General features: G+C 41.4%; 30 protein-coding genes and 4 pseudogenes (1 of these 34 cut by a window edge). 20 read left to right on the forward strand and 14 right to left on the reverse strand.

What is annotated here, in order from left to right:
• Positions 1–1843, reverse strand: partial view of a heavy metal translocating P-type ATPase gene (locus J663_RS14325; protein ID WP_033850544.1) — the 5' portion only. 629 nt of this gene lie to the left of the window's left edge; the window shows 1843 of its 2472 coding nt (coding positions 1–1843); its start codon is at positions 1841–1843; the stop codon falls past the left edge of the window.
• Between the two features lie 166 nt (positions 1844–2009).
• Here J663_RS14325 and J663_RS14330 point away from each other — a divergent pair, with 166 nt between their 5' ends.
• A complete protein-coding gene (locus J663_RS14330; RefSeq protein WP_078210158.1) occupies positions 2010–2210 on the forward strand; it encodes a heavy-metal-associated domain-containing protein in 201 nt (66 codons plus the stop codon).
• Between the two features lie 57 nt (positions 2211–2267).
• On the opposite strand, the gene mobR is transcribed toward J663_RS14330, so the two are convergent.
• Positions 2268–3938, reverse strand: a complete 1671-nt coding sequence (mobR, locus tag J663_RS14335) for a phenol degradation transcriptional regulator MobR (RefSeq protein ID WP_033850545.1) — start codon at positions 3936–3938, stop codon at positions 2268–2270.
• A 369-nt stretch (positions 3939–4307) separates the two neighbouring features.
• Between mobR and J663_RS14340 the strand changes: the two genes are divergently transcribed.
• The 7 genes and pseudogenes from J663_RS14340 to J663_RS14370 all read left to right on the forward strand — a co-directional run bounded on the left by J663_RS14340 (position 4308) and on the right by J663_RS14370 (position 10030).
• Complete coding sequence (locus J663_RS14340; protein ID WP_000193471.1) at positions 4308–4595, forward strand: phenol hydroxylase subunit; 288 nt, start codon at positions 4308–4310, stop codon at positions 4593–4595.
• A gap of 21 nt (positions 4596–4616) precedes the next feature.
• Complete coding sequence (locus J663_RS14345; RefSeq protein WP_033850548.1) at positions 4617–5618, forward strand: aromatic/alkene monooxygenase hydroxylase subunit beta; 1002 nt, start codon at positions 4617–4619, stop codon at positions 5616–5618.
• A gap of 11 nt (positions 5619–5629) precedes the next feature.
• Complete coding sequence (locus J663_RS14350) at positions 5630–5896, forward strand: MmoB/DmpM family protein (RefSeq protein WP_031969823.1); 267 nt, start codon at positions 5630–5632, stop codon at positions 5894–5896.
• Positions 5897–5941: 45 nt separating this feature from the next.
• Positions 5942–7465 (forward strand): aromatic/alkene/methane monooxygenase hydroxylase/oxygenase subunit alpha, encoded by a 1524-nt coding sequence (locus J663_RS14355; protein ID WP_033850551.1) that lies wholly within the window; start codon positions 5942–5944, stop codon positions 7463–7465.
• A 59-nt stretch (positions 7466–7524) separates the two neighbouring features.
• Entirely contained in the window at positions 7525–7887 is a 363-nt protein-coding gene (locus J663_RS14360; protein WP_033850552.1) for a phenol hydroxylase subunit P4, read from the forward strand.
• Between the two features lie 14 nt (positions 7888–7901).
• A complete protein-coding gene (locus J663_RS14365) occupies positions 7902–8963 on the forward strand; it encodes an NADH:ubiquinone reductase (Na(+)-transporting) subunit F (RefSeq protein WP_033850554.1) in 1062 nt (353 codons plus the stop codon).
• A 185-nt stretch (positions 8964–9148) separates the two neighbouring features.
• A pseudogene (locus tag J663_RS14370) lies at positions 9149–10030 on the forward strand (transporter).
• 49 nt (positions 10031–10079) lie between these two features.
• Here the strand turns inward: J663_RS14370 and J663_RS14375 are convergent.
• Together J663_RS14375 and J663_RS19095 are read right to left on the reverse strand one after the other, a co-directional pair.
• A complete protein-coding gene (locus tag J663_RS14375) occupies positions 10080–11039 on the reverse strand; it encodes a LysR family transcriptional regulator (RefSeq protein ID WP_033850555.1) in 960 nt (319 codons plus the stop codon).
• Positions 11040–11083: 44 nt separating this feature from the next.
• Positions 11084–11195: pseudogene (locus J663_RS19095) on the reverse strand (hypothetical protein).
• A 122-nt stretch (positions 11196–11317) separates the two neighbouring features.
• On the opposite strand from J663_RS19095, the gene benA reads away from it, so the two are divergent.
• The 7 genes and pseudogenes from benA to J663_RS14410 all read left to right on the forward strand — a co-directional run bounded on the left by benA (position 11318) and on the right by J663_RS14410 (position 19477).
• Positions 11318–12700: a benzoate 1,2-dioxygenase large subunit gene (benA, locus tag J663_RS14380; RefSeq protein WP_032056610.1), complete on the forward strand. Its 1383-nt coding sequence runs from the start codon at positions 11318–11320 to the stop codon at positions 12698–12700.
• Positions 12697–13216, forward strand: a pseudogene (gene benB, locus J663_RS14385) (benzoate 1,2-dioxygenase small subunit). Before benA ends, benB begins: the two are co-directional and overlap by 4 nt.
• Positions 13217–13268: 52 nt before the next feature.
• Positions 13269–14285 (forward strand): benzoate 1,2-dioxygenase electron transfer component BenC, encoded by a 1017-nt coding sequence (gene benC, locus J663_RS14390; protein ID WP_033850558.1) that lies wholly within the window; start codon positions 13269–13271, stop codon positions 14283–14285.
• An 18-nt stretch (positions 14286–14303) separates the two neighbouring features.
• Positions 14304–15089, forward strand: coding sequence for a 1,6-dihydroxycyclohexa-2,4-diene-1-carboxylate dehydrogenase (locus J663_RS14395; RefSeq protein WP_033850559.1), 786 nt, complete (start codon positions 14304–14306; stop codon positions 15087–15089).
• Positions 15090–15146: 57 nt separating this feature from the next.
• A complete protein-coding gene (gene benE, locus J663_RS14400; protein ID WP_033850562.1) occupies positions 15147–16340 on the forward strand; it encodes a benzoate/H(+) symporter BenE in 1194 nt (397 codons plus the stop codon).
• Between the two features lie 477 nt (positions 16341–16817).
• Positions 16818–18176 (forward strand): aromatic acid/H+ symport family MFS transporter, encoded by a 1359-nt coding sequence (locus tag J663_RS14405; protein ID WP_033850563.1) that lies wholly within the window; start codon positions 16818–16820, stop codon positions 18174–18176.
• A gap of 44 nt (positions 18177–18220) precedes the next feature.
• Positions 18221–19477, forward strand: a complete 1257-nt coding sequence (locus J663_RS14410) for an OprD family outer membrane porin (protein WP_033850565.1) — start codon at positions 18221–18223, stop codon at positions 19475–19477.
• A 101-nt stretch (positions 19478–19578) separates the two neighbouring features.
• Here J663_RS14410 and J663_RS14415 read toward each other — a convergent pair whose 3' ends face one another.
• A complete protein-coding gene (locus J663_RS14415; RefSeq protein ID WP_017386352.1) occupies positions 19579–20685 on the reverse strand; it encodes a beta-ketoacyl-ACP synthase III in 1107 nt (368 codons plus the stop codon).
• Positions 20686–20780: 95 nt separating this feature from the next.
• Positions 20781–24638, reverse strand: coding sequence for an ATP-dependent RNA helicase HrpA (gene hrpA, locus J663_RS14420; protein WP_033850567.1), 3858 nt, complete (start codon positions 24636–24638; stop codon positions 20781–20783).
• Positions 24639–24990: 352 nt separating this feature from the next.
• On the opposite strand from hrpA, the gene ahpC reads away from it, so the two are divergent.
• Both ahpC and J663_RS14430 read left to right on the forward strand, forming a co-directional pair.
• Positions 24991–25554, forward strand: a complete 564-nt coding sequence (gene ahpC / locus J663_RS14425) for an alkyl hydroperoxide reductase subunit C (protein ID WP_003652649.1) — start codon at positions 24991–24993, stop codon at positions 25552–25554.
• Positions 25555–25748: 194 nt separating this feature from the next.
• Complete coding sequence (locus J663_RS14430; protein WP_002119898.1) at positions 25749–25964, forward strand: KTSC domain-containing protein; 216 nt, start codon at positions 25749–25751, stop codon at positions 25962–25964.
• A 65-nt stretch (positions 25965–26029) separates the two neighbouring features.
• Here the strand turns inward: J663_RS14430 and J663_RS14435 are convergent, their stop codons facing one another.
• Together J663_RS14435 and J663_RS14440 are read right to left on the reverse strand one after the other, a co-directional pair.
• The gene (locus J663_RS14435; RefSeq protein WP_032037833.1) at positions 26030–26617 is read right to left on the reverse strand and encodes an O-methyltransferase; all 588 of its coding nucleotides are present in this window, start codon (positions 26615–26617) and stop codon (positions 26030–26032) included.
• A gap of 45 nt (positions 26618–26662) precedes the next feature.
• The gene (locus J663_RS14440) at positions 26663–26881 is read right to left on the reverse strand and encodes a DUF1653 domain-containing protein (RefSeq protein ID WP_004702746.1); all 219 of its coding nucleotides are present in this window, start codon (positions 26879–26881) and stop codon (positions 26663–26665) included.
• Between the two features lie 257 nt (positions 26882–27138).
• On the opposite strand from J663_RS14440, the gene ahpF reads away from it, so the two are divergent.
• Both ahpF and J663_RS14450 read left to right on the forward strand, forming a co-directional pair.
• Positions 27139–28704 (forward strand): alkyl hydroperoxide reductase subunit F, encoded by a 1566-nt coding sequence (gene ahpF / locus J663_RS14445; RefSeq protein ID WP_033850603.1) that lies wholly within the window; start codon positions 27139–27141, stop codon positions 28702–28704.
• Positions 28705–28876: 172 nt separating this feature from the next.
• Positions 28877–29221 carry a hypothetical protein gene (locus J663_RS14450; RefSeq protein WP_002121546.1) on the forward strand — a complete coding sequence of 115 codons (345 nt, stop codon included), beginning with the start codon at positions 28877–28879 and terminating at the stop codon, positions 29219–29221.
• 59 nt (positions 29222–29280) lie between these two features.
• Here the strand turns inward: J663_RS14450 and J663_RS14455 are convergent, their stop codons facing one another.
• Together J663_RS14455 and J663_RS14460 are read right to left on the reverse strand one after the other, a co-directional pair.
• Positions 29281–29892, reverse strand: coding sequence for a glutathione binding-like protein (locus J663_RS14455; RefSeq protein ID WP_002121577.1), 612 nt, complete (start codon positions 29890–29892; stop codon positions 29281–29283).
• Positions 29893–30099: 207 nt separating this feature from the next.
• Complete coding sequence (locus J663_RS14460; RefSeq protein WP_033850571.1) at positions 30100–32538, reverse strand: ExeM/NucH family extracellular endonuclease; 2439 nt, start codon at positions 32536–32538, stop codon at positions 30100–30102.
• Between the two features lie 145 nt (positions 32539–32683).
• On the opposite strand from J663_RS14460, the gene trmB reads away from it, so the two are divergent.
• Entirely contained in the window at positions 32684–33400 is a 717-nt protein-coding gene (gene trmB / locus J663_RS14465) for a tRNA (guanosine(46)-N7)-methyltransferase TrmB (RefSeq protein WP_004642023.1), read from the forward strand.
• A gap of 72 nt (positions 33401–33472) precedes the next feature.
• Here trmB and J663_RS14470 read toward each other — a convergent pair whose 3' ends face one another.
• From J663_RS14470 to J663_RS19645, 4 genes and pseudogenes are all read right to left on the reverse strand, one after another.
• Complete coding sequence (locus J663_RS14470) at positions 33473–33769, reverse strand: hypothetical protein (RefSeq protein ID WP_031946968.1); 297 nt, start codon at positions 33767–33769, stop codon at positions 33473–33475.
• Between the two features lie 48 nt (positions 33770–33817).
• Entirely contained in the window at positions 33818–34132 is a 315-nt protein-coding gene (locus J663_RS19100; RefSeq protein ID WP_050598825.1) for a hypothetical protein, read from the reverse strand.
• A 15-nt stretch (positions 34133–34147) separates the two neighbouring features.
• Complete coding sequence (locus tag J663_RS19105; protein ID WP_228132956.1) at positions 34148–44719, reverse strand: LysM peptidoglycan-binding domain-containing protein; 10572 nt, start codon at positions 44717–44719, stop codon at positions 34148–34150.
• 107 nt (positions 44720–44826) lie between these two features.
• A pseudogene (locus J663_RS19645) lies at positions 44827–47112 on the reverse strand (hypothetical protein); the annotation flags it as partial.

The raw sequence follows: 47112 nt of genomic DNA on the forward strand, positions 1-47112 counted from the left end.
CACCTAACTGAGCAGCAATCGCTTGGAAAGAGTTGGTGTCTAAACCAAGTTGGTGCATATAACGATCTGCACCAATTTGTACTTTCTGGCCTGAAACTTCCGCTTCAATACCTGAACCTGTAATCGAGTTAAATGCTGTTACTGGTAATAAGTTTAGGCCTTCACTTTCTGCTGCTTGAACAATCGCGAGTGCAATCGGGTGTTCAGACTTGGCTTCGACTGAGGCAACTAAAGTCAGCACTTGTTTGCGTTCAAAGCCCTGTTGCACATTAAAGTCAGTCAGTGTCGGTTTGCCTTCGGTGAGTGTACCCGTTTTATCAACTGCAACGACCTGCGCTTCTTGTAAAAGCTGCAAAGCTTCACCTTTACGGAACAAGACACCTAACTCAGCACCACGTCCAGTACCGACCATAATAGAAGTTGGTGTTGCAAGTCCCATCGCACAAGGACACGCAATAATCAGTACCGCAACAGCATTCACTAAACCAAAAGTCAGCGCAGGCTCTGGCCCCCAAATAAACCAAACCAAGAAAGTAATTGCAGCAATTAACATGACTACAGGCACAAACCACATAGTGACTTTATCGACTAAGCCCTGAATCGGAAGTTTAGAACCTTGGGCCTGCTCAACCATGCGAATAATTTGTGACAGTACAGATGAAGAACCAACAGCAGTTGCCCGAATGTTTAGAGTACCGTTTTGATTGACCGTACCCCCAACTACTTGTTGTCCAACTATTTTTTCAACAGGGACTGGCTCACCCGTAATCATAGATTCATCAATGTAGCTGTGCCCTTCAACCACTTCACCATCGACAGGCACACGCTCACCCGGACGGATTTCTACAATAGTTCCACTGACTACTTCAGCAACTGCAACTTCCACTATTTGTCCATCACGCTGAATGCGAGCGGTTTTAGGCTGCATGCCCACTAAATGTTGAATAGCTTGCGAAGTACGTCCTTTAGCTTTGGCTTCGAAATATCGTCCGAGTAAAATTAAACTGACAATTACAGCAGCCGCTTCAAAGTAAACATTGACCGTACCTTGTGGTAAAACCTGCGGCATAAAGGTTGCCACTACTGAAAAACTGTAGGCAGCCAAGGTTCCAACTGCCACTAGCGAGTTCATATCTGGTGCTAAACGCCACAGCGCTGGAATCCCTTTTTGATAAAAACGGCGACCTGGAAAAACGAGCACTAATGTGGTCAAAGCAAACTGTAAAAGCCAGCTATTGTATTGGCCAATGGTGTCCATGATCCACATGTGAAAAGCTGGAATGAGATGTGAACCCATTTCCAAAATAAACACAGGTGAGGCCAACACAATCGAAATGATCAAATCTTTTTTTAGCTGATCTAACTCTGACGCTTTTTTATCGAGTTGCTCATCTTGATTTTTTTCAGATGCTTTAGCGTCGTAACCTGCTTTTTTAACAGCGCGAATTAAGTCTTCAACATTAACTGATGCATCTGCTTGTACCCAAGCCTGCTCTGTTGCTAAGTTGACCGTAGCTTGTTGAACACCGTCTACTTTTTTAAGGGCTTTTTCTACACGTGCAACACAAGACGCACAGGTCATGCCCTCAATAGACAACTCCACTGGCGCAGCTTTGGGAACATCATAACCTGCTCGTTCAACTGCTTTAACCAGTGCTTCGCGCTGGATTGGTTGATTTGAATAAACAACCGCTTTTTCTGTTGCCAAATTAACATTGGCAATCTCTATATTTTCAACTTTTTTAAGTGCTTTTTCGACACGACCTACACACGAGGCACACGTCATGCCTTCGATTGGAAGTGTTTCACTATATGCTGGCAATTTTGTGGTTTTTGAGTCCATCAAACACCTCTGCAAATCTGCAAAATTTAATATTCTGTATTGAGCATACAGATTCCCATCATGGGAAGGTCAAGCATATTTTTTTAAAAATTTGGTCTTGACCTTACAATCATGACAAGGTTTAGACTCAGTGTTATCCAAACAAATATCTCATTCTTGATGGAGTATGAATATGAAACTACTTATTGAAAATATGACTTGTGGTGGCTGCGCTCGTGGAGTGACTGCGACGATTCAGGACGTCGATCCAAATGCAAAAGTAGATGTAGACTTAGCGACCAAAATCGTGACTGTTGAAAGCAGTGAAAGCATCGACAAAATTACCGAAGCACTTGAAGAAGATGGTTTCCCAGCGAAAGTGCAATAATGAATAAGGCCTAACGTTTAAAGTTAGGCCTTTATTTTTGAGCTTGTTGATATTGACTCAAAGCTGAAATTTTTTAATTCGATAATCTAATGCTGCCCGAGATATTCCCAATAAACGTGCCGCTTCAGACACATTATGATTGGCTTTTTTTAAAGCCGTTAAAATTAACTGCTTCTCGTGTTCTTCTAAATTAAACTCTGCCTGCAACAATTGCTCAAAGTTAGTTTTAACAACTACAGCCTGCTCTGGGTCATGCTTGATCTGCGGGAAAATGGCATTTAACTTAATCAGTTGCTGATCATCCGTTAATAAAACAGCCCTTTCTAATAAGTTTTCCAACTCACGAATATTGCCCGGCCATTCATATTGCTGCATAAAAACTTTGGTCTTTTCACTTACACCCTGAATGGTTTTGCCGTACATTTTTTCAAAGCGATGAAGAAAGTGTTCAACCAGTAAAGGAATATCTTCACGGCGCTCCCGCAAAGGCGGAATCTGAACTGGAAAAATATTTAAGCGATAATACAAATCTGCCCGAAATCGTCCTGTTTTCACAGCTTGTTCAAGGTCTTCATTAGTCGCTGTAATTACACGAACATCTAAAATACGAGTTTGTGAGTCTCCTACTCGCTCAAATTCACCTTCTTGCAAAATGCGTAATAGCGCAGCTTGTGCACGGGGTGAAAGCTCAATCACTTCGTCTAAAAAAATCGTACCACCATTGGCTCGTTCAAACTTACCCAAGCGAGATTGATGCGCTCCTGTATAAGCACCTTTTTCTACGCCAAATAACTCAGACTCAATTAACTCTGGCGGAATCGCTGCACAATTTACCGCAATAAAAGGCTGGTCTTTTCTTTGGCTATTTTCATGGACACCTCGTGCAAAAGCTTCTTTACCAACGCCGGTTTCGCCTTGTAGTAAAATAGAAACTTTCGAACCTGCCGCCTTTGTTAATAATGCACAGACCTGTTTATAAGATGCTGACTTACCCACAGAACTAAATAATTGGTAATCGGCTTCACTATCACTGTAAATTGATTTTTTAAGTTCAAAAAGTTCAGCCTGCAACGCAATGAGTTCTTTTTCCATGGGTTCGGGAGACATGAACTGAATTAGCTCATCTGCATTTTCCCACTCTTCTAAAGGCTTACCAATAATACGACAATGCTCGTGGCCGCAAGCTTTACACTCTATTTCTTGATAGATAATGGTCATGCCCGTCGCAAAACTACTGTAGCCGCACGCATAACCTAGAAGCATCCAGCACGCAGGTTCATCACTTGGACCAAAATGCTCTAAATGCACATCAGCTTCAAAAGAGTTAAGCCAATTTAAATCGGCATAAAACTGTTTTTTATCGTGGCTTAAATTGAGCTGGTTGGCCTGTACTTGCACCATTCCACGAATGGCGTGCATTTGTGGACCCGCCATAAAAGCATCGTGTTCATTTAAATCGGGACGCATGTTTGTTGTAACTTCTGCATCTTTTAACCCAGCTTGATACCCTAATCGAATAAAGAAACGCTTAGTCCGCTCAAGGCCTATCATGTGTGCTAAGTCTTTACGCAAATATCCCATAATGCTGGTGTGTAAAAGCAGCATCCGATATTCATCAAACCAGATTTGGCCGTGGGCAGTATCAAAGTGCAATTTAGACAGCAAATCGTGAATTTCTTGCGGATGATCTGCGTATCGTCCCGTTGTATCGTATTTTACTCGAGCCATGAGTGATCTGTTTTAATCCATTAAACACATTTGGGTTTTATCTCATCTTATCGAAGAACCAGATAAATGTCCTAGTATCTTAAAGACATAACTTCATACTAAAAAAGTATTTCTAAATCTCTCCATTTAAAGCCTCAAACAATCTAAAAAGAAATTTTTACGACCCTATTCATCAAATCATGAATATCTCTATTTCACCATTCAAAAAAATTCATGAAATGGTGAATTTAAAAAATTCCTCATTTTCCATAAAAATCTTAATTAATTGTTTTTAATAATAAAAATAAAGTTGGCATAGCTTTTGTAAAGCTTATAGCGAGAGCAAGGAGCATTCATCAATTTCAAGACCATGTCTTGATGGAGTACAGCATGACGCAACCTCAAGTCGAAGCATTAACCAAATATATTCGGGTCACTGGCGACTTAAACGCAGAGTTTATCGAATTCGATTTTGCCATTCACGATCCAAGTCTATTTGTGGAACTGGTTTTGCCTAAACATGCATTTAATGATTTTTGTAAGACCAATCAAGTGGTTGAAATGACCCAAGAGCAGCAAGCTTTTAACGATGCTCAGGAAGAAAAATGGCGCTATGGCACTGAAGCAACCTTAGTCGGCACGCAACGTAATAGCAACGATCACGATGATCAAATGTAAAAAATATAAGGAGATAAAGCCATGACTTTAGAAATCAAAACGTCAAATGTCGAACCTATCCGCCAGAACTACGCCTATATCGAAAGACGATTTGGTAGTAAGCCAGCTACTCGATATCAAGAAGTAAGTTTCGATGTACAGGCAGAAACTAACTTTCACTATCGTCCTTTGTGGAAACCTGAAAAGACTTTAAATGACAAAACCCATACTACCCTGCAAATGCAAGATTGGTATGCATTCAAAGATCCACGTCAATTCTATTATGGAACTTACGTTCAACATCGTGCACGTTTGCAGGACACAGCCGAAAGTAATTTTGCTTTTTTCGAAAAACGTCAGCTTGCAGAACATTTGTCTGATGAAGTCAAAGCTAAGGTCATTGAGTGCCTATTGCCATTTCGCCACGTTGAACAAACTGCAAACTTACACATGATGTCTGGCAGTGCCTATGGTTATGGCACCGTGCTAACCCAAGCTTGTATTTATGCCGCAATGGATCATTTAGGGATAGCGCAGTACATCTCACGGATTGGCTTAGCTTTAGATGGTAATAGCGGAGATTCATTACAACAGGCAAAACAGGCTTGGATGCAACATCCTGCATGGCAAGACCTACGCCGTCTGTGTGAAGAAAGCCTCACCGAGCAAGACTACTTCAAACTTTTCTTATTACAGAACCTTGTGATTGACGGCTTTGTGACAGAGCTTGTCTATCAACAGTTTGATCAGTGGTTAGTCACTCAAAATGCTCGTGACTTAGCCATGCTGACTGAATTTATGAAAGATACTTTAGGTGATTTACGTAAGTGGTCAGACACCGTCATTAAAACTGCCGCAGCAGAGTCCGATCACAACAAACAGCTATTAAATGAATGGTTCACTGAGTCTCTAGCTCAAGTAAAAGCAGCTTTTACACCGTGGGCAATAGCAGCCTTAACAGCAGATGCAGTTGATCAAGCAGAACAAGCCGTTATTGAACGTGCAAAAAAACTCGGCCTACAACCAGAACTTGCAAATGCTTAAGGAGAAGCAACATGTCTAAAGTCTATCTCGCGTTACAAGACAACGATACTTCACGCTACATCATCGAAGCGATTGAAGAAGATACCCCTGAAGCTTCAATTCAGTATTTCCCCGCCATGATTCGCATTGAAAGTGAAACTGATTTGGTGATTAAAGCTGAAACCGTATCTGAAAAACTAGGCCAAGATTGGGACATCCAATCGTTACAACTCAACATGATTACGCTGGGCGGCAATGTCGAAGAAGATGACGATACTTTCCGCCTTCACTGGAATTAATCACAACATAGACGTTGTTTAACAAAGATTTAAGGATGATCAATCATGACAACTCAAACGAAAGAAACCAGCAAAAAATTAAATGCTAAAGATCGTTACCGCGCATTAACCCGTGATCTGGACTGGGACTTTTCCTATGCTGACCGTAAAGATGCCTTCCCTTATGAAGAGTTTGAAGGTATCAAAATTACGGACTGGTCTAAATGGGAAGATCCATTCCGTTTAACTATGGATGCTTACTGGAAATATCAGGCAGAAAAAGAGAAAAAACTGTATGCCATTTTTGATGCCTTTGCTCAAAACAATGGTCAGATGAATGTCAGCAATGAACGTTACTTAAATGCGATCAAACTCTTTTTAACAGCGGTGACCCCACTTGAATATCAGGCCTATCAAGGCTATGCCCATGTAGGTCGCCAGTTTAGTGGTATTGGAGCACGTATTGCTTCTCAGATGCAGTCGATTGATGAACTGCGTCATGTACAGACTCAAATTCATGCCATGAGCCATTACAACAAGTTCTTTGATGGTTTTCAGGACTGGGCACATATGCATGACCGCGTTTGGTATTTGTCTGTGCCTAAATCATTTTTTGAAGATGCCCGTTCTGCCGGACCTTTCGAATTTTTATTAGCGATTAGTTTTGCTTTTGAATATGTACTTACCAACTTACTGTTTGTGCCGTTTATGTCAGGTGCAGCTTATAACGGCGATATGGCAACCGTGACCTTTGGTTTTAGTGCGCAGTCTGATGAAGCGCGTCACATGACGCTTGGTCTTGAAATCGTAAAATTCTTGCTCGAACAGCATGAAGACAACGTGCCAATTGTGCAGGAATGGATTGATAAATGGTTCTGGCGCGGAACTCGTTTGCTTTCAATTGTAGGCATGATGATGGATTACATGCTGCCAAACAAAGTGATGTCTTGGAAAGAAGCTTGGGAAGTTTACTTTGAACAGGCAGGCGGCGCACTATTTAAAGATTTGAGCCGTTATGGCATTCGTATGCCGAAATATAGCGATGTCATTGTGAAAGAAAAAGAGCATGTCTCACATCAGGCATGGTGGATTTTCTACAACTTTGGTCATGCTGCTGGTTTCCATACTTGGATTCCAACCGACGAAGAAATGGATTGGTTATCGGCTAAATATCCAGACACTTTCGATAAATACTACCGTCCAAAATGGGAGTTGGCTCGCGAAATGGAAGCCGAAGGTAAACGCTTCTACAGCGCAGGTTTACCACAGCTTTGTCAGGTTTGTCAGATTCCAATGACCTTTACCGAAATGGGCGATGACCCAACTCAGTTTAGTTATCGCCATAGCATTTACCAAGGCGAACGCTACCACACCTGTTCAGATGGCTGTCATGACGTTTTCGAACGCGAGCCTGAGAAATATATACAAGCATGGCTACCTGTAAATCAAATTTTGCAAGGTAACTGTGGTGGTGACCTCGAAACCATGCTCCGCGATTATTACCGCATGAATGTCGGTGCCGACAATCTGGATATTGAAGGTTCTCCAGACCAACAGCGCTGGAAAAAATGGAAAGGCAACGCAGCTTAAGCACAAGGAATTGTTCAGGCAGTCATCAAGCTGCCTGATCGGAAATAAGGAGATTGAACATGACTGTTCGCGCGATACACAACAACTATCAATTTGAACCGCTTGATCTGCAAAAAAATTATGGCGATCAATTCTTGCTTTATGTGGGTTGGGATCATCACACACTTTTTTGCTCGGCACATGCCATGCTTGCCTCGCCTCAACAAACTTTTGGACAGTTGATTGCGCAACAAATTACAGGTGGTTTTGCTCAACATCCAGATTTTGCCAAAATTGATTGGTCAAAAGTGCAATACACCTTAGATGGCCAAACAATTAGCCCAGAGAGTACACAAAGCTTGGCAGAGCTTGGTTTTGGGCATAAGTCATTACTTCGTTTCGTTACGCCAGAATTAAATGGCTATAACGACAGCTACGTTTAATTCGGAGGTGTGTCATGAGTTATCAAGTCACCATTGGACCGATCGGAACAACGATTGAAGTAGAAGAAGACCAAACCATTTTAGATGCCGCTTTACGTCAAGGCGTTTGGTTACCATTTGCCTGTGGTCATGGCACTTGTGGGACATGCAAGGTTCAAGTCACCGACGGTTTTTACGATGTTGGTGAAGCTTCTCCCTTTGCGCTCATGGATATTGAACGTGATGAAAATAAGGTGCTTGCCTGCTGCTGTAAACCACAATCCGACATGGTTATTGAGGCCGATGTCGATGAAGACCCAGATTTCTTAGGCCATTTGGTTCAAGACTATCAAGCGACCGTCATTGAAATAAAAGACCTGTCGCCGACCATTAAGGGAATCCGACTACAACTAGATCGTCCAATTGAGTTCCAAGCAGGTCAATATATTAATGTCCAGTTCCCAGATATTGAAGGAACTCGTGCATTTTCAATTGCTAATTCGCCAAGTGAAGTGGGCATTGTTGAGCTGCATATTCGTAAAGTTGAAGGCGGTGCAGCGACGACTTATGTACATGAACAACTTGCTACAGGTGATCAGCTCGATATTTCAGGCCCTTATGGTCAATTTTTTGTACGCAAGTCAGATGATCAAAACGCCATTTTCATTGCAGGTGGTTCAGGTCTTTCAAGTCCACAATCGATGATTTTAGATTTACTTGAGTCTGGAGATAGTCGCACGATTTACCTTTTCCAAGGAGCACGAGACTTAGCAGAGCTATACAACAGAGAATTGTTTGAACAGCTCGTAAAAGACTATCCGAACTTCCGCTATATCCCTGCTCTCAATGCACCAAAACCAGAAGACCAATGGACTGGATTTACCGGATTCGTGCATGAGGCCGTTGCCGATTACTTTGAAAATCGATGTGGTGGACACAAAGCGTATTTGTGCGGTCCTCCAATCATGATCGACTCAGCAATTTCAACACTCATGCAAAGTCGCTTATTCGAACGGGACATTCATACTGAACGGTTCTTAAGTGCAGCCGATGGCGCTGCTGGACAATCGCGTTCGGCTTTATTCAAACATATTTAAAGATAAACCTTTAAATCACTCCGCTTTTTCAAATGAGCCTTGTATTTGTAATTTAGAAAGCAAATACAAGGCTCACAGGAGTTCTGCATTCCAAATTTACAGGTTAAACAGACTTAAGTTTTTAAAAATCGTTAAGGAATAACGTTTTTTAGTGACAAACCAAACAACACAGAATAGGACATTCTATGAATAACAAAATTGCTGCAATCATATGTGGTGTAATCAGCGCCATTTACCTTCCTTCTGCATTTGCGACAGAAAACGGCTCAGACTCTTTTGCCTTAGGTGCCGAAGGTATGATGGCGGGTGCCTTACCACCTGCTGGGGTTTATCTACTCAGTTATTATCAAAATTATCACGCATCAGTGTTTCAAAATGGTCCCGACCAGTTTCATGTTGATGTCAACGCCGTGGTTCCGCGGTTGGTCTGGATGACCGATCAAAAAATTCTGGATGGACAACTCGGGTTTTATGCAGCCTAGCCATTGGTTGATCTACGGCTTAAAGTAAAGGGAATGGCTGACTCAAACCAAGGTCTCGGAGACTTGATTTTGGGTGGTATGCTCGGCTGGCATCAAGGAAATCATCACTGGATTGCAGCCCTAGAAACTGTCCTGGCAACAGGTGAATATGACACTCCAAGTGAGACACATCCAGTTGAAGCCAATCTCGGGAAAAACTATCACACCATTCGACCTATTCTTGCCTATAGTTATGCCAACGCGGCAGGTTTAGACCTTTCTACTAAACTGTCTTATAGCTGGAATACGCGTAACGACGCGACTGACTACCAGTCTGGACAATACATTGCGGGTGACTATAGCTTGGGTTATCGCATTCACCCAAAACTCAAAGTGGCTGTTGAAGGCTATGCTTTTAAACAAACCACAGATGACAAAGTAAACGGAAGTGACATTGGGTTTAAAGGACAGGCTTTTGCAATTGGTCTAGGCATTCAATATGCCGATAAAAACTGGTCTATTGAAGCCAAATTTCTAAAAGAAACCGAAGTCGAATATCGTCCCGAAGGCCATACCAGCTGGCTAAAACTGATTTGGGCTTTCTAAACTACCTCAATGCATAGCTTCAACCTTTGAGGCTATGCACTTCCATTATTTAAAAGTCGATACCATCTGAATCATCGATCGGATTCTGATCGAGCGTGAAAACGGTACGTTTATATGGAATACCTTCAAGATCATACACCTGATAAATACAATCAAACAAAAGCTGTAAGTCTTCACTTCGGTCCATTGCACGAGCAGTAATAAAAATCGGACTGACTGCGCCGTTATCTAAAATCGGAATATAGTTTAAATGAGGAAAGCGAATAGTATCGGCACTAGCAGGAATAATACAAATCCCTTCTCCCGCTGCGACTAAGCCCAAAGCCAATTGAATTTCCCGTATTTCATGCAAATTTTTCGGAACCAAACTATGCTCAGCAAAGATGTTTAAAAGCTGGGTGGAAAAATTAGGTTTTGGTGAAGTGGGATACATAAACATCTTTTCATCAATCAAGTCAGCTAGATATACCCCTTCCGTACGCTGTGCAATGGGATGGCTGGTATGTGCAGCAACCACCAAACGCTCTTTACGTAAAAGAATTCGTCTCACAGCAGGATCACTAATTCTTAAACGTCCAAAACCGACATCAATACGTCCTTCTTTTAATGCCTGTAGCTGTTCAGTCGTACTTAACTCCATGAGCTGAATATTCAAATGGGGTTGCTGCTGACGAAATAAATAAATGATTCGCGGCAGTAAACCATAGAGTAAAGACCCAACAAAACCAATGGTCATACTTCTTTCGATGAGACCAATACGCTTGGTCATACTTTTTATTTCTTCAGCATTCGACAAAAGTTTAACGGCGTGCTGATAAAAGAAATGCCCTGCTTGTGTGGTTTGTAAAGGACGGCTTCCTCGCTCAAACAGTTGAATGCCAAGCTCGCTTTCCAGATTTTGAATCTGTCGACTCAAAGGTGGTTGAGCAATAAATAGTTTTTCGGCTGCCTTTGTAAAGCTCTGCTCTTCAACAACCGCCACAAAATACCGTAAATGTCTTAGTTCCATAAGGTTTCCATACCTTTAAGATATAAAAAAATGCAAATTCAGTCTTAGACACAGTTTAACCATTCTTTTAAGGTATATACAAGCAACAAACCGATGAAGTGATGAATTGCTTTGTGAACAAGCCTTCTTGCCAATCTTCCAGTTATTCATCTTCATCAATTCACGGTTAAACCCAGCGCACTCATGCGCTTCATTGACAATATTAGGATATCAAGACCTTGTAGATCGTAGCTAAGGCCTTGGTGACTTCCACACTTTTGGAAAGTCGGAGAACGGACATGCCACGTATTCCTGTAATCAATACTAGCCATCTTGACCGTATTGATGAATTACTTGTCGATAACATCGATACAGGTGAGTTTAAACTTCATCGCTCAGTGTTTACTGACGAAGCTCTTTTTGACCTCGAAATGAAATATATCTTCGAAGGCAATTGGGTTTACTTAGCACACGAAAGCCAAATTCCAAACAATAATGACTACTACACCACTCATATTGGTCGTCAACCAGTCATTATTGCCCGTAACCGTAATGGCGAACTTAATGCCATGATCAATGCGTGTTCACACCGCGGAGCACAACTTTGCCGTTACAAACGTGGTAATAAAGCAACGTATACTTGCCCTTTCCACGGCTGGACGTTTAACAACTCAGGTAAATTGCTCAAGGTTAAAGATCCAAGTGAAGCAGGCTATTCTGACTGTTTTAACCAAGATGGTTCACACGACCTTAAAAAAGTGGCTCGTTTTGAGAGTTACAAAGGTTTCTTATTTGGTAGCTTAAATCCAGATGTTCCTTCACTTGAAGAGTTCTTGGGTGAAACCACCAAAATCATCGATATGATTGTTGACCAGTCTGAACATGGTTTAGAAGTTTTACGTGGTTCATCTACTTATACCTACGAAGGCAACTGGAAACTCACTGCTGAAAATGGTGCCGATGGTTATCACGTTTCTGCTGTTCACTGGAACTATGCAGCAACGACCCAGCACCGTAAAGAAACTCAAGCTGCCGATAACATTCGTGCGATGAGTGCAGGTTCTTGGGGGAAACAAGGCGGTGGCTCGTATGGCTTTGAAAATGGTCACATGTTGCTGTGGACACAATGGGCAAACCCAGAAGACCGTCCAAACTTCCCGAAAGCAGACGAATACACCGAAAAATACGGCGAAGCCATGTCGAAATGGATGATTGAGCGATCACGTAATCTTTGTCTCTATCCAAATGTTTATTTGATGGATCAGTTTGGTTCGCAAATTCGTGTACTTCGCCCACTTTCGGTTAATCGAACTGAAGTCACCATTTACTGTATCGCGCCTAAAGGTGAAGCACCCGAAGCTCGTGCACGTCGTATCCGTCAATATGAAGATTTCTTTAATGCATCAGGCATGGCAACACCAGACGATTTAGAAGAATTCCGTGCTTGTCAGGCAGGCTACGCAGGAATTGCACTTGAATGGAATGACATGTGCCGTGGTTCAAAACATTGGATTTATGGACCAGACGATGCAGCAAATGAAATTGGTTTAAAACCCATGTTAAGTGGGATTAAAACTGAAGATGAAGGCCTGTATCTGGCCCAACATCAATATTGGTTACACACTATGAAACACGCGATTGCATCAGAGAAAGAAATTGCTGATCAGGGAGAAACAGCATGAGTGCTCAAGACAAAGCAACTTTAGAAAATATTGCTCAGTTTCTCTATCGTGAAGCTCGTTTTTTAGATGATGAACAATGGGATGACTGGCTTGAATGTTACGCACCGGAAGCTTCTTTCTGGATGCCAGCTTGGGACGACGACGATAGATTAACTGAAGATCCACAATCTGAAATTTCACTTATTTATTATCCAGACCGTCAAGGTTTAGAAGATCGTGTGTTCCGTATTAAAACTGAGCGCTCATCTGCAACCATGCCGGACACACGCACAAGCCACAATATTGCCAACGTTGAAGTCGTAGAGCGCGACGGCGACAAGGTTACTGTTCGCTTTAATTGGAATACTTTGAGTTTCCGTTACAAGACAAATTACAGCTATTTCGGTATGTCACGTTATGTGATCGATTTTTCAGGTGATCAACCAAAGATCTTGAGCAAGTATGTCGTTTTGAAAAATGACTACATCAATCAAGTGATTGATATCTACCACCTTTAAGACATACCCCCTCAGTTAAACGGACTGTTGGCTGAGGGTAAAAGTTTCAAATATTTTGTAGGATACATGCCATGTCAAACCACAATGTTGCACTTCAATTTGAAGATGGTGTTACACGTTTCATTAACGTAGCTCAGGGCGAAACCCTATCTGACGCAGCCTATCGCCAAAAAATTAATATTCCTTTGGATTGCCGTGACGGTGCATGTGGAACTTGCCGCGCATTTTGCGAATCCGGCAGTTATGACATGCCAGAAGAAACCTATATTGAAGATGCATTAACCCCAGAAGAAGCTGAGCAAGGTTATATTCTTGCTTGCCAATGTCGCCCAACTTCCGATGCAGTATTCCAGATTCAAGCATCGTCAGATGTTTGCAAAACTGCAATTCATAGCTTCCAAGGTACATTAGCCCGCGTTGAAAACTTATCAGACTCAACGATCACATTTGATATTCAACTTGATGAAGGTCAACCAGATATTCATTTCCTTGCAGGTCAATACGTCAACGTTGCTATTCCTGAAACTGGTGAAACACGTTCATATTCATTTAGCTCAAAACCGGGCAATCGTTTAACAGGCTTTGTGGTCCGTAACGTACCGAATGGCAAAATGAGTGAATTCTTAAGCAAGAATGCTAAAGCTGGTGACAAAATGACATTTACCGGACCATTCGGTAGCTTCTATTTACGTAATGTAGCGCGTCCTGTACTGATGTTGGCAGGCGGTACTGGCATTGCCCCATTTATGTCGATGTTACAAGTGCTTGAAGAAAAAGGTTCAGAACAACCAGTTCGTTTAGTCTTTGGTGTCACCAATGACTTTGATTTGGTTGCTCTAGAAAAACTCAATGAGTTGCAGGCGAAATTCCCATGGTTTGAATATCGAACTGTGGTCGCAAGCTCTGAGAGTAACCATGAACGCAAAGGCTATGTCACTGGTCATATTGAAAGTGAATGGTTAAACGGTGGCGATGTCGATGTTTATCTATGTGGCCCAGTGCCAATGGTAGAAGCGGTACGTGGTTGGTTAGAAACTGAAAATATCAAACCTGCTAATTTCTTGTTTGAAAAGTTCTCTGCGAATTAATAGGTGGAGAAGTTATCTATGTCAAACCGTCAAAGATTTACTAATAAAGTCGTGATTGTTACGGGTAGTGCCCAAGGTATTGGTCGTGGTGTGGCACTGCAAGTTGCAGCTGAAGGTGGACAAGTCGTCATGGCTGACCGCTCTGAATACGTTGAAGACGTTCTCAAAGAAATTCAGAGTACAGGTGGTGATGCTGTTACGATTAATGCTGACCTAGAAACCTATGCAGGCGCGCAAGCGGTTGTTGCAAAAGCCATTGAACATTATGGTCGGGTAGATATCCTGATTAATAACGTAGGTGGCGCGATCTGGATGAAACCTTTTGAAGAGTTTTCCGAAGAAGAGATCATTAAGGAAGTAAATCGTTCATTGTTTCCAACGTTATGGTGCTGCCGTGCTGTGTTACCCGCTATGATTAAGCAACAGTCGGGGGTGATTGTAAATGTGTCTTCAATTGCAACCCGTGGTATTAATCGTATTCCCTACTCGGCATCTAAAGGTGGAGTAAATGCTTTAACGGCATCGCTTGCTTTTGAACATGCGAAAGATGGAATTCGAGTCAATGCTGTTGCGACGGGTGGAACCGAAGCACCACCTCGCAAAGTACCGCGAAACGCCAACCCATTAAGTCAAAATGAAAAAGACTGGATGCAGCAAGTAGTTGATCAAACAATAGATCGAACATTTATGGGGCGTTATGGCACAATTCAAGAACAAGTCAATGCAATTTTATTTCTTGCATCAGACGAAGCATCATATATGACTGGCTCGGGTATTTCGGTCGGAGGGGGAGATCAGGGGTAACCCTGATCTTTTTGCATGATTGGGTAAATAACATGATTTGCATGGAGGCAATCACACATGGCAACCCTGTTAAAGACATTAAAAAATGACTGGTCCATATCAGCAACAGTTGCTGGCTTTCTTGCGGTTTTAATTTCTTACTCAGGCCCACTGATTATTTTTTTCCAAGCTGCTCAGCGTGCTCATGTGTCCACCGATATGATGGTGTCATGGATTTGGGGAATTTCAATTGGTGCCGCCGTTTCAGGTATTTATCTTTCAATTAAATATAAAACGCCGGTCATAACCGCATGGTCTGCACCAGGTACTGCCCTGTTAGTTACCCTATTTCCAAATGTCTCACTGAATGAAGCGGTAGCCGCCTATATTACTTCTGCCATTGTTATATTCTTAATTGGCGTTACAGGTTACTTCGATAAATTACTAAAGTGGATTCCCCAAGATGTCGCTGCAGGCATGATGGCTGGTATTCTTTTTCAATTTGGTATTGGTCTATTTACCGCGTCTGATAGTATGCCTTTTATTGTCTTTAGCATGCTCATCGTCTTTTTAATTGCCAAACGTTTAATGCCGCGCTACACCATGATTTGGGTGTTAGCTGCCGGAGTTTTATTAAGCCTCATTTTGGGCAAAATGAATCCGGTTGATGTAAGTTTTAATTTAGCTATTCCACAGTGGATTAGCCCAGAATGGACATGGAACTCAACACTCAACCTCGCTATTCCTCTCATTTTAGTCAGTCTAACTGGTCAATTTTTACCGGGTATGGCGATTATGAAACTCAGCGGTTACGACACCCCAGCCAAACCTATTATTACTGTCACCAGTATTGCCTCTTTAGCTGTTGCCTGTGTCGGTGGTATTACGATTGTGCTTGCCTCAATTACCGCAGCTTTATGTATGGGCAAAGATGCACATGAACTTAAAGAAAAACGTTACATCGCAGGAATCGCCAACGGAATTTTTTATATTTTAGGAGGCTTATTTGCTGGCAGTATTGTCATGCTATTTAGCTTACTTCCTAAAGAGTTGGTGGCAGCACTGGCAGGTTTAGCTTTGCTAGGTGCTATTGCCACCAATATTTCTGTTGCCATGAAAAATGACAATCAACGTGATGCTGCACTTATTACCTTTTTAGCCACAGCATCAGGCATGCATTTTCTTGGATTAAGCTCAGTTTTTTGGGGAATTTGTATTGGTGTAATCGCACATTTCATTCTCACACCACGCTCAACTCCAGCCACAAATTAATTTTTTATCTAAGCGCCCGCCACTAAAATAAAGCCTCAATCGCCAAATCAGGATGCAAATAATTTGCTAATTCTGATTTGGCGATTTTATTTAATATAAATTAAATTTCATTTTTAAGATAAATCGCTAAAATAATTAAATAATAGACTTTAGTATTTTGTTTTTATATTTTCACTTCAATTCATAATATAAATTTAACGATATTTTTAAGTGTGATTATCATCAATAAAATCCATAAAAAAACATCTATAAAATCCCTAAAATTCTCATTATACAATATTTAACCCCATTTTAAAGACACAACAAAGACAGCTAAAAAAAATAAAAATAAATACATATTTTTCAAATAGTTAAATCAATAAAAACACAATACCTTAAAGACATAAAGATATATCAATTAGGTTTTTGACTCTAATCAAATAACAAAATAGTTTATTAAAAAATAACGCGATGCTTCACAAATTGGAGGTGAAGAAAATGGATACGAGCAAGGTTAATATTAATGAGTTAATTGATAAAGCTAGTTTTACATCTTTTCATTGGAAAGTTTTAATCTGGTGCTTACTTATTATTATTTTTGATGGATATGATTTAGTTATTTATGGAGTTGCTCTTCCTCTGTTAATGCAACAATGGTCATTAACTGCGGTAGAAGCTGGGTTACTCGCCAGTGCTGCGCTATTCGGGATGATGTTTGGTGCCATGATTTTCGGCACGCTTTCAGACAAACTGGGACGAAAAAAAACCATCCTGATTTGTGTCACCTTATTTAGCGGATTTACCTTTATAGGTGCCTTTGCCAAAGGACCAACTGAGTTTGCTATTTTGCGCTTTATTGCAGGTCTTGGGATTGGTGGCGTTATGCCAAACGTTGTTGCGCTTATGACTGAATACGCACCAAAAAAAATCCGCAGTACCTTGGTCGCAATCATGTTTAGTGGCTATGCAATTGGCGGCATGACATCTGCTCTACTCGGTGCATGGCTCGTGAAAGACATGGGCTGGCAAATCATGTTTTTAATTGCGGGTATTCCCCTGTTGCTGCTCCCACTCATCTGGAAATTTTTGCCAGAGTCTCTCGCCTTTTTAGTGAAATCTAACCATGGCGAACAGGCAAAAAGTATTGTGAGTAAAATTGCACCTCAAACTCAGGTAAACACCAATACTCAACTGGTATTAAACGAAAGTACCACAACAGATGCACCTGTCCGTGCGCTTTTCCAGCAAGGCCGTACCTTCAGCACATTTATGTTCTGGATTGCTTTCTTTATGTGCCTACTCATGGTGTATGCCTTAGGAAGTTGGTTACCTAAACTCATGCTCCAAGCGGGCTACTCATTAGGTGCAAGTATGTTGTTCCTGTTTGCACTCAATATTGGCGGCATGGTCGGTGCAATTGGTGGTGGCGCTTTAGCAGATAAATTCCATTTAAAACCTGTTATTACCATTATGTTTATTGTGGGATCAGCAGCTTTAATTCTGCTTGGCATTAATAGTCCACAATTTATTTTATATAGCCTAATTGCGATTGCTGGTGCTGCCACAATTGGCTCACAAATCTTACTCTACACGTTTGTTGCGCAGTTCTATCCAACCGCACTTCGTTCAACTGGCATGGGCTGGGCATCTGGCATTGGTCGTATTGGCGCGATTATTGGACCAGTTTTAACTGGCGCCTTACTCACACTTGAGCTTCCTCACCAAATGAATTTCTTAGCGATTGCAATTCCAGGTGTGATTGCTGCACTTGCAATATTTATGGTCAATCTCAAAGCCTCTGTTGCCGCACAAACGCCATCAACTTTTAACCCTCAAAACACGCTTACCCAGCAGTAAAAATACATGCGCCGAGGACTGGCGCATCTTTTTGGAAATGGATTATGGAATTATTTCACCGTTTTAAACCACACACTTTAGCCGTTGCCACTTTATTACTGATGTGCAGTAACTCATGGGCAGCAAATCCAAATCAGCAAACTGAAGATGAATGGAAATTCACTTTAAAAAATGCCTATATCAACCGTAATTTTGATAATGATGCACTTAAAGATACTGGTAGTTGGTCTCAGGCAGCATCGCTATTTTATAAGTCGAAAATGCATGACACCCCTCTGCAAATTGCAGACAAGCCTATTACCATTGGTGCAGATGCTTCTGTACAATACGCCGTGCGCTTGAGTTCAGACAAACACGTTGCGGACACAGTTTTGCCTTTTAATAAAGAAACTCAATCACAAGCATCTGACTTTTTAAAATACGGCGCAACTTTAAAGCTAGGTTATGACAAACCCCTTTTAAGTGTTGGTGAACTCTGGTTAGCCCTGCCTGTAACGGCTGTGGATGCGAGCCGACAATTACTTGCTTCATATTGGGGAACCAATCTTAAGTCGCAACTTTCAGATCAACTTTATGCTGAAATTGGTCGAGTGGAAAAAGTGTCGCCACGAAATGAAGAAGACTTTAAAAAGTTTTCTTTCACGGCAAATGGAATGACCAAAGAATCTGATGGCTTAAATTACATAGATCTGCGCTATCAATTTACGCCGTCTTTGAAAGGTGAATATTACTTTGGTAATTTAGAAGACCTCTACAACAAACATCATGTAGGGCTTGAGCATAACTGGAAACAATCTAATTTTGCGCTTACTTCTAAGTTTAAATACTTCAATGCAAAAGATGATGGCAATACCTTTGATATTGATGCTCAAAACATCGGGGTGCTAGAAACGCTCAAAGTAAAAAACCATACCTTTGGCTTGGGGTACCAGCAGATTATCGGTGAATCGGCTTATCCATTACCAGATGGTTTCTTACCAGAGACGTATTTCATTAACTGGAACGCTACTGGTTTCTTTAAAGAAGACGAAAAGTCTTATCATGTCATGTATGGCTATGACTTTAAAGATTATGTACCGGGCTTAAACGCAATGGTGAAATATGTTTACGGCCATGATTTTAAAGCAGCCAATGGCGAAAAAAATCATGAAACCGAGTCAAATGTGATTTTAAATTATGCGTTTCAGCAGCCATTCTTAAAAGGCGTCGCCCTGCAATATATTCGAATTGATTACAACGTTAAACATGGTAATGACTTTGGTGAAGATCGCCTGTTTGTAAACTACACCAAAAAGTTTTAATCATTTTTGATTCAATTGAAACGGGCTAATTTTAGTCCGCTTTATTATTTTCGACCCATAAAAAAACGCTCTTACGAGCGTTTTTTAATTAACTTTGCAACTTAAGCAACGTGCTTTTGTACAACAATCGAACCGACTGAATAACCAGCACCGAAAGATGAAATCACACCATATTCGCCATTATCTACTTCATGGCCTGTACGGTGTAAAGCAATAATCACACCTGCTGAAGAGGTATTGGCAAACTCATCTAGAATAATTGGGGCACGGCTTAGATCTGCCTCTTTACCAGCCACATATTTCAAGATTAATTCATTCATGTTGGCATTGGCTTGGTGTAACCAGAAACGCTTAATATCGTTTGCAGTTAACTGCATTTTTTCCAACTGCGCATTAATAATTTTTGCTACAAGCGGACAAACATCTTTAAATACCTTGCGGCCATCTTGACGGAATAGCTTGTCGTCAACAACTGCATCTTCACTACGGTTTAAGAAACCGAAGTTATTGCGAATGTTGTTTGAAAATTGAGTAAATAAATGAATATCTAAAATTTCAAAACCAGTTTTAGTAGTCGTTTCTTCAATAATAGAAGCCGTTGCAACATCACCAAAAATGAAGTGACAATCACGGTTACGATAGTCTAGGTGACCCGATGTAATCTCGACATTTACCAATAAAACACGACGAGCGCCTGAACGAATTGCATCTGCCGCTTGTTTCAAACCAAAAGTGGCAGCTGAACATGCAACGTTCATGTCGTAGGCATAACCTTGAATACCAAGTGCCGACTGGATTTCAATCGCTACAGCCGGATAAGCACGCTGCATGTTTGAACATGCCAAAATTACAACATCGATATCTTCAGCAGTTACGCCTGCATTTTCCATTGCCTGCTTCGCAGCAATCACGCCCCACTCTGCTTGAAGTGAAAGTTCATCATTTGAGCGTTCAGACAAACGAGGACGCAAACGTGTTGGATCGAGGATACCTGATTTCTCAATCACGTAACGGCGCTTAATACCAGACGCTTTTTCAATAAATTCAGCGCTAGAACCACGTAACTCTTCTAGCTCACCTGTTGCAATTTTCTCTGCATTCTCTTGGTTATATTGTTCCACATAAGCATTTAAACTGTCGGCCAGTTCTTCATTAGAAATGATTTCTGTTGGGTGAAATAACCCAGTACCTGTGATACGAATGCCCATGTAAAACTCCTAAAAAAATGAATAGGGTCTGTTAATCTTTCATTTATAAATTGCGTTGTAGGCTAAACAACAGCATAAACAGACCCCGATCTATCTTAACTGATTCCTAAACGATCCCATAACTTTTGCAGTCGAGTTGGCGAAATAGGCATCTTGGTTTTCATCGGCTGAGAAAATAAAGAAATGCGGAATTCTTCCAACATCAAATACAATTCTTTGATTTTTGGATCGTTTTTGAATTTAAATACCTTGTCCATCCATGGATCGACATCGTCAATTGCAGCATAATCTCGCTGTAGATTATTTGGCAATCGATCTAAACGCAATAGCAGTGCTTTTAAATAACGCGGGTATTCCTGCCAAAGATCGACTGGTTGGCGGTAAACAAAATTGCCAAGTGACATTAAATCTAATTGATCTTCAATATCATCAATACTGCGTCCAAACACGTCTGGATCAAGTACTAAAATCTGACGACGAATTTGTTGCCACTGAATATAAATATCACTTAACTGCTCAAGTGCTTGCTGACCATGACTCAAAAATTGCTTTTTGACTTGCTCTAGTAGTTTATTAAATTCATCTGCATTAATTGGCAAAGTTGTAATTGCCATTTGCAACGTAGCATAGACCAACATCTGCTCAAGCTTAGCTTTATCACCCAAAGGTGAATATGCCAAAGCAAGCGGTTTTGAAATCTGCTTTTTCAACTGGCGAACCAAGTCACCCAGTTGCATATGTACCAGACGAATAATACCTTCGCGGTGCTGTTTAATCGCCTCAGCTTGATCGTTAAACGTTTGAATAACAATGCCTGACTCATCTTTAGCTTCGAGGTCAGCAAAAGCTTTAGTCGGCACTAAAGCCTGATATTGTTTAACTACAACGCCCGTGACTTTATGAGAAGCCTCAAAAGTAAAGTTTTCAGGAAAGTCTTTAAACTCGCCTTTTTGCTGTTTAACTGGACGATGTGTTTCCACTCGGCAACGTGCTTTTAACTCAGGTAAATCACGCCCTTTCGCAATGAGCTTACCTTTTTCATCAATCACTTTAATGAAAGGCACCAAATATGGATCAATACGTTCAAACGAGAAATCTTTTTCGGTAATTTGCTCACCACGCAAGGCAAAAGCTAAATAACTGAAAATATGTTCACGTAAATGTACTGCATCTACCCCTTGCATGAGCTTACGAGCTGTATCAGGAATTGGCACCACATTACGACGCTTGTCTTTAGGTAAAGCTTTGAGTAAAGCCTCAATTAAATCTTGGCGCCAACCCGGAATTCCCCATGACCAAATATTTTCATCGACTTGAGGCAATGCCTGTACAGGAATTTGAACAGTAGCACCATCTTCGTCATGGCTCGGGTCAAAATGATATGTAGTTGCTAAACGCAGCTGCCCATTGTGTAAATGATCTGGGAATTGCTGCGTTGTTGGCCGATCATTGAGCCAGAGCGCATCATCGTCAATAAATAAATAACGAGGATTATTTGCTTCTACCGTTGCACGCCAGTCTTCAAAACTACGGCGACTCGCGATTTCCTCAGGAATTTTCGACGCATAAAACTGATAAATTGTTTCTTCATCCACCACCAAATCACGACGACGCAATTTATCTTCAACTCGCTCTACTTCTTCAAGCTTAAGTAAGTTGTGTTTTAAAAATGGTGGAACTGTACCCAAGTTACCAGTAGTTAATGCATCGCGTAAGAAAATCTCATGAGCAGCAGGTTGGTCAACTTTCTCAAAATTAATTAACCGCTTTGGCTCAATAATTAAACCAAATAAAGAAATTTGCGCATACGCATTGACGATCCCAGCTTTCTTAGACCAATGTGGCTCGAAATAGTGATATTTCAACAAATCGCGTGCAGCAAGTAAAATCCATTCAGGATCAATTTTGGCTAAAGTACGTAAGTACACTTGAGAGGTTTCGACCATCTCAAAAGCCATCACCCAAGAGGTATTGGTTTTGTGCAGCGTACTTGCAGGGAAAACTTTAGCCTTTTGCTGACGCACTGCCATAAACGTATTACGTTCATCAGTTTTATTTGCAATGAACGATAATAAACCTGTCAGCAATGCACGATGCAAGTTTTCATAATTCGCAGGTTTTTCATTAAAGCTGAGTTTTAAGCCTTCGGCTAACTCAACCAATTGCTGGTGTGTCTGTTTCCATTCACGTAAACGCAACCAACTCAAGAAATGCTGCTTGGCAAATTGACGGCGTTTATTTTCAGACATCCCTGCTTCGCCTTTAGGATTTAAAGTATCCCAAAGCTTCAAATAAAATAGAAAATCTGAATCCGCTTCTTTAAACAAAGCATGCTTTTGGTCAGCTTGCATCTGTTTGTCGGCCGGACGCTCACGCGGGTCCTGAACAGCTAAAGCACTTACCACAATTAAGATTTCTTTGAGTACGCCAAAATGAGCACCACCCACGATCATACGTGCCAAACGTGGATCAATTGGCATACGTGCCATCATTTGCCCGACTTTAGTCAGCTCATTTTTCTTCTCGTTAAGTGCGCCTAACTCAATCAGCAACTTACGGCCATCATTAACTAGACGGAAATCTGGTGGCTCAATAAAATCAAAGTTTTCTAACTCACCTAACCCTAAACTCTGCATTTGCAAAATAACAGATGCTAAGTTGGTTCTTTTAATTTCAGGTTCGGTAAATTCAGGACGACTTAAAAAGTCTTCTTCGCTATATAAACGGATACACACACCCGGAGCAATACGACCACAACGCCCTTTACGCTGATTGGCTGCGGCTTGAGAAATTGCTTCAATTGGTAAGCGTTGTACACGTGAACGATAGTTATAACGCGATATACGAGCAAAACCGCTATCAATCACATAACGAATATTCGGAACCGTAAGTGCAGTTTCGGCCACGTTGGTCGCAATAATAATACGACGACCCTTTCCGCCAGGGCTGAAGATCTTCTGTTGTTCAGAAACGGCTAAACGCGCATACAACGGTAAAATTTCGGTATGTCTTGGCCCGTACTTTTGCAAGGTTTCCTGCAATTCTCGAATTTCTTGCTCTGTGCTTGAGAAAATTAGAATATCGGCATGTTCTGGATGACCTTTTGCTTCTGCATCAGCAAAGCATTCTTCTACAGCCTGTACAACTGCACGAGGTAGGTTTTCTTCAAAATCATCAAACTCATCGTCATCACTTCCGCCAATATTCATTTCTGAAATTGGGCGATAAAGTACTTCGACCGGATAACTACGCCCTTCCACTTCAAAAATAGGTGCATCATTAAAGTAATTACTAAAGCGATTTACATCTAAAGTAGCCGAAGTCACGATAACTTTTAGATCTGGGCGTTTTGGCAGTAACTGCTTTAAATAACCCATAATAAAATCGATATTGAGTGAGCGTTCATGCGCTTCATCAATAATGATCGTGTCATATTTAGACAAATAACGGTCATTACCTAACTCGGCAAGCAAAATACCGTCGGTCATTAACCGTACAATTGAATCTTGCGAACCTTGTTCATTAAAGCGGATTTTAAAACCAATAGACTCGCCAAGCTTTTCGCCGACTTCTTCTGCAATACGCTGAGAAACACTACGTGCAGCTAAACGACGTGGCTGAGTATGACCAATCATCCCCGTTAAACCACGGCCCGCTAGCATTGCAATTTGAGGAAGCTGAGTGTTTTTACCTGAACCAGTCTCCCCTGCCACAATAATTACCTGATGCTTTTGAATCGCATCAATTAAGCGGTCTGCATATTGAGAAACAGGTAAATCCTGATTCAGTTTAATTTTAGGGAGACGTTCAAATCGCTGCCTTACTTTGGCATTAGATTGTTCAAATAATTTTTCAATCTCTGCTGTATTGGCTTTTTTATCTTTACGCAAACGATTTAAACGGTAACGATCTCTTGCCATCACCCACTGATCAATATTTAAATCATTCTGCACAGACAAATTTTCCTGAAAATACAACAATCCTCTATTTTACGCTCTAATGACCATAAGGTAAAACAGTTGGGTTTTTATATATTTTTAATTTTTTAAAATTTTACCCTTGAATTTTGTCTCACTAGACTTCATGTTGTTAGGCAAGTTTCTTTTACGATAACTGTCATTTGATTTACATGTTTTTGCAGTCAAATCGAATACAGTGTTTGGGGACTTAAAAATCGTAAATTTATCACTTATTCGATTTTCCGATTTTAGTCATATAAAAATACTATTTCCCCAATAAAGAATTTTTATTTATTCTACATCTCGTAAACAAGTTTAAATATAAACCTCAATCATGGAGACAATGATGAGCTTGATTAATACTGAAGTTAAACCATTCCAAGCAACTGCTTACCACAACGGCCAATTTGTTGAAGTTAACGAAACTAACCTTAAAGGTAAATGGTCTGTTGTATTCTTCTATCCAGCTGACTTCACTTTCGTTTGTCCAACTGAACTTGGTGACTTAGCTGACAACTACGCTGAATTCCAAAAACTTGGTGTTGAAATTTATGCTGTATCTACTGATACACACTTCACTCACAAAGCTTGGCACGACACTTCTGAAGAAATCAAAAAAATCCAATATCCATTAGTTGGTGACCCAACTTGGACTCTTTCTAAAAACTTCGACGTTCTTATCGAATCTGAAGGTTTAGCTGACCGTGGTACTTTCGTTATCGATCCAGAAGGTAAAATCCAAATCGTTGAACTCAATGCTGGTGGTATCGGCCGTGACGCATCTGAACTTCTTCGTAAAGTAAAAGCTGCTCAATACGTACACGCTCACCCAGGTGAAGTTTGCCCAGCTAAATGGAAAGAAGGCGAAGCTACTCTTGCTCCATCTATCGACCTAGTTGGTAAAATCTAATCTCTTATTAGATTTTAAAAACTCAAAGAACCATCCCTCATCGGATGGTTCTTTTGTTTTGAATAAGCACATCACATTTTCTACTGATACTTTTACAATTATGCCCTTCCCCATTACATGAAGTTTGAGTAATGTCGAATAAATAACCGATGTTTTTTGAGCTTAAGTCATATGAAATAAAAGGGGAAAAATTTATGACGAATACTGTGGCAGTCACTTCATGGAAATACAATGCGACTTCACGTCATCTAAAAATATTTTATAGCGATGGTTCAGGCGAACTTTATCATCCTGTACCAGAATTTATTTATGACAACTTATTACGATCAACAGACAAAGCTGCTTTTGTACATAAATATTTAGAATTCGACTTACACTTTACTCGCCTATCTTTAGTAAATGCTTCATAACATAATGAAATAAGGCCTGCTTTGAACAGGCCTTTATGAATGAATAAATCAGATTTTTAAATGGCTTACCTTGCCACTACAATGCATAAACCAGCGCCTACAGGCAAAATACTGCTCATAAAATTTTCATCTTTTTTAATTAAAGCTAAGAATGAGCTGACTTCAGCCGCATGTGAAATAACATTATCAATAATGAGTACGCCACCTTTTGGCTTCATCAGCCGTTTTAAATCTGGCCAATAATTCTCATACGCAGGACGCTCAGCATCTAACAAAATAAAATCGAAAGTTTCATGAGTTTCTTTTAAATAGTCGGCTGCATCTCCAACCCAAAAATCTACCAATTCATCTAATGCCAGTTCAGTCGCATGGCGTTTAGCTTCATTACTACGATTGGCATCAATTTCAAGCGTGGTTACTTTTCCATGAGTAGCTTGAGCAGCCTCAGCAAGCCATAAAGTAGAGTAACCTGTTGAAGTCCCAATTTCTAAAATTGATTTAGCTTGCTGCATCCGAATAAATTGCGATAGTAATTTTGCAGACTCCGCCTCAATATTACGATACCGCAGCAAACGATCTGTCTGCTGTGCATCATGTCGTTTAAAGGTGTCATATAAATCGGCAACTCTTTGTAAGAAAAAAGTATTTGGCATATATTCACCCTTTAAAATCGTTATTTTATATAAAAGTCGTTTGAGTTAAGTGCTTTGAATTAACTTGAAACGCGGCACGATGCTTCCATCAGCCATTTGCACCGTTTCAGTAAACATATCTAGAGGACGTACCCAAGTTGAATAGTCACCGTAAAGACACTGATAAACGACTAACTCTTCTTCAGTCTCGCTGTGTTTTGCCACAGAAAAAACTTGATAGAGATTACCTTTATAATGCTGATAAATGCCGCGTTGCAATGACATGAAAGTACCTTTTAATGTTATGACATAAAATCTTTACAGCCATATAACATATATAAATTTTTAAATACTTTCACTTTAAAACACTACAAAACATAAAAAAGAACATTTTAGAGATAAATTATTGATCTTACTTATTAATAGCTTCAATAATTCAAAAAACCGATTAAATCTATAAAAACATACTGTTTTACCTATTTTGTGTTTTCACGTACTATGCATCTATTGAAAGAATTTGGATGCATTGGAGTAAAAAACAGATGTTAGATCAAAACATTAAAACTCAATTAAAAGCTTACTTAGAACGTTTAGAAAGTCCAATCGAATTAGTTGCTGCTTTAGATGAATCAGATAAAGCTGCTCAAATTAAAGAGTTAGTGACAGAAATTGCTGAACTATCTGACCAAGTCACTGCCCGTTTTGACGGTAATAATACACGTCGTCCAAGCTTTGGTGTGGCTAAAGCAGGTGAACAGCCTCGCGTGTTCTTTGCTGGTCTACCGATGGGCCATGAGTTTACGTCTTTGATCTTGGCACTGTTGCAGGTGTCTGGCTATGCACCTAAAGTGTCAAATGAAGTACTCAACCAAATTAAAGGTTTAAATCTCAACGCCAACTTTGATGTGTTTGTATCACTCAGCTGTCATAACTGTCCTGATGTAGTACAGGCACTTAACCTGATCGCGATTTATAACCCGAACACCACGGCAACCATGATTGACGGTTCATTCTTCCAAGACGAAGTGGAACAACGCAAAATCATGGCTGTACCGATGGTATTCCAAGACAACGAGCACATTGGTCAAGGTCGTATGACCCTTGAAGAGATTGTGGCAAAACTCGACACCAACTCTGCTGAAAAAGATGCGGCAGCACTGAATGCCAAAGATGCTTTTGATGTATTGGTGATTGGTGGTGGTCCTGCAGGTGCAACAGCTGCAATCTATGCGGCACGTAAAGGTATCAATACAGGTATCGTAGCTGAACGCTTCGGTGGTCAGGTCATGGACACCATGGATATTGAAAACTTTACCTCGGTGCAAAAGACGCAAGGTCCTAAGTTTGCTGCCGAGATGGAAGCACATGTTCGTGAATATGATGTCGATATCATGAACCTGCAACGTGTCAGCAAAATCACGGGTGCCAACCAGACTGCAAATGGCTTGGTTGAAGTTGAACTTGAAAACGGTGCGAAACTTGAATCGAAAACTGTAATCCTTTCTACAGGTGCACGTTGGAGAGAAATGAATGTACCGGGTGAGCAAGAATACCGTACCCGTGGTGTTGCGTACTGCCCACACTGTGATGGCCCATTATTCAAAGGTAAACGTGTTGCTGTGATTGGTGGCGGTAACTCAGGTGTTGAAGCAGCAATTGACCTTGCAGGGATTGTTGAGCATGTAACTCTGGTTGAGTTCGATACCAAACTTCGTGCTGACCAAGTGTTGCAAAACAAATTGCATAGCTTGCCAAACACAACGGTGATTATGAATGCCTTAAGTACAGAAGTGTTAGGTGATGGTTCACAAGTGACTGGCCTTAAATATAAAGACCGTACGACGGATGAAGAGCATGTGGTAGAGCTTGCAGGGATCTTTGTACAGATTGGTTTATTGCCAAACACTGACTTCTTGAAAGACAGTGAAGTTGAATTAACCAACCGTGGCGAGATCATTGTGAATGACCGCAACGAAACCAATGTACAAGGTGTATTTGCGGCGGGTGACTGTACGACTGTACCTTACAAGCAAATCATTATTGCTACAGGTGAAGGTGCTAAGGCATCACTCTCAGCGTTTGATTACATCATCCGTTCTGGGCAGTAAAATCGGTCAAAATCATTATTATTTATTTCAAGCCTAGCATTACAAAATGCTAGGCTTTTTTAATACTAGAGTTACAACTTTTTAACAATTTTCGATCTTTATTAATCATTTACTTTATGTTTATATTTTAGACATCCATATTTGGATGCCATGAATTAGAAGGAAAAACACAATGAATAAATTACTTGTTGCTTTAGGTCTTGCTGCGACTGTTGCCCTTGTTGGTTGTAATAAAGATAAAGCTCCAGAAACTGGTGCGACTACAGGTGAACACTTAGAAAATGCTGCTCAACAAGCAAGTGCTGATATCAAATCTGCTGGTGATAAAGCTGCTGATGATATTGCAACTGCAACTGATAATGCTGCTGAGAAGATCGATGCTGCAACCGATCACGCTGCTGATGCGACTGCTAAAGCTGCAGCTGAAACAGAAGCTACTGCACGTAAAGCGACTGCTGATACAGCTCAAGCTGTTGAAAACACCGCTGCTGAAGTGAAAAAAGACGCTCAACACTAATCGTCTTTAGTATAAAAAAGCCCCTATTGATTAGGGGCTTTTTTGGCTCTTAAAATCTTTTATGAAATTAAGCCTTCATCACGCATCGCAATTTGTACAGATTGACGCTCAGCAACTTTATTACGTAATGCAATAATGTGCTTATACGGTGTTAAGTCATGCTCAATTGAGTTTGACCAATTTGTTAAAACAAATAGATAAGCATCTGCTGGACCAAAATTATCATTTACCAAATAATCGTAATCAGATTCAGACAAATAGTTATCGATATATTTTAAAAGACGGTCGATTTCAGCATAAGCTTTGGTTTTTTCATCACTTGTTAACGGTGCCCCAAAGAAAACTGCATAAGCATCATGCAATTCAGAGTTCAAATAACCCAACCATTCCAATACTTTCGCACGGCCCATACCCGATGGTGGAATTAAATCCTGCTTAGGATCGTGCTGAGCAAGGAAAGGTAAAATCGCAACGTTCTCAGTTAACATTAAACCAGGGTTAATTTCCAAAGCTGGTACATATCCTTTTGGATTAATCTCGTAATAATCTGCACCTTTTTCTGTTTTATGTGTTTTTAAATTTACTCGTTCTAAGTCAAAATCAACATTAATTTCATTTAAAATAATATGTGCAGCTAAAGAACATGCGCCTGGCGAATAATATAATTTCATATCTGATCCTTGTTATCTCATATTAACGTTTTAAATTGCTTCTAGAAAACCTGCAAGGTTTGCACAATTCTTTAATTGTAAAAAAGCGTAAACTTATAAAATACTTACACCATCTAATATTCTTGAAAAACTTATTCCTTGCAAGTTGTCTTGCGTGACGATTGTTTAAAATATGATAAAACACATTTACGTCACGCAATTTTTCCATTAATTACGTTTAAAAAGCTGGCTAATCCAATTCATTAATTCAGTTAAGAAATCAAAAATACCATTTTTCTTATCATCATCAGGCTGGCTTGAATCTTTACCATTTAAATCCAGATCAACAATTACCGGATCATGGTCTGAAGAACGGTAAGCATCTTCGCCATAGAACAAGGCCTTTTGCTCATCCGTTTTATATTCTTCGTTGTAGTCTAAAACGGTTGGCTCATCTGCATTGATATGCCATGCAAAGGTTCGAACCACTTTTGGATATAAAGCTGCATCAGCAATTGCATGATCTAAGTTACCTGCTCCACCATTGCCGTTGGCATCACTCGCAACACCATACACATAGCTATACGCCTGAGTACCCTGACCGACCTTTGTGTCATTAAGTAAAACTTTATAGTTCGCTTTTTCAAATGACAAAATAGGTTCTTCTTTTGCGTAGCTATTCATATCCCCTACAAGTAAAGCATTTTGCTTTTGCACTTGAGTTGGTTTTTTCGGGAGCCATTGCACAATTTGATCAACGGCTTTCACACGAGTTGGGTTCCAACAGCCTTGACCATCTTTTTGGTCTGCGTCAGTAGAGCTAGCATCGACCCCACTACAGCTTTTTGATTTCAAGTGGTTTGGAATAACAGTAAACGTTTTATTACCACGAACGGCTTGGAAACTTTGCGCCAAAGTTGTTCGGTTCTTGTCGCCTAAATCAAGCACAACAGGTTTATTTAAAGGCTTAACACGCTTGCTGTTATAGATAATAGCAACTGCGATCGCATCACCACCTAAACGATCTAGATTTTCAGGAACCACATATTTCCAATCGCTACCTAAAGCTTTGGTCAAATTGGCAATTGCACTGTTAGGCCCATAACCATTGTTCGCAATTTCCATTAAACCGTATACATCGGCGTCAATCGCTTTTAATGCACTCACAATTTTACGATGCTGTTTATCAAACTCAGCTTGTGTTGTCGCACCACGTTCTGTTGGAAAACCCGTTGCGCCATTGTCATAGTTCAAAACGTTAAATGAAGCTACACGAATGTGATTAGCATTTTTAGAAAGGACGCTTTGACGCGGGTTTGTTTGAGTAATAACTTCAGGCTGATTACGTCCAAGCACAGGTTGTACACGCCAACCATTAAAACGATATTCTAAAATACCTTCAGCATTTTTAAGTTGATAACCCGAACGTAGCGTATCGGCAGCGCTAAAATTTGACGGTAACCATGGAGTACGGTTTTGATTGTTATAGCCATCATCAAAAATAATTTTCGATAATAAATTTTTCTGAGCTAGAGCTTTGGCTTCAGGAGATAACGCTGGATATAAATTGGTTGGAATATATAAACGGCCTAGACTCAGCGATAACTCACCATAACGACCATAATTATAGTTCTCACTCACCGTTAAAGTCTGAGGTAGTTTGACCAACATACCTTGATAACGCTGCGGAGAATTGGTTGAGCCACCCGTTAAACTAGCAAACGGAAGTTCGAGACTAATCGGCTGAACTTGATTTGCCATATTGCTATTACAGGTTTGAATATCTTGTTGTAATTGATCTATCTGTAGCTGATTTTGATAAGACGTTAAACGACCACGCAAAATAACTTCATCGCCAATTTGTCCACCTTTTACCGTACTGCTATTTGGGATATAAACAAAAATCGCATTGCTAACATTTGCACGTGCTTTTGTGTCTGGTGTCTGAACATAAAAACCAGAGAAGCCATTGGCATAACGATAATCAGCTGTAATCACACCACGCACAGTATAAGTCTGGTCTTGAGTTGCTGCCGTCAAGTCTGCAATTGGTGTATCTGAGCTTGAACAACTTACCGTTTCAACAGGAGGCTGGGTTGTAGAACCTGATAAATTTGAAAAGTCATTTCGGTTTGCCCATGCCGACCATGAATGGTCCAAATCAAATGCTGCGGTTGCATCAACACTTAAAGCTGGGTTTTCTGTTTCAATACGCTTAAAACTATTTCCCAAGCTTGAAACTGCCGTCCCCCATCCCGCAGCTGGGCGTTCACCAATACGGCCAAAACGGTCTACGGGCGTTCCTTTATAAACGAGTACAACCGCATCATCTCCATTAAAAGATAAAGCAGCGACCTGATTTACTTTACTTCCAAGCTCAGTTTGCAACTCTGAGCGGCCCACTAAAAACTTCTGCTTACTCGCGAGTGTGCCTTGTAAACGAAAAGCCACAGTCTTTGCTGTACCACCATTATTAAATTGTTGAATCTCATAATCAGCTAAATTAACTGTAGCGCCATCTGGATTATAAATTTCCAAGCCTTTTTTATTGCTGCTGCCATCAACATATTGGCTAAACATGAGCTGTGCTTGAGCAACTGAGCTATATGAAAATGCACCTAATGCACTTAAAAAGACCGAAAGTGTTCTTAATTGAAAAGTTTTCATGAGTAAAAGTGTTCATATGAGTTTTAATTAGTCTCTTAGAGTAAATATTGATCATGACATCTACATGAAGAAAAACACCGAAACATTTGACTTGAACACGTGAAGACTTAAAATACCGCATTTGAATTTCAATATTGCCAAGGTTATGTCGATCGATCAGTTAGAAACGCAAATTGCAGACTTAGACAATTTGCCTGAACACCGTGAAATTGTGACGTTTATGCGTCGTTCAGCACCACTTAATACGTCTCAACGCACGGCATTAGAACAACATCGCGATTTAATTTTGGAATATCCTGTTGGTGACCTACGTCAACACTTCGAACACCCAGAGCGTCCATTAACTGTTGAAATCGGTTTTGGTATGGGTCGTTCGTTAGTACTTATGGCAAAAGCGAACCCTGAACGCAACTATGTGGGTATTGAAGTCCATGTACCAGGTATTGCTCAATGCCTATATGAAGCAGGTATAGCAGAAGTTAAAAACTTACGTGTACTTGATGCAGACGCGATTCAGGTTCTACGTGAAATGCCAGACAACAGCATTAACTGTGTTCAGCTTTACTTCCCAGATCCTTGGCAAAAGAAACGTCATTTTAAACGCCGTTTTGTTGCTCATGAGCGTATGCCATTGGTTGAACAAAAACTTGAGCTTGGTGGTACGTTCCATGCTGCAACAGATTGGGAACCGTATGCTGAATGGATGCTAGATGTATTAGACAATCGTCCAGACCTTGAAAACTTGGCAGGTAAAGGCAACAGCTACCCACGTCCAGACTGGCGTCCAGTGACTAAGTTTGAACGCCGTGGTATTGAGTCAGGTCATAAGATTAATGACTTTATCTTTAAAAAGATTAAGTAAAATTTGACTACCAGATAGCGAAAAAATGAGGGCATTAGATATTAGTATTTAATGCCCTTTTATAAGAATTAATCATTTCAATTCAGTAATAGTATACATATGAGCTATTTCCCAAGCTATTTTTTTTGCTTTTAAAATATCATCTTTATCAAATTCATCAATCATTTCAATAATTTTCCTTTCAATTCTTAGCATCTTTACAGTGTCTTTTTTAATTTCACTATCTATTTCCTTCCACAATCTTTTTATTTCAAAAAAAATATCTTGCCACTCTTTCTTTTCACTCTCAGATAAATGATTATCTTGAGTATTATTTGAGATTAAGGATAATTTATTTTCTATCCATATTAATTTATCTTTTAATAACATTTACAAATATCTCTCATTTAAGTGAATTTACATAGTAGCTCTGAAACATTATTTCAATTTATTAATGTCGTATAAATCTGCAAGCTCCCAAGCTATTTTTTTTCCTTCCACCTTATCTCCCTTATCAAAAGCATCAATCATTTCTTGAAGTTTAAGTCCCACATAATCGGCTTTTACCAGATCTTTTTTTATCTGTGGTCTAATTTCAGACCACAATGCTCTTAACTCTTTTATTTCTTCTTCATGAATTGCTGCTTGAGTAGGAAAATACTCAAGAAGCCACTCATCATAATTATCTGGAGCACAATGCGCTACACTAACAAGAGAATCTGTTAATTCACCTAATTTTTCTCTTAAAGACATTTTAGTTATCTCCTATTAATATTTACTTAATTTATAAGTTGGATTTGTAACCAAAGGAGTTTGGAAATGGATATTTGGTATACCATAAGAGCCTCCTATTTGTGTCGGGCGAATAATAATCGTATTACCTGGGCGAATTTGATTCCACTTCTGAAGTTGAGGAGTAGCATGAGATTTCAAAGCTATGGTTGTATCTAAATATAAGTTCATACCGACACGGTTATCTGGAATTCCAAATTCCTGAGTTATCGGATCTTTCATTCTGCGATTCACAGCCCATATATAAGATTTACTATTTTCAGAAATTCCTTCACTTTTTGCAAAAAATCTTAAATTACGTCTCACACGAGTATCTATTTGTTGCCCAATTTTTGTAGCAAAGTTTGTTCTCTGTGGTTGTTGAGCCATGCGTTCTTTTGTAAACAGTGGAGCAACCTCTTTCATTGCTTCATCATATGCTTTATCAGTTGCTTGTTGTTGAATAGTATAAATTTTTTTCTCAAACTCTTTAACTGTCATTTGAGATTTGCCTATCCGTATTTCTTTATAATCCTCACCCCAAGTTTGGACTAAGCGGTTATGTTCAATAACTGCTTCATATTGCCCTAAAAGTTTATCTATTGAACGACCATAATCTATACTTTGTCGACCATCTGCAGAAATGTTTCTTTCTAGTGGGGCAATGCTTATATTCCCATTACTCTGTTGCTTAATAGCATCTTGTAATAGCTTTACCTGATTTTTTGCAACATCATCATATCTCGCCTTACTTAATTGGCTTGCAACTTCCAGATTCTTTGGAACTTCACCTAATAATGCCAGTGGATCAGCAACAATATTTAGTATGCTATCAAATTTGCTATTTGCCTCAAGAGGTACAGTTCTACTCGGAACTCTAGTATTTCCTCCTGCAACTTCTATTACTTTTGCATCAAAAATACTTATTTCAATTTCAGCATCAAGTCTAATCTGCTTTAGAAGATCGTCTTGCAACCACCTTCTAGAAACGTCCATATCCTCCTCTTGGTTAATACTATTTATAGATATTCCATTATCTTCATCTAAGAAACCTTGTTTTTGCAGACCAAGCATCTCATTTGATAAATTTTGATTATTATCACTTATGCTTTCCCCAAACTGACTCCCTAGTGTGTTTGCGATCGCTGCCATGGATACATTTAAATAATCCGGTTTCGTTCCACCAAACCACTTGTCATCAATAGCCGATGCTATATTTGCTCCAGCTATTCCGGAAGCATAATTACCAGCTACTGCACCTAATTTATTGAATACACCAGTATAACCTAGCCCAGTAGCAGCTACAGAACCAGCAATCGATGAACCTAATGCAGCCCAACTAAAACTTTGATTATTCCCGAATACCTGATTAGTAATATAATTTGCCCCATAGTTAACTGCACCAGTATATGCGGCAACGCCAATTCCCTGAGTAAAACTCGCTTGACCGTTTTGAACAGCATTAATTGCTTTTGCCGCAGTCTGAGCCCAGCTATAGCTTTTTGCTAAATTAGTTACGCCCGCTCCCACCCCGGCAGTAACACCTGCGGTTAACGCTGACATACCTACTTGTGACCAAGAGAAACTATCAACAACCCCCATGGCCTTACCAGCCAGTTGAGATGCTGCACTTCCAACCGCTGCACCTATCATAGCCGCACCAATAGAACCTCCCGCTAAAGCAGCCATACCACCAGTGAATGCTGCTCCAGATGCTAAAGCAGCCCCTGCAGCCCCTGCAGCAGCCCCCATGGTTCCTCCACTAGCCAATACACCTAATGCTGCTGATGCAGCCCCTGCGGTATAAATGGTTACCACAACCGCCACTACGATCATTACAATCTGGGCAATACCACCACACTTCTTCTTCGGCTTCGGTGGCGGTGGCGGGCTCGGTACTGTCGGCTGGGTATTCCCAATCGCCTCTCCCGGGTTATAAGGCCGGAACGTCTCACTGTTGTTGTGGATGTTGGTGACCTTGTTCGGAACCGTTAATACCTGTCCCGCAGTTAACTTGTCCGTCGCACTCAAGCCATTGACATCAGCCAGCATGTACCACATCGAAGCATCACCCCAAACCGATAAGGCAATGCTTTGTAAGGTATCCCCGTTATTCACCACATAACTGGTCGATGCACTCGATGGATACTGCGCATTAATCGGCTCAAAGTTCTGGTCAAAGTCCGCCGATGAAATCGGTTTAAAGTCCTTGGCCTGAGTCGCTGTCGCACGGTTGCTTTGCAGGTTCTGTACGTAGTCTTCACGCGATGGACCATCGTTACTCAAGTCACCTACACGCTGCCCGTTGACATAGTAGAAGTTACGGTAACGGTTCATGCTGCTATTGAGCCATTCGTTTCGCTGTAATACCATCCCTTGTGAGTTGTTAATGTAAGTTGCTAATCGTGTATTCTGTGCATTCTTGTCATCCACAAAACCGCTTAGGTGGCCGTTGATGTTATAGCTCAGGCTGGTTTCACCTTTTAAGCTGTCCACCGTCGTGGTGATTTTGCTTTGCTTGGCACTGTCCCACCACTCATAAGCATATTGAGTGGTCTGGATGGATCCTGAGGTCGGTGTCATCACCGTCTTGTCAAGGGTCACCTTATCTGCAAGGTAGGTATATTGTGTTGTACCCGCACCATTACCACCTTCTTTTTTCTGCTCGGTAATCTGGTTATCTTTGCTATAGGTGGTTGTAGTCGTTTGATAGACTGTATCGCTATTTTCATTGTTATCGGTATATTTGGTTACCCGGCCCAAGGCATCGTTATAACGGGTAGATATCGTATATTGGGTACCTAGAGTACCTGTACTGGTATAATCAGCATTCTTTACCGTCTCAAGGTAGCCATCAGTGGTATAGCTATAGCTTTCCTTATGTGCCTTGGTCGAGTTCAGTGCATCTTTACCATAGTCTGCTGTCAAGCGTTGGCCCAACTTGTCATAGCTGATGGCAATACCAGTATTACCACGTTCTACTTTCTTGGTTGTACTATTCAGTACCCCCATACTGATGGTAAAGCGGTTCATGCTGTCGTAGCTGTACCAGAAATCCTGAATCTTCGGTGCAGCATTTACAGCATCACGGTAGTTCGCCAGCATATGTACGATATTGCCATTACCATCATATTCATAATGAATGTTGAAGGATTGGTCCTGCACACTAATCTTACGGTTTAAGCTATCGTAATTGATCAAGGCATTCTGGAATACCCGTGGCTCACCCACCTTGCCATTGAGTTCCTGATAGCGTTCTTCAATGCGGTTACCGTTGTTGTCGTAGCGATAGGAAGTTAACAGGTTGAGTGCAGTATCTCGTATTTCCTTGATCGAACCGTTACTGTAGTAGCTATAGTCAAGGCTCTGGCCCTGGCTATTGATTTGTTTGGTGAGCCAGCCCCCTGCATTATAAGTATAGGTAAAGACATGTTCACCCTTGTCGGTATGCTTGATGGTCCGGCCAAAGTAGTCCTGTTCATCTACCAGAGTTTTACCGAGTCCATCTGTTTCCGTGCGTCTAATGCCACCCTTACTGCTGTTTAGATTGCTAATTGTCGCATCGTAAACATAATCGACTTTGGTGGTTACCCCTTCAGCGGTTTTACTCTGCACCACACGGCCTAAGGCATCATAGTCTGTGGTGGTAGTATTCTTCAGTGCATTGGTTGCACTCAGGCGATTACCCAATTCATCGTAGGTGAAGGTGTCGATGAGGCTGGTTTGTACTCCACCCGAAGTAATGTGATTAGCGCCTACCGTCCCCGTGGTTCGTGCTGCACGGGTAATCTGGATCAGGTTGCCATTGATATCGTAGCTATAGCCCGTTTTAACGCCCAGTGCATTGGACTGTTCAATCAGGTTTCCATAGACATCATATAAATTACTGACCTCACCCGTATCGGCATGGGTTTCTTTCTCACCCAGCCAGTCTCCGGTTTCAAGGTTACGGCCGTTTAAGTAGCTTTGCTTGTTGATATTGCCATTGGCATCTTTACTGGTCAGTAAGCGGCCACTTAAGTCATAGCCATACTCAAGGGTTGGGGTGCCTTGTACAACCGTACCATCTGACTTACGGATATCGACTGTAGGGAGAACCTTCTTGGTCAGTTTACCCATGGTGTTGTAGCTCAGGCTACTAGTATTACCATTGCCATCAGTTTCACTGATGATTTCACCAAAGGCATTGTAGGTCTGTGATTTAACAATCTGGCTGGCACGGTCACCGGAACCGTTAATCACCCACTTGTTTTGCTGGCTGCTACCGTTGCCTTTACTGTCAATACTGAGCTTACCCGGTACAAAGGCAATGACCTTGCCTGCACTGTCATAGAGCTGGTAGAAGTACTCATAGTTTTCGAAGCCTGACTTTGGCACCAGATCATTTAGGTTCCAGCGATAGATCCCATTTGAAGAAGTAATACTGACTTTCTGGAACTGGTTGCTGCTGGCCCAGTAAGCATCGCTATTGATATCGGCACTGACCAGATCGGAAACAAAGTTGCCGCTCGCATCGACCTGACGTTTACGGTAGAACAGCTCCATCTTGCTGCCGTTGTTCTGGGCAGGCTGGAAGTCAAGCCAGCGATCGGTAAGGCTATTGGTATGAAGACTTTTCCCTCCTCCTAAACCCACCTCTACCGAACCAGTAGCTTTATTTATTATTTGATCTGAACTATTTAGAGTTTCATAGCTATAATATATAGGTACTGTGCCGAGTATATTTAAAAATACTTGATCAGAAACATCTAAAATAGCTTTACCATTTGCATCAATATTAAGAATTGATTCAGAATTTAAATTATTGACACTAGTTCCATATTTTACTCGAATTTTACTACTTCCAGTAGGTTGACCAGAGAATACAACCTTATTACTAGCATAGTCCTGAGAAACATAAGAGTTCAAAGTAAAATCATAACGGCTTTTAGAACTATTATAAGCACTCAAAGAAAGTGCTCCAATTACAGTATTAACCTCTATAGGATTACTTAAAGTATCATCTTTATACAAAGCTTTTAATCTAAAAGTGTAATCTCCCGCCTGACTAAATAAACTATATTGAGTTTGACCATAAAGAAAACCATCCCCTCGAGAAAATCTAGTACGAACTTTATCATATGGATGATAACCGGATTCCAAGAGATCACTTCGAAGAGCTTCAATCTCAATTTCATTTGCCATATATTTATCATTCTTTTGATTAAATGCATATAAGTATGGCTTTTGGTTAATAGCATAAGGATCATAATTTTTAAGTGGGGCAACGACATTCTGAACAGCATAAATGTCATTATAACTTGCAATAATAAAACCATTACCATCAATATTAACTGGATTAATATTTTTTATATAATTAAAATCAATTATAGCTTTCTGTCTACTTACAACATTACCATTAATATCCAATGAAACATATTCTAATTTTCTATCTGAAAAACTATTAACTCCAAAAACTATATCAAATACAGTTAAATCCATATTAAACTGACCATTGATTGTTTTATCTTTCTCCATAAAAATAGAATAACCATCAATAAATAAAAGAACTTTACTGACATCTTGTCTTTGATTTTTGAGTTTTAATATTCTATTCTCATATGCAATAATATCATTTGAACTTGATATTGATCCCTTTGAATTTAAGAATAAATTATCTTCTGTACGTATTGATGTGTGATCAACAATATATGGCGTATGAGTTTGATTATCAAAACTATAACGTCCTCTGCCTCCTACTAACTTATTCCCTAGAGCATCTACACCGAAATATTGAAACTCTAAATCATTAGATATCTGATAAACTTCATAGCCCTTATCATCAATAAATTTTTCGATCAATCCTGAAGAAGGAGTAACTTCTTTCCAACCTTGATCACCTTCTTTTTTAGTATAAAATAAAAAATTAGTCACTCCATCAGGTATATTATTAAAAACTATTGTTTGATATGAGCTACGAATATTTTTTATTGTTGAAATAAAATCAGTCGTAATATTTTTATAATATTTACCACCAACTAAGCTATAAGTATTTAAAAATGAGTTTGTTGCATTTATATCCTCTATTAAGTTAAAGTCTTCCTTATTTTTCCAAACAAAACTATCATCAGCAACCTTCAATTCCTCATTATTATGTTTTTTTGAAATTTGAATTTTAATAGTTCCACCAGAAACAAAACTATTTATTCCATCTAAAATCGCCACGGAAGTATTATTCGAAAAAGTTTTCGTAATCTCTTTTGTATTAATTATAACTTTTACTATAAAATCTCCACTATAACTATTTAGCACGGGGAGCTTAATAGTAAGAGAGTTAAGATAATCCTCTTTAATACCTTTCCAAACTTTTTGAGTACCAGTTGTAGTTTGTTGAGTAATAGTAACTACATCTTTTAAGTTATAGTTCACTTCTAAACTATCTTGAACTGAGTTTGTACTAAGTGTAGCTTTTGGAATAGTTGATATATTAGGTACCAATGAAGGATTGGCACTTACTGTTCCACCTGAGAATACATCCACCACATTCACAGAGCGCTTGATCGCCCCTGTGCCACTATCCAGTACCTTACCGGCCGCATCACTGCTGCTGTAACTATAGCTATACTCGATATTGGCCTGAATCGCCCCAATGTCCAGCACGAACAATCCTGCTGTGGTGGTTGCCTGCATATCCACGGTGAGGGTATTACTCGCAGTGGCGGTACTGCCCTTCGGCCAGTACTTGATCATCACCCGCTTCGCCTGGGCATTGGCCTGAATGCTCAGCTTCTGGGTCTCGGCATTAAAGCTCAGCTTGCTGGCACTATCCGTCAGGCTCACCGTCGACTTGTCCACCGTCCGTGAAATCGTCTGGTTAAACAGGTTTAAGCTGGTGTCCAGCTTGTCCTGGTTAAACTTCGGCTCCCGTACCTCAACCACCTGGTTACGCTTGTCATATACCGTTTCGGTATAGCTGACCCCGGTCAGATCCTTAAGCTGATCAGCACTCTTGGCCGTGATGCCTGTACCCGTGGTATCCAGCTGCAAGGTCGCATTGCCATTACGGTCATATAAATAATAACGGGTCACGCCATTATTGGCATTGCTCTTCCACACCTTGCCCTGATTGTTATATTCGGTCACTTCCTGCCACGAGTCCGTGCTCTTGGTGGTACTGTCAGTCTTGACCAGACGTTTGCCGGTAATCTCGCCAAACACGTTATAGCGGGTTTCACGTTCCTCCAGAGTCTTCCAGCTGATCGCAGTCGCACCGGTCGGAATGACGCCTTCATTGGTCTGGCGGGTAATCTCCTTACCCATCAGGTTATATTCAATCAGTGTTTCATCATACTTGGTGATGCCATCGTTGGCCTTACGGCTATTGCTGGTCCAGGTGCGGTTACCCATCAGGTCATAGCCATAGTTAACACTATGGCCCAGGCTGGCATCGGTTTCCTTGATCAGTCGGCCCAGCTTGTCATAGCTATACTGGGTCACCCGGTCATCGGTACTGACCGTATCATTGGTCCCCAGTACCGCACTGCTCGATAACAGTCCCAGTCCGTTATAGACACTGGAAATCCGCTGCTTGACAGTAACCCCTTTACTGTCGTAACTACCGAAGGTCCGGATGCTCTCACGCCCCAGTTTGTCATACGTGATATTAAGGGTTTCACCTGCGCTTTCTTTCTTGGTGAGCACTTTATCCAGTGCGTTATAGGTAAAGTAAGTCATGCTGCTGGCTGTTTTAAGCACACCGTTATCGCTATAACTGACATTAAGCAGCTCGGTCTTGATCACCCGCCCCAGCTTGTCATAAGTACTCACGGTGGTACGGTCATTCCCTGCATCTTTAGCTTTAACCAGCGAAGCAGTCAGACTCGTGAAGGTATCCGCACCCGTGACAGCACGGCTCAGTTTCTTGGCATATTTGACTTCAGTCAGGATACTCAGTTGAGACGTCGTGTCATTGCCATAACTCCAGCTGGTTGCATAGCCTTCCTGGTCAATCGCCAGGATCTTGCGGCCTGCCTTGTCATAATAGCTATAACTGCTATTGCCCTTAGCATCCTCAACCCGAATGATATTGCCATTGCCATCATAATAGGTCTTTTCAATGGCACTCTGGGTGATCAGTGCACCCTTGCCCTGACTATCATATTCATAGCTTGCAATATTCGGGCTAAGCACACTGGTCTGGCGTCCAACCTTGTCATAGCCATATTCAACTACACGCACATTACCTGCTGGTGTCGCTGGTACAGCGCCTCCTGCCTGTGCCGGCAAGCTGACTGGCGTTTCATAGCTTTGCAGCTTGGTCACTAACCCCGCTGCATTGTATTCCCAACGGGTCAGGCCACCCAGCGGATTTACTTCTGCGATCTTGCGGCCATTCTTATCGTAATAGCTAAAGGTCTTGGCCCCGTTGGCCTCTGTTTTTAAGATCTGGTTGCCATAGCCATCATATTGATAGCTTTCTTGTGCAACACTACTTGTGGTCTCGACCTTGCCTTTTAAATATGGTTTGGTTGCATCCTTAACCTGTAACTGAACCGTGCTGACCGCTTCTGCAATCTTGGCCGTCAGGCGATTAAGGTTGTCATATTGATAGACCGAAACCCGCTGCTCAGTCAGCCCGCTCGCCTCCACCTGTTTGGTTTTATTGCCATAGGCATCGTATTCATACAGATGCGTGACCGGCTTACCTGCCGATAGCTCAGGCAGGATTTCCTTGATCAGTCGACCCAGTTTGTCATAGCTGTAGTTATACACGCCACCCAGTTTATTGCGGTAGGTGGCAGGCTGAGCTGACCCGTCCGTATAGGTATAGGCTTCATAAGCCCCTGAAGCATCCTTAATGACGGTCTTGCGGTTTAACTTGTCATATTGATAAGTGATATCTGCATAGACCACCCCAACATTCCAATAAGGCTGAGTGGTAGGTGCAACTTCCGTACTGCTGGTTAAGGTTTTAATTCCCGTATATAAACCATTGGCATCGAAGGTCTTATCAATCTGGTTAGCAGGTGATAAGAATTTACGCTCTGTAACCTGATTACCAAACACATCATAGGTATAGATGGTAACGTAGCCTTCAGGATCGATCTTGACTGTATTCCGGTTTAAGGCATCGTAAGCGAAGTAGCCCTTATTGCCGAGTTTATCCTTGACCCAGATAACATTGTTAAAGGCATCATAACCGGTTTCAACCGTATTACCCTGTGCATCGGTTTCCTTGACCTTACGGTTTAGTGCATCATAAGCATACTGGGTCAATGCATGCTCAGGTAAAGTCGCTATGTTATAGCTGGCATCCAGCTGTGCCAGGGTACTGCTACGGCTTAAGCTGGTTGCTGCATTAAAGCGTGCCGTGCTTGTCACATTATCAAAGGCATCATAACTGTAACGGGTTACATAGCCCTGGGCATCAATCTGGTAGCTGAGTCGGCCATCCTTATCATAATAGGAACTGGTTTCACGGTAATTGGTCGCAGCCAGCAGTTTAATGCCCTTATCCAGATTGTCTGCTGTCAATGCCGGACGCGGGACTGTAAAGTTCCCCGCCGTATCCTTGCTTCTAAGTAAATCTAAAATACCATCACTGTTCAGGGCAGTCTGTTTAACCGAAGTCTGCAGGCCCTGTGCATTGTAGCTATAAGCCGTGACATAACCCAGCGCATCAATATCATGGCTGCGACGTCCCGCCTTGTCATAGAAGTATTTCGTTTCCTGCATCTTGCTCGCAGGTAAAAGCAACATGGCCGCATTGCAATTCGCGACTGTGGTCGCAGGTCTGGCCGTATAGGCCCCACTGGCATCTTTAGTTCTAAGCAGGTCTAATAATTCCCCGATAGTGACTGATGCCACCTTCTTGCTCGCCACATTGCCTAAAGCATCATAGCTATAGTGGGTAAAAAAGCCCAGCTCGTTCGTATCAACGACCTTGCGTCCGACCATATCATAGAGTGTGCCACTCACTGTATAGGCCGGTGGTGTTGAAGACAAATAAACGGTATTGAGATCAGCCAGGGTACTGCTACGGCTTAGCGGGGCCGCCAAAGCAGTGGTGTACTTGACAGTATTGGTAATCTGTCCAGCGGCATTGGTGTTATATCGGGTAACATAACCCAATGCATCGATCTGGTAGGCAATCCGGCCGACCTTGTCATAATAGTAATTGGTCTCACGGTATTGGGCATCGGTCAACAAGGCCAAGCCGGCATCATAGTTTTCAATGCTTGCAGGTGGGCGGGCGCTTAAGTTACCTGCCGCATCCTTGGTTCTCAGTAAATCAAGTATTGTTCCATAATAAAGTGCGGTTTCTTTTTTACTCGTCAGACTCCCCAGTTCATCATAGCGATAACGGGTCAGAATGCCATGCTGGTCAAGGTCATAGACCTTTCTGCCCAGCTTGTCATAATACATATAGTGGATAAAATAGGCGGGCAATGTAGATGCCTTATAAACCCCATCCATCTGTGCCAAAGTACTGTTCCGGGCCAATGTGGTCGCGACTCTAAAGTCCCATACTTGTATGATCTGATTCAGGGCATTATAGACATTACGGGTCACATAACCCGCTGCATTCATGCTGTAAACCATCCGGCCCAAGGCATCGTAATAGTAAGACTGGGTTTGCGCAGAGGCTTTGGCTGTGGTGAGGGCAGTCTTAATGCCATCAGCAGTTAATGTCCCCGTCAGGTTAACACCTTATCATACTGAAGCACATGTGCAACTTTACCCAGCTCATTATATTGGGTTTCAGTCACTGCACCTTCGGCATCAACCCGGTAGATTTCCAGCCCATCTTTATTGTAAACAAAGCGGCTCAGGTTGGCCGTGGTTTTACTGACCGTTACATTGGCAGCAGTCACGATATCTTTGCTCGCCCAGCTACTGACATCTTGTAAGGCGGTATATTGATATTGGGCAATCACCTTGCCATTGAGATCATAAACCGATCCGCTGACAACGCCCAGGCTATTAATGGTATAGACCAGCTGGTTCATCGCGTTATAGACATACCAGCTGCTATTGCCCGCCTCATCAATCTTACGTGTGACATTACCATTGGCATCGTAACGATACTCAACCTTTAAGGCCAGTCCACCCGGGTCTTTCACCTCGGAAATCCGTCGTCCCAGCGCATCATAAGTATACACCGTGGTCAGGCCCTTATCGGTTACCTTGACCTGACGTCCGGTCTCATCATAGCTATAGCTGGTCAACAGTTTAAGGCCCTTGGCATCCTGAGTGACTGAGATCAGGTTCCCGGCCTTGTCATAGCCATACTGGGTTACCCGCTCATTGGCACTGCCTTTGGCCTCTATCACTTCAAGACGCTGGCCTAAACCATCATAGCTATAGCTGGTTTCCTGGCTCTCGGTCGCAGATAATGTAACAATCTGCGAGATGACCCGGTTGGCATTGTCATAGTAATAGCTGGTCTTTACTCCGACCGCATCGGTGCTTTCGCTTAATAACCCTGTTTTCTTGTCATATACATAATTGGTGGTCGCCGCTACCGCATTGGTCTCTTTGGTCTTTTGTCCATCATCATTATATAAATAAGTGCTTTTACCCTGATTGGCCTGTGTAACCTGCACCACATCACCAAACTCATTATATTGAGTGGTGGTCTGCAAACCTTCCGGGCTTTTAACCGTTAGGGTCTTCGCCTGATCATTATAGGTATAACTGGTCAGGTTATTGTTGCGATTAACAATAAGCTGACGCCCCCAGGCATCATAAGTGGTTTTGGTGACCCCTTGATCTGCTGAGGTCACTTGGATGATACGACCCTGATCCTGGCTGTAATCAAAGCGGGTAACATTACCATTGGCATCGGTTTCCGTGATCACACGGCCATAGGCATCGTACTGCTTAAGTGTGGTGTTTTTTAAGCCGGTGCTGTCTAAAATGGTACTCGTCAGCTCGCCTCGTTTGCTATAGGCATAGCTGCTTTGTAGTGTGGTTTTGGTGGCTCCTAACGTCACCTGCTGGGTCTGTTGTTCCAGCTCACCATACAGGTTATAAACTGATGCAATGCTATTAGAAAGCCCATCGGTCTTTTTACTGACTTTGCCCAGCTTGTCATATTCAAGTTTTTCAATGCGGTCCCTGGTCGCATCTTTAATCGCTGTCACTAAACTGCTAAAGGTCGTGGTCAGCTCACCCCCTTTGAGGTTCTTGCCGACACCCACCGCATTCGCCAACGCACTCGGGGCTGTAGTACCTGTAGCCAGATCGGTGGCTGTAGCCGCCAGGCTCTTGCTATATTGCGTGCTGCTGGCAACTTCACCAAACAGACTATAACCGGTTTCAACCACATTGCCTTCGGCATTGATCTGATGAGTCAGACGGCCTGCTTTGTCATAATAAAATGTGGTCAGTTGCCCTGCCGCACTCATGACCTGGGTTTTTCTGCCTGCTGCATCATAGAAGGATTTAACCGCATACTGGTTATAGACCTGTTCAACCTGATCAGCCGTCATCCCGCTCGTTAACTGATTGGCCGCTTCCCCCCTTAACACCTGGGTGACTTCACCAAAGGCGTTATAGCGGGTATAGGCAACACGTTCATTGGTTGTGTTCGCAGCCAGCGTCTCCTTAATGAGACGCCCCGCCTCATCATAGACATAGCTGGTAGTTCCCTGACGGGGATCAACCACTTTGATCAAACGCCCTTGCAGATCGTAAGATTTAGTGCTGTCTTGATAGGTGTTATCTGCAGGTAACTTAATAATATCTGCCCACACGCTGGTACTGCTCACAGTCGCGGTGGTGGCCAAGGCATACTGACGTGTGGTTACGCTATTGGTTTTTTGGTTATATAAATAGGCCGTGACGAATTTCTTTTCATCCACTGTCCCAATCAACTGGCCTTGCGCATCGTAAAAATAGAAACTGCTCAGTATCGTGTTATCTGTACCGGTTGGTTTGAGCTGTGCCAACGTCCCGGTCGCACGCAAGCTCTCGGTCGT

Origin of the sequence: Acinetobacter sp. 826659, assembly GCF_000588515.1 — a bacterium.
Taxonomy (GTDB): domain Bacteria; phylum Pseudomonadota; class Gammaproteobacteria; order Pseudomonadales; family Moraxellaceae; genus Acinetobacter; species Acinetobacter pittii.

What these genes read in the sequence shown, in the direction of transcription:
- J663_RS14330 (WP_078210158.1), top strand. Translation starts at nt 2,010, where the DNA reads ATGAATATGAAACTACTTATTGAAAATATGACTTGTGGTGGCTGCGCT.
- J663_RS14345 (WP_033850548.1), top strand. Translation starts at nt 4,617, where the DNA reads ATGACTTTAGAAATCAAAACGTCAAATGTCGAACCTATCCGCCAGAAC.
- J663_RS14365 (WP_033850554.1), top strand. Translation starts at nt 7,902, where the DNA reads ATGAGTTATCAAGTCACCATTGGACCGATCGGAACAACGATTGAAGTA.
- J663_RS14405 (WP_033850563.1), top strand. Translation starts at nt 16,818, where the DNA reads ATGGATACGAGCAAGGTTAATATTAATGAGTTAATTGATAAAGCTAGT.
- J663_RS14435 (WP_032037833.1), bottom strand. Translation starts at nt 26,617, where the DNA reads ATGCCAAATACTTTTTTCTTACAAAGAGTTGCCGATTTATATGACACC.
- benC (WP_033850558.1), top strand. Translation starts at nt 13,269, where the DNA reads ATGTCAAACCACAATGTTGCACTTCAATTTGAAGATGGTGTTACACGT.
- ahpF (WP_033850603.1), top strand. Translation starts at nt 27,139, where the DNA reads ATGTTAGATCAAAACATTAAAACTCAATTAAAAGCTTACTTAGAACGT.
- J663_RS14470 (WP_031946968.1), bottom strand. Translation starts at nt 33,769, where the DNA reads ATGTTATTAAAAGATAAATTAATATGGATAGAAAATAAATTATCCTTA.
- mobR (WP_033850545.1), bottom strand. Translation starts at nt 3,938, where the DNA reads ATGGCTCGAGTAAAATACGATACAACGGGACGATACGCAGATCATCCG.
- benA (WP_032056610.1), top strand. Translation starts at nt 11,318, where the DNA reads ATGCCACGTATTCCTGTAATCAATACTAGCCATCTTGACCGTATTGAT.
- J663_RS19100 (WP_050598825.1), bottom strand. Translation starts at nt 34,132, where the DNA reads ATGTCTTTAAGAGAAAAATTAGGTGAATTAACAGATTCTCTTGTTAGT.
- benE (WP_033850562.1), top strand. Translation starts at nt 15,147, where the DNA reads ATGGCAACCCTGTTAAAGACATTAAAAAATGACTGGTCCATATCAGCA.
- J663_RS14430 (WP_002119898.1), top strand. Translation starts at nt 25,749, where the DNA reads ATGACGAATACTGTGGCAGTCACTTCATGGAAATACAATGCGACTTCA.
- J663_RS14440 (WP_004702746.1), bottom strand. Translation starts at nt 26,881, where the DNA reads ATGTCATTGCAACGCGGCATTTATCAGCATTATAAAGGTAATCTCTAT.
- J663_RS14375 (WP_033850555.1), bottom strand. Translation starts at nt 11,039, where the DNA reads ATGGAACTAAGACATTTACGGTATTTTGTGGCGGTTGTTGAAGAGCAG.
- J663_RS14450 (WP_002121546.1), top strand. Translation starts at nt 28,877, where the DNA reads ATGAATAAATTACTTGTTGCTTTAGGTCTTGCTGCGACTGTTGCCCTT.
- J663_RS14415 (WP_017386352.1), bottom strand. Translation starts at nt 20,685, where the DNA reads ATGGGCATTCGTATCACAGGTACTGGGTTATTTCACCCAACAGAAATC.
- J663_RS14455 (WP_002121577.1), bottom strand. Translation starts at nt 29,892, where the DNA reads ATGAAATTATATTATTCGCCAGGCGCATGTTCTTTAGCTGCACATATT.
- J663_RS14410 (WP_033850565.1), top strand. Translation starts at nt 18,221, where the DNA reads ATGGAATTATTTCACCGTTTTAAACCACACACTTTAGCCGTTGCCACT.
- J663_RS14460 (WP_033850571.1), bottom strand. Translation starts at nt 32,538, where the DNA reads ATGAAAACTTTTCAATTAAGAACACTTTCGGTCTTTTTAAGTGCATTA.
- J663_RS14350 (WP_031969823.1), top strand. Translation starts at nt 5,630, where the DNA reads ATGTCTAAAGTCTATCTCGCGTTACAAGACAACGATACTTCACGCTAC.
- ahpC (WP_003652649.1), top strand. Translation starts at nt 24,991, where the DNA reads ATGAGCTTGATTAATACTGAAGTTAAACCATTCCAAGCAACTGCTTAC.
- J663_RS14340 (WP_000193471.1), top strand. Translation starts at nt 4,308, where the DNA reads ATGACGCAACCTCAAGTCGAAGCATTAACCAAATATATTCGGGTCACT.
- J663_RS14395 (WP_033850559.1), top strand. Translation starts at nt 14,304, where the DNA reads ATGTCAAACCGTCAAAGATTTACTAATAAAGTCGTGATTGTTACGGGT.
- J663_RS14355 (WP_033850551.1), top strand. Translation starts at nt 5,942, where the DNA reads ATGACAACTCAAACGAAAGAAACCAGCAAAAAATTAAATGCTAAAGAT.
- trmB (WP_004642023.1), top strand. Translation starts at nt 32,684, where the DNA reads ATGTCGATCGATCAGTTAGAAACGCAAATTGCAGACTTAGACAATTTG.
- J663_RS19105 (WP_228132956.1), bottom strand. Translation starts at nt 44,719, where the DNA reads ATGAATGCAGCGGGTTATGTGACCCGTAATGTCTATAATGCCCTGAAT.
- J663_RS14360 (WP_033850552.1), top strand. Translation starts at nt 7,525, where the DNA reads ATGACTGTTCGCGCGATACACAACAACTATCAATTTGAACCGCTTGAT.